Origin of the sequence: Marinobacterium nitratireducens (assembly GCF_014645375.1) — a bacterium.
GTDB classification, from domain to species: Bacteria; Pseudomonadota; Gammaproteobacteria; order Pseudomonadales; family Balneatricaceae; genus Marinobacterium_A; species Marinobacterium_A nitratireducens.
The window spans coordinates 1-54,882 of record NZ_BMLT01000019.1 but is presented as its reverse complement, the minus strand read 5'-3'; the positions used below and the strand labels follow the sequence as shown (position 1 = coordinate 54,882).

General features: G+C 63.7%; 58 protein-coding genes and 2 riboswitches (1 of these 60 only partly in view). Of the genes, 38 read left to right on the top strand and 20 right to left on the bottom strand.

Features of this window, described 5'->3' with window-relative positions:
- The 6 genes from IEX85_RS22640 to coaBC form a co-directional block, all read right to left on the bottom strand.
- Window positions 1-403 carry the start of an MFS transporter gene (locus IEX85_RS22640; protein WP_188862914.1) on the bottom strand. The gene continues 812 nt to the left of window position 1, outside the view, so only the first 403 of its 1,215 coding nucleotides appear in the window; it begins with the start codon at window positions 401-403; the stop codon falls past the left edge of the window.
- A 418-nt stretch (window positions 404-821) separates the two neighbouring features.
- Complete coding sequence (locus IEX85_RS22635; protein WP_188862913.1) at window positions 822-1,607, bottom strand: sulfite exporter TauE/SafE family protein; 786 nt, start codon at window positions 1,605-1,607, stop codon at window positions 822-824.
- A gap of 52 nt (window positions 1,608-1,659) precedes the next feature.
- Window positions 1,660-2,259 carry a nucleoid occlusion factor SlmA gene (slmA, locus tag IEX85_RS22630; RefSeq protein ID WP_188862912.1) on the bottom strand — a complete coding sequence of 200 codons (600 nt, stop codon included), beginning with the start codon at window positions 2,257-2,259 and terminating at the stop codon, window positions 1,660-1,662.
- Between the two features lie 85 nt (window positions 2,260-2,344).
- Window positions 2,345-3,256, bottom strand: a complete 912-nt coding sequence (gene argB, locus IEX85_RS22625; protein ID WP_188862911.1) for an acetylglutamate kinase — start codon at window positions 3,254-3,256, stop codon at window positions 2,345-2,347.
- Window positions 3,257-3,552: 296 nt separating this feature from the next.
- A complete protein-coding gene (dut, locus tag IEX85_RS22620; protein WP_188862910.1) occupies window positions 3,553-4,008 on the bottom strand; it encodes a dUTP diphosphatase in 456 nt (151 codons plus the stop codon).
- Window positions 4,005-5,210, bottom strand: a complete 1,206-nt coding sequence (gene coaBC, locus IEX85_RS22615) for a bifunctional phosphopantothenoylcysteine decarboxylase/phosphopantothenate--cysteine ligase CoaBC (protein WP_188862909.1) — start codon at window positions 5,208-5,210, stop codon at window positions 4,005-4,007. The genes dut and coaBC overlap by 4 nt, the downstream gene beginning before the upstream one ends.
- Before the next feature lie 175 nt (window positions 5,211-5,385).
- Here coaBC and radC point away from each other — a divergent pair, with 175 nt between their 5' ends.
- From radC to rpmG, 3 genes are all read left to right on the top strand, one after another.
- A complete protein-coding gene (gene radC / locus IEX85_RS22610) occupies window positions 5,386-6,060 on the top strand; it encodes a RadC family protein (RefSeq protein WP_188862908.1) in 675 nt (224 codons plus the stop codon).
- Window positions 6,061-6,249: 189 nt separating this feature from the next.
- Window positions 6,250-6,486 carry a 50S ribosomal protein L28 gene (gene rpmB / locus IEX85_RS22605; protein ID WP_188862907.1) on the top strand — a complete coding sequence of 79 codons (237 nt, stop codon included), beginning with the start codon at window positions 6,250-6,252 and terminating at the stop codon, window positions 6,484-6,486.
- Between the two features lie 11 nt (window positions 6,487-6,497).
- Entirely contained in the window at window positions 6,498-6,668 is a 171-nt protein-coding gene (rpmG, locus tag IEX85_RS22600; RefSeq protein WP_188862906.1) for a 50S ribosomal protein L33, read from the top strand.
- Window positions 6,669-6,872: 204 nt separating this feature from the next.
- Here rpmG and IEX85_RS22595 read toward each other — a convergent pair whose 3' ends face one another.
- On the bottom strand, window positions 6,873-7,232 hold the full coding sequence (locus IEX85_RS22595; RefSeq protein WP_188862905.1) for a 4a-hydroxytetrahydrobiopterin dehydratase: 360 nt from the start codon (window positions 7,230-7,232) through the stop codon (window positions 6,873-6,875).
- 370 nt (window positions 7,233-7,602) lie between these two features.
- Between IEX85_RS22595 and IEX85_RS22590 the strand changes: the two genes are divergently transcribed.
- The gene (locus tag IEX85_RS22590; protein WP_188862904.1) at window positions 7,603-9,399 is read left to right on the top strand and encodes an SLC13 family permease; all 1,797 of its coding nucleotides are present in this window, start codon (window positions 7,603-7,605) and stop codon (window positions 9,397-9,399) included.
- Here the strand turns inward: IEX85_RS22590 and IEX85_RS22585 are convergent.
- The 3 genes from IEX85_RS22585 to IEX85_RS22575 are packed head-to-tail and all read right to left on the bottom strand — an operon-like array spanning window position 9,362 to window position 12,640.
- Entirely contained in the window at window positions 9,362-10,363 is a 1,002-nt protein-coding gene (locus IEX85_RS22585; protein ID WP_188862903.1) for an alpha-L-glutamate ligase-like protein, read from the bottom strand. The genes IEX85_RS22590 and IEX85_RS22585 overlap by 38 nt on opposite strands.
- Before the next feature lies 1 nt (window position 10,364).
- Window positions 10,365-11,867 carry an inactive transglutaminase family protein gene (locus IEX85_RS22580; protein ID WP_229722073.1) on the bottom strand — a complete coding sequence of 501 codons (1,503 nt, stop codon included), beginning with the start codon at window positions 11,865-11,867 and terminating at the stop codon, window positions 10,365-10,367.
- The gene (locus IEX85_RS22575; protein ID WP_188862901.1) at window positions 11,867-12,640 is read right to left on the bottom strand and encodes an ATP-dependent zinc protease family protein; all 774 of its coding nucleotides are present in this window, start codon (window positions 12,638-12,640) and stop codon (window positions 11,867-11,869) included. The genes IEX85_RS22580 and IEX85_RS22575 overlap by 1 nt, the downstream gene beginning before the upstream one ends.
- 240 nt (window positions 12,641-12,880) lie before the next feature.
- On the opposite strand from IEX85_RS22575, the gene mutM reads away from it, so the two are divergent.
- From mutM to IEX85_RS22520, 11 genes are all read left to right on the top strand, one after another.
- A complete protein-coding gene (gene mutM / locus IEX85_RS22570; RefSeq protein ID WP_188862900.1) occupies window positions 12,881-13,693 on the top strand; it encodes a bifunctional DNA-formamidopyrimidine glycosylase/DNA-(apurinic or apyrimidinic site) lyase in 813 nt (270 codons plus the stop codon).
- 58 nt (window positions 13,694-13,751) lie between these two features.
- The gene (locus IEX85_RS22565; protein ID WP_188862899.1) at window positions 13,752-14,657 is read left to right on the top strand and encodes an alpha/beta hydrolase; all 906 of its coding nucleotides are present in this window, start codon (window positions 13,752-13,754) and stop codon (window positions 14,655-14,657) included.
- A 284-nt stretch (window positions 14,658-14,941) separates the two neighbouring features.
- Window positions 14,942-15,475, top strand: a complete 534-nt coding sequence (locus IEX85_RS22560) for a phosphatase PAP2 family protein (protein ID WP_188862898.1) — start codon at window positions 14,942-14,944, stop codon at window positions 15,473-15,475.
- Between the two features lie 8 nt (window positions 15,476-15,483).
- Window positions 15,484-16,557, top strand: a complete 1,074-nt coding sequence (locus tag IEX85_RS22555; protein ID WP_188862897.1) for an MJ1255/VC2487 family glycosyltransferase — start codon at window positions 15,484-15,486, stop codon at window positions 16,555-16,557.
- A 584-nt stretch (window positions 16,558-17,141) separates the two neighbouring features.
- Window positions 17,142-17,268: riboswitch (TPP riboswitch) on the top strand.
- 63 nt (window positions 17,269-17,331) lie between these two features.
- Complete coding sequence (gene thiD / locus IEX85_RS22550) at window positions 17,332-18,141, top strand: bifunctional hydroxymethylpyrimidine kinase/phosphomethylpyrimidine kinase (protein WP_188862896.1); 810 nt, start codon at window positions 17,332-17,334, stop codon at window positions 18,139-18,141.
- 4 nt (window positions 18,142-18,145) lie between these two features.
- The gene (locus IEX85_RS22545) at window positions 18,146-18,883 is read left to right on the top strand and encodes an ABC transporter ATP-binding protein (protein WP_229722072.1); all 738 of its coding nucleotides are present in this window, start codon (window positions 18,146-18,148) and stop codon (window positions 18,881-18,883) included.
- Complete coding sequence (locus tag IEX85_RS22540; RefSeq protein ID WP_188862894.1) at window positions 18,880-19,656, top strand: ABC transporter permease; 777 nt, start codon at window positions 18,880-18,882, stop codon at window positions 19,654-19,656. The genes IEX85_RS22545 and IEX85_RS22540 overlap by 4 nt, the downstream gene beginning before the upstream one ends.
- Window positions 19,653-20,597, top strand: a complete 945-nt coding sequence (locus tag IEX85_RS22535; protein WP_188862893.1) for an ABC transporter substrate-binding protein — start codon at window positions 19,653-19,655, stop codon at window positions 20,595-20,597. Before IEX85_RS22540 ends, IEX85_RS22535 begins: the two co-directional genes overlap by 4 nt.
- A 10-nt stretch (window positions 20,598-20,607) precedes the next feature.
- Window positions 20,608-21,270 (top strand): thiaminase II, encoded by a 663-nt coding sequence (gene tenA, locus IEX85_RS22530; RefSeq protein WP_188862892.1) that lies wholly within the window; start codon window positions 20,608-20,610, stop codon window positions 21,268-21,270.
- Window positions 21,271-21,427: 157 nt separating this feature from the next.
- Window positions 21,428-23,323: a phosphomethylpyrimidine synthase ThiC gene (gene thiC / locus IEX85_RS22525; RefSeq protein ID WP_229722071.1), complete on the top strand. Its 1,896-nt coding sequence runs from the start codon at window positions 21,428-21,430 to the stop codon at window positions 23,321-23,323.
- A 201-nt stretch (window positions 23,324-23,524) separates the two neighbouring features.
- On the top strand, window positions 23,525-24,016 hold the full coding sequence (locus tag IEX85_RS22520) for a DM13 domain-containing protein (RefSeq protein ID WP_188862891.1): 492 nt from the start codon (window positions 23,525-23,527) through the stop codon (window positions 24,014-24,016).
- A 174-nt stretch (window positions 24,017-24,190) separates the two neighbouring features.
- Here the strand turns inward: IEX85_RS22520 and IEX85_RS22515 are convergent, their stop codons facing one another.
- Complete coding sequence (locus tag IEX85_RS22515; protein WP_188862890.1) at window positions 24,191-24,895, bottom strand: DUF3108 domain-containing protein; 705 nt, start codon at window positions 24,893-24,895, stop codon at window positions 24,191-24,193.
- 286 nt (window positions 24,896-25,181) lie between these two features.
- Window positions 25,182-25,258: riboswitch (cyclic di-GMP riboswitch) on the top strand.
- Between the two features lie 341 nt (window positions 25,259-25,599).
- Between IEX85_RS22515 and IEX85_RS22510 the strand changes: the two genes are divergently transcribed.
- The 14 genes from IEX85_RS22510 (at window position 25,600) to IEX85_RS22445 (ending at window position 37,740) form a co-directional block, all read left to right on the top strand.
- Window positions 25,600-26,685 carry a GGDEF domain-containing protein gene (locus IEX85_RS22510; protein ID WP_188862889.1) on the top strand — a complete coding sequence of 362 codons (1,086 nt, stop codon included), beginning with the start codon at window positions 25,600-25,602 and terminating at the stop codon, window positions 26,683-26,685.
- Between the two features lie 160 nt (window positions 26,686-26,845).
- Window positions 26,846-27,052 carry a Flp family type IVb pilin gene (locus IEX85_RS22505; protein ID WP_229722070.1) on the top strand — a complete coding sequence of 69 codons (207 nt, stop codon included), beginning with the start codon at window positions 26,846-26,848 and terminating at the stop codon, window positions 27,050-27,052.
- 18 nt (window positions 27,053-27,070) lie between these two features.
- A complete protein-coding gene (locus IEX85_RS22500; protein ID WP_268238109.1) occupies window positions 27,071-27,490 on the top strand; it encodes a prepilin peptidase in 420 nt (139 codons plus the stop codon).
- Window positions 27,484-27,948 (top strand): TadE/TadG family type IV pilus assembly protein, encoded by a 465-nt coding sequence (locus IEX85_RS22495; RefSeq protein WP_188862886.1) that lies wholly within the window; start codon window positions 27,484-27,486, stop codon window positions 27,946-27,948. The genes IEX85_RS22500 and IEX85_RS22495 overlap by 7 nt, the downstream gene beginning before the upstream one ends.
- Before the next feature lie 12 nt (window positions 27,949-27,960).
- On the top strand, window positions 27,961-28,800 hold the full coding sequence (cpaB, locus tag IEX85_RS22490; RefSeq protein ID WP_188862885.1) for a Flp pilus assembly protein CpaB: 840 nt from the start codon (window positions 27,961-27,963) through the stop codon (window positions 28,798-28,800).
- 28 nt (window positions 28,801-28,828) lie between these two features.
- Complete coding sequence (locus IEX85_RS22485; RefSeq protein WP_188862884.1) at window positions 28,829-29,986, top strand: type II and III secretion system protein family protein; 1,158 nt, start codon at window positions 28,829-28,831, stop codon at window positions 29,984-29,986.
- Window positions 29,983-31,080: a CpaE/TadZ family protein gene (locus IEX85_RS22480; protein ID WP_188862883.1), complete on the top strand. Its 1,098-nt coding sequence runs from the start codon at window positions 29,983-29,985 to the stop codon at window positions 31,078-31,080. Before IEX85_RS22485 ends, IEX85_RS22480 begins: the two co-directional genes overlap by 4 nt.
- Window positions 31,050-32,351: a TadA family conjugal transfer-associated ATPase gene (locus IEX85_RS22475; RefSeq protein WP_229722068.1), complete on the top strand. Its 1,302-nt coding sequence runs from the start codon at window positions 31,050-31,052 to the stop codon at window positions 32,349-32,351. Before IEX85_RS22480 ends, IEX85_RS22475 begins: the two co-directional genes overlap by 31 nt.
- A complete protein-coding gene (locus tag IEX85_RS22470) occupies window positions 32,348-33,172 on the top strand; it encodes a type II secretion system F family protein (RefSeq protein ID WP_188862882.1) in 825 nt (274 codons plus the stop codon). Before IEX85_RS22475 ends, IEX85_RS22470 begins: the two co-directional genes overlap by 4 nt.
- On the top strand, window positions 33,173-34,084 hold the full coding sequence (locus IEX85_RS22465; RefSeq protein WP_188862881.1) for a type II secretion system F family protein: 912 nt from the start codon (window positions 33,173-33,175) through the stop codon (window positions 34,082-34,084).
- A gap of 5 nt (window positions 34,085-34,089) precedes the next feature.
- On the top strand, window positions 34,090-34,794 hold the full coding sequence (locus IEX85_RS22460; RefSeq protein WP_188862880.1) for a tetratricopeptide repeat protein: 705 nt from the start codon (window positions 34,090-34,092) through the stop codon (window positions 34,792-34,794).
- 103 nt (window positions 34,795-34,897) lie between these two features.
- A complete protein-coding gene (locus tag IEX85_RS22455; protein ID WP_229722067.1) occupies window positions 34,898-35,152 on the top strand; it encodes a DUF3613 domain-containing protein in 255 nt (84 codons plus the stop codon).
- Window positions 35,149-36,894 carry a Tad domain-containing protein gene (locus IEX85_RS22450; RefSeq protein ID WP_188862879.1) on the top strand — a complete coding sequence of 582 codons (1,746 nt, stop codon included), beginning with the start codon at window positions 35,149-35,151 and terminating at the stop codon, window positions 36,892-36,894. The genes IEX85_RS22455 and IEX85_RS22450 overlap by 4 nt, the downstream gene beginning before the upstream one ends.
- A gap of 57 nt (window positions 36,895-36,951) precedes the next feature.
- Window positions 36,952-37,740, top strand: coding sequence for a TSUP family transporter (locus IEX85_RS22445; RefSeq protein WP_188862878.1), 789 nt, complete (start codon window positions 36,952-36,954; stop codon window positions 37,738-37,740).
- A gap of 213 nt (window positions 37,741-37,953) precedes the next feature.
- On the opposite strand, the gene IEX85_RS22440 is transcribed toward IEX85_RS22445, so the two are convergent.
- On the bottom strand, window positions 37,954-39,078 hold the full coding sequence (locus tag IEX85_RS22440; protein ID WP_188862877.1) for a PQQ-dependent sugar dehydrogenase: 1,125 nt from the start codon (window positions 39,076-39,078) through the stop codon (window positions 37,954-37,956).
- Window positions 39,079-39,135: 57 nt separating this feature from the next.
- Window positions 39,136-39,501: a YacL family protein gene (locus IEX85_RS22435; protein ID WP_188862876.1), complete on the bottom strand. Its 366-nt coding sequence runs from the start codon at window positions 39,499-39,501 to the stop codon at window positions 39,136-39,138.
- A gap of 197 nt (window positions 39,502-39,698) precedes the next feature.
- Between IEX85_RS22435 and IEX85_RS22430 the strand changes: the two genes are divergently transcribed.
- On the top strand, window positions 39,699-39,890 hold the full coding sequence (locus IEX85_RS22430) for a CPXCG motif-containing cysteine-rich protein (RefSeq protein ID WP_188862875.1): 192 nt from the start codon (window positions 39,699-39,701) through the stop codon (window positions 39,888-39,890).
- A gap of 38 nt (window positions 39,891-39,928) precedes the next feature.
- Entirely contained in the window at window positions 39,929-41,374 is a 1,446-nt protein-coding gene (locus tag IEX85_RS22425; RefSeq protein WP_188862874.1) for an NAD-dependent succinate-semialdehyde dehydrogenase, read from the top strand.
- 53 nt (window positions 41,375-41,427) lie between these two features.
- Here IEX85_RS22425 and IEX85_RS22420 read toward each other — a convergent pair whose 3' ends face one another.
- From IEX85_RS22420 to IEX85_RS22410, 3 genes are all read right to left on the bottom strand, one after another.
- A complete protein-coding gene (locus IEX85_RS22420) occupies window positions 41,428-41,967 on the bottom strand; it encodes a nucleoside 2-deoxyribosyltransferase (protein ID WP_188862873.1) in 540 nt (179 codons plus the stop codon).
- Window positions 41,968-42,397: 430 nt separating this feature from the next.
- On the bottom strand, window positions 42,398-43,699 hold the full coding sequence (locus IEX85_RS22415; RefSeq protein ID WP_188862872.1) for a hypothetical protein: 1,302 nt from the start codon (window positions 43,697-43,699) through the stop codon (window positions 42,398-42,400).
- On the bottom strand, window positions 43,696-44,346 hold the full coding sequence (locus IEX85_RS22410) for a PspA/IM30 family protein (protein WP_188862871.1): 651 nt from the start codon (window positions 44,344-44,346) through the stop codon (window positions 43,696-43,698). The genes IEX85_RS22415 and IEX85_RS22410 overlap by 4 nt, the downstream gene beginning before the upstream one ends.
- Window positions 44,347-44,481: 135 nt before the next feature.
- On the opposite strand from IEX85_RS22410, the gene IEX85_RS22405 reads away from it, so the two are divergent.
- Together IEX85_RS22405 and IEX85_RS22400 are read left to right on the top strand one after the other, a co-directional pair.
- Window positions 44,482-45,219: a helix-turn-helix domain-containing protein gene (locus IEX85_RS22405; RefSeq protein ID WP_188862870.1), complete on the top strand. Its 738-nt coding sequence runs from the start codon at window positions 44,482-44,484 to the stop codon at window positions 45,217-45,219.
- Between the two features lie 272 nt (window positions 45,220-45,491).
- Complete coding sequence (locus tag IEX85_RS22400) at window positions 45,492-46,988, top strand: CoA-acylating methylmalonate-semialdehyde dehydrogenase (RefSeq protein ID WP_188862869.1); 1,497 nt, start codon at window positions 45,492-45,494, stop codon at window positions 46,986-46,988.
- Between the two features lie 7 nt (window positions 46,989-46,995).
- On the opposite strand, the gene IEX85_RS22395 is transcribed toward IEX85_RS22400, so the two are convergent.
- Entirely contained in the window at window positions 46,996-47,256 is a 261-nt protein-coding gene (locus tag IEX85_RS22395) for a DUF5062 family protein (RefSeq protein ID WP_188862868.1), read from the bottom strand.
- An 80-nt stretch (window positions 47,257-47,336) separates the two neighbouring features.
- On the opposite strand from IEX85_RS22395, the gene IEX85_RS22390 reads away from it, so the two are divergent.
- From IEX85_RS22390 to IEX85_RS22380, 3 genes are all read left to right on the top strand, one after another.
- Window positions 47,337-48,206, top strand: coding sequence for a CHAD domain-containing protein (locus IEX85_RS22390; protein WP_188862867.1), 870 nt, complete (start codon window positions 47,337-47,339; stop codon window positions 48,204-48,206).
- Window positions 48,207-48,246: 40 nt separating this feature from the next.
- Entirely contained in the window at window positions 48,247-48,891 is a 645-nt protein-coding gene (locus IEX85_RS22385) for an MBL fold metallo-hydrolase (protein ID WP_188862866.1), read from the top strand.
- A 108-nt stretch (window positions 48,892-48,999) separates the two neighbouring features.
- Window positions 49,000-49,473, top strand: coding sequence for a Dps family protein (locus IEX85_RS22380; protein ID WP_188862865.1), 474 nt, complete (start codon window positions 49,000-49,002; stop codon window positions 49,471-49,473).
- 23 nt (window positions 49,474-49,496) lie between these two features.
- Here IEX85_RS22380 and IEX85_RS22375 read toward each other — a convergent pair whose 3' ends face one another.
- On the bottom strand, window positions 49,497-50,123 hold the full coding sequence (locus tag IEX85_RS22375) for a DUF502 domain-containing protein (RefSeq protein ID WP_188862864.1): 627 nt from the start codon (window positions 50,121-50,123) through the stop codon (window positions 49,497-49,499).
- Window positions 50,124-50,257: 134 nt separating this feature from the next.
- On the opposite strand from IEX85_RS22375, the gene IEX85_RS22370 reads away from it, so the two are divergent.
- Window positions 50,258-50,500 (top strand): hypothetical protein, encoded by a 243-nt coding sequence (locus tag IEX85_RS22370; RefSeq protein WP_188862863.1) that lies wholly within the window; start codon window positions 50,258-50,260, stop codon window positions 50,498-50,500.
- A gap of 7 nt (window positions 50,501-50,507) precedes the next feature.
- On the opposite strand, the gene zapE is transcribed toward IEX85_RS22370, so the two are convergent.
- Complete coding sequence (gene zapE, locus IEX85_RS22365; protein WP_188862862.1) at window positions 50,508-51,641, bottom strand: cell division protein ZapE; 1,134 nt, start codon at window positions 51,639-51,641, stop codon at window positions 50,508-50,510.
- A gap of 36 nt (window positions 51,642-51,677) precedes the next feature.
- Window positions 51,678-52,679, bottom strand: coding sequence for a 6-phosphofructokinase (gene pfkA, locus IEX85_RS22360; RefSeq protein WP_188862861.1), 1,002 nt, complete (start codon window positions 52,677-52,679; stop codon window positions 51,678-51,680).
- A 116-nt stretch (window positions 52,680-52,795) separates the two neighbouring features.
- On the opposite strand from pfkA, the gene aceK reads away from it, so the two are divergent.
- Window positions 52,796-54,529, top strand: a complete 1,734-nt coding sequence (aceK, locus tag IEX85_RS22355; RefSeq protein WP_188862860.1) for a bifunctional isocitrate dehydrogenase kinase/phosphatase — start codon at window positions 52,796-52,798, stop codon at window positions 54,527-54,529.
- Window positions 54,530-54,882: the final 353 nt, after the last annotated feature.

Sequence of the window (54,882 nt, the reverse complement as noted above, 5' to 3'; positions counted from 1 at the left end):
GAAAGTAACCCTTCACCAGCCCGGGGATCAGGACATTGAGCAGCGCGATGGCACTGCCGAGCAGCAGGGTACCGGCCAGCATCAGGCCGTAAAGGCTGGTGGCACGGAGTCCGGCCCCGATGGCGATCAGCATCAGGGCGCCTATGACCAGTACCGGCGCCCGGTAGCGGCTGGCGAGGCGCGGTACGCAGATAGCGAACAGGCCAAAACAGGCCAGCGGCAGTGTCGTCAGCAGGCTGAACTGGCTGGCGGACAGTCCGACGGCCGCGCGAATATCGGCGACCAGCGGGCCGACCACGACCACGGCGCCCCGGAGGTTTGCCGCCGCCAGCAGCAACGCCACAGCGGCGCCGAAAAAAGCCCAGGTGCGGCCGTCGAATGGCCCCTTGATGCTGCCGGTCATGGAAGCTCCGTCATGAATTCAGGGCGGTCGTTACAATGTATACAGAAACGGCCGGTGAGGTATGCAAAAGGTGCTCATACTGCCATCTTCGGTGTGCGCTGCACAGTCAGGGTGCGCAACGGACTGTTGCAAAAAGCGAGTTAAGAGTTGCGAGTTAACAGAGGCGGATGGGTGAAGCCGCCAATGGTGTTATTTTGCCGTATGGCACGCAGGTTGAGGCGGCGTAACCCATCATAGGCGCCGTAGGCGCCTTGCCATCGGCTGGATCGTCGTTTCCGATGTCGCAGAATGGGAAGTTTTAGATCCGGCACGAGCCCGCTGCAGCCAATCGATCTGTAATACGATCGATATGGTGGGTCCGCGATGCCCGGGCGGCGTGGTGTCGGAAGATTTGTGCCGTTGCATCGCTTGACCCACCCTACGGGCTTATCAGGGCCAGTCCGTCGCCGGTCAGCTTGATGCCGACCAGAATGGTGAGGGTCTCGAAGGCGCGCTTGACCAGGCGGTTGCCGCGGGCGATCGACAGGTGGGCGCCGAGGTAGGCGCCGATAAGCGCGCCGGCCAGCAGCGCCGGCAGCCAGGGCCATTGCGGTGGCTGCTGCAGCGCGATCGTGACGGCGCCAACACCGTTCCAGAACAGCCCGACCAGTACCAGTACGTAGCTGACGGCGCGCTGATAATCGAGGCCGAACCAGCGTACCAGCCAGAGCGTCACGAACAGGCCGGTGCCGGAGGTCAGTGAACCGTTGAGGACGCCGATCAGGCAGAGCACGAGGCCGCCGACGGCGTAGCCGAACGGGTCCCGGTGGCGCGGGAGATAGTCGAGGCCGAGCTGCTTCTTCATCAGCGAGTAGAGGCCCAGGCCGCAGGTCAGCAGCCCAAGCGCCAGCAGCGTCCAGGCTTCCGGCAGACGCAGCACCGTCCAGGCGCCCAGCACCACGCCGGGCAGGCCGCAGGCCAGGATAAAGGCGCAGAAGCGCAGGTCCAGGTGGCCTTCGCGCAGATGGCGCAGGGTGGCGCCGATACCCAGCGCGACACTGGCGATCTTATGGGTTGCCAGCGCGGTAGCGAACGACAGCCCGAGAAACAGCAGCACCGGCAGCTGCAGCAATCCTGCGCCGCCTCCCGCCAGGGCCGAGAGGCCATTGGCCAGCAGCGAAATGACGAACAGACCGGCCTGTTCCAGAATCAGCTCGAGCGTCATGGCCGGGGCCGGCCTGCGCTGCACCCCGGGCCCGCAGTCGGGAGAAGCGACATCAGGCGGCGGCGCGGAACAGGCCGCTGGCCAGTCGCGGCCACTGATCGGACCAGAGCTCGGTGGGGCGGTGGCGGAACTCGCTGCGCACGAACTGGCGAATGCGGCCTTCGACGGTCGCCATCATCAGGTTGGCGCTGGCTCCGGCGGTGGTTTCGGTGCGCAGGCCTTCGCGCAGTTCGGCTTCGCGCAGCAGCTGGCGCAGATGGGTCTCCAGGCGTTCGAACAGCTGATTGACGCGGCTGCGCAGGCGATCGGTTTCGCCGGCCAGGGCATCGCCGGTCAGGATGCGCGCCATGCCGGGGTTGCGCTCGACGAAGGCCAGCACCAGCGTAAGGATCTGCTCGCACTGGCGGATCGCGCTCTGGTCCGAATCCTCGATCAGTTTGACGCGGGAGAAGAGGGTGTCTTCGATAAAGCCGATCAGGCCTTCGAACATTCTGGCCTTGCTCGGGAAGTGACGGTACAGCGCCGCCTCCGAGACGCCGACCTCGCGCGCCAGCGCTGCGGTGGTGATCCGCTGGCCCGGATTGCCTTCCAGCATCTGCGCCAGTGCCTGCAGGATCTGCTCGCGCCTGGAGACCTTGGGTTGCTCGCTCATGTCGGTGGTTACTCCGTTAACAGCCTGAGGTGATGAGGGGGCGTGACGCGTAACGCGTTACAGGTTACGCGTCACCCGTTAGTCGTCACTCTTCTCCCGGTGCCCGGTTGGTGATCAGGGTACCGACACCTTCGTCGGTGAACAGCTCGAGCATGCAGGAGTGCTCGACACGGCCGTCGATGATGTGGGCGCTGTTGACGCCGTTCTTGACCGCGGACAGGGCGCAGTCGATTTTCGGCAGCATGCCGCCGTAGATGGTGCCGTCCTCGATCAGTTCGTCCACCTGCTGGGTGGAGAGGCCGGTCAGCAGCTTGCCGTCCTTGTCCAGCAATCCCGCGATGTTGGTCAGCAGGATCAACTTCTCGGCCTGCAGCACCTCGGCGATCTTGCCCGCGACCAGGTCCGCGTTGATGTTGTAGGAGGCGCCGTCGTCACCGACGCCGATCGGCGCGATAACCGGGATGAAGTCGGAGTTGACCAGCATATCCAGCACCTTGACGTTGACCTTGTCGACTTCGCCGACGTGGCCGATGTCGATGATCTCCGGCGCTTCCATTTCCGGGGTCTTGTGCTTGACCTTGAGCTTGCGCGCGTGCAGCAGCAGGCCATCCTTGCCGGTCAGGCCGATGGCCTTGCCGCCGTTGCCGTTGATCAGTCCAACGATCTGCTTGTTGACCATGCCGCCGAGCACCATCTCGACCACGTCCATGGTCTTGGAGTCGGTGACGCGCATGCCGTTGATAAAGTGGGACTCGATGTTCAGCTTGTTGAGCAGGTCGCCGATCTGCGGCCCGCCGCCGTGGACCACGATCGGGTTCAGACCGATCAGCTTGAGCATCACCACGTCGCGGGCGAAGCTGTTCTGCAGCTTCTCGTCGGTCATGGCGTTGCCGCCATACTTGACGACGATGGTCTTGCCGACGAAACGCTGAATGTACGGCATTGCGGTGCTGAGCACCTCGGCGGTGTTCATGGCGTCTTTGCGGGATAGTGCCATAGCGCTATTCACTCCTTTTCCAGCCAGTCGAGCCGCTATTCCAGGTTGCTCGACTGTCACCTTGATTGTGGGGCGGAATATGTGTTTTCCGTAGGATGAGTGGAGCGACGCCCGGGCCTGGAACGGTCGGCCCTGACACCGCTAAGGGCGTCGCGTAACCCATCAGATGGTGGCAGTTCGATATCGCCATCGTCAGCCCGGCTGCATCCCGAGCCGATGATGGGTTTCGCCGCGGCCGGAGCCGCAGAACACTGATAACGCTGTGTCATTGCGGCTCCACCCATCCTACCTTTTGTTCAGTGGCGGCCGGAGGAACCGAAGCCGCCGTCGGCGCGATCAGAGGCGCCGAACTCGTCGACCACTTCGAAGTCCGCCTGCACCACCGGCACCAGCACCAGCTGCGCAATGCGCTCCCCGGGCTCGACACTGAAGGTGCTGTGTCCGCGGTTCCAGCAGGAGACGAACAGCTGTCCCTGATAGTCCGAATCGATCAGGCCGACCAGATTGCCGAGCACGATGCCGTGCTTGTGGCCGAGCCCCGATCGCGGCAGGATCATGGCGCACAGCGAAGGATCCTCGATATGGATCGCGAGCCCGGTCGGTATCAACTCGGTCTGTCCCGGTTCCAGCGTCAGCGGGTGATCGAGGCAGGCGCGCAGGTCCATGCCGGCCGAACCCTCGGTGGCGTAGGCGGGCAGCGGGAATTCACGGCCAATACGGCCATCGAGTATTTTGACTTGCAGTTTCTTCATCGGGTCTGAGTATAGCGTTCGGCGATGTGTCGGATCAGCTGGCTGGCCAGCTGGCGTTTGGATGTCTGGGGCAGTGAAAGTTCGCTGTCGCGGCTGACCAGGGTCACGGCGTTCTCGTTGCTGTTGAAGCCGATACCGGGCGCCGAAACGTCGTTGGCGACCACCAGGTCGAGGTTCTTGCGCTCGAGCTTGCCGCGGGCGTAGTCCACCAGGTCGCGGGTCTCGGCGGCGAAACCGACGGTGAAGGGCTTGTCGGGACGTCCCGCCACGGTGGCGACGATGTCCGGGTTTTTCACCAGGTGCAGCTCCATGATTTCCTCGGCACCTTTCTTGATCTTGTGCTCGGCGACGGCGGTGGGCCTGTAGTCGGCGACGGCGGCGGCGGCGATAAAGATATCGCAGCCGTCGATCCCTTCCAGCGAGGCTTCCAGCATGTCCTCGGCGGTTTCCACCAGCACCCGTTCCATGCGTGCCGGCGCCGGCAGGTTGACCGGGCCGCTGATCAGGCGCACCCGGGCGCCGGCGTCGACCGCCGCTTCCGCCAGGGCATAACCCATCTTGCCGGAGCTGTGGTTGGAGATATAACGCACCGGATCGAGCGGCTCGCGGGTCGGACCCGCGGTGATATAGACGGTCTTGCCCGCCAGCACGCCGGTATCGAACTGCTCGGCGGTCATCTGCGCCAGCTGCACAGGCTCCAGCATGCGGCCGGGACCGGTGTCGCCGCAGGCCTGTTCTCCGCTGCCCGGGCCGAACACCGAGACGCCGCCGTCCGTCAGCTTCGCCATGTTGTCCTGGGTCTGGCGGTTGCGCCACATCGCCTGGTTCATCGCCGGGGCCACGCAGATCGGCGCCTCGGTCGCCAGGCAAAGGGTGCTGAGCAGATCGTTGCCCTGGCCGTCGGCCAGCCGGGCGATAAAGTCGGCGCTGGCCGGTGCGATCAGCACCAGGTCGGCCCACTTGGCCAGCTCGATATGGCCCATGCCCGCTTCGGCCTCCGGGTCCAGCAGATGCAGGTGCACCGGGTGGCCGGACAGCGCCTGCAGTGTCAGCGGAGTGATGAACTCGGTCGCCGCAGGTGTCATGACGACGCGCACGTCGGCGCCGGCCCCCTTGAGCAGTCGTGTCAGCTCGGCACTCTTGTAGGCGGCGATGCCGCCGGTAATGCCGAGGATGATCTGTCGGTTAGTAAGTCGCTGCATACCCGGAATCGCTGATTGGTCGAGGCCTGTGGAAAAGTGCGCCTAAGATAGCATTTTCTGGCGAGTAGTGAGAGGGGGATCGTGGTTAGTAGAGAGTGGTGAGTGGTAAGTACGACCAACCCATTTGGCGCTAGACTTTCGATTGACTGAAGGGCCAACACAGGGAGGTGTTGCCATGGCTATTACGGACTGGCCGGCGTCGGAGCGGCCGCGGGAACGATTGCTGGAGCTGGGGGCCGGTGCGCTGTCGGATGCCGAGCTGCTGGCGATTTTTCTGCGTACCGGCGTCAGCGGCAAGAGTGCGGTGGATCTGGCGCGGGAGCTGCTGGAGCGTTTCGGCGGTCTGCGCCCGTTGCTGGAGAGCGGCCGTGACGACTTCTGCGCGGCTTTGGGGCTCGGCGATGCCAAGTACGCCCAGTTGCAGGCGGTGCTGGAGATGTCGCGGCGTCACCTCGAGGCCGGTCTTGCCCGCGGCTCGGCGCTGGAAAGCCCCGCTGCGGTACGGCGTTATCTGGCGGCCCGGCTGCGGCACCAGGGAAGGGAAGTCTTCGCCTGCCTGTTTCTCGACAATCGCCACCGGGTGATTCGATACGAAGAGCTTTTCTTCGGCACCATCGACGCCGCCTCGGTCTATCCGCGGGAGGTGGTCAAGCGCGCCCTGTCGCACAATGCCGCGGCCCTGATACTGGCGCACAACCACCCGTCCGGTGTCGCCGAGCCCTCGCTGGCGGATCAGCAGATCACCAGACGACTGAGCGATGCGCTGGCGCTGGTCGAAATCCGGGTGCTCGATCACATGGTGGTCGGCGACGGCGAGGTGGTGTCGTTCGCCGAACGGGGCCTGCTGTAGTGGTGAAAATTTCGACAAAAAGGCTGGTCTTGGGTGCGGGGTTTGAGTAATATATGCGCCCTTCTGTCCTCCTGGTACGGGATTTTGTCCGAATTTCTGGACGCTCCGCCTGAGGCGACCTCTTCTTCATCCGGTCGCTGATAAGTATCTGGACAGGGTATATCAACTTTCGAGAAAAGGTTTTTCGAGATGTCCAAAGTTTGCATGGTTACCGGCAAGCGTCCGGTCACCGGGAACAACGTTTCCCACTCTCAGCGCAAGACTCGCCGTCGTTTCCTGCCGAACCTGCACTGGCACCGTTTCTGGGTCGAGAGCGAGCAGAAGTTCGTGCGTCTGCGTGTTTCCTCCAAGGGCATGCGCATCATCGATAAGAAGGGCATCGACGTGGTTCTGACCGAACTGCGCGCCCGTGGCGAAAAGGTTTAAGGAGATAGATCATGGCTGCTAAAGGCGCTCGTGAAAAGATCCGCTTGGTTTCCTCTGCCGGTACTGGTCACTTCTACACCACCGACAAGAACAAGCGTAACACCCCGGAAAAGATGGAATTCAAGAAGTACGATCCGGTGGTTCGCAAGCACGTGATGTACAAGGAAGCCAAGATCAAGTAATTGATCCGGCACTGATTCCTGTACAAGAAAAACCGGCCCTTTGCGGCCGGTTTTTTTGTAGGTTGGGTAGAGCGGCGTAGCCGCGTAACCCAACAGCAACTCCGGTACCCGCTGATGCCGATCGATCTCTAGGGTGATCAAATCGATGGGTTCCGCGATGCTCATACTCTGTCGAAATCGTAGACTACGCAGGTATGCATCGCTTTACCCATCCTGCGTTTTCACCATCGCGTCCAGCTTTGCGGCGCAGATAAAGTCATTCTCGCTCAGGCCGTTGACGGCGTGGGTGCTGAAGCGGACGTTGCAGTAGCCCCAGCCCATGCGGATATCGGGGTGGTGGCCCTGCTGGTCCGCCAGGAAGCAGGCCAGATTGGTGGTGTAGACCGCCTTGGCGAACCCCTTGAACTTGAACTCCCGCTCGATGTAGCTGGCATCCTCTGCCAGTACCCAGCCGTCGTCCAGTTGCTGCATCATCTCGCCGGCCTGCGCCCGGGTCAGTGGTGGGGTACCGCCTTCGCAGGGTTTGCAGCTTCTGTTCGTCAGATCGCAGATCGTCTCGCTCATTGCCGTTCTCCTCGCCTCTGCTCGGGGCTGTGGATGTGTGTGTCGCCCGGCGTTGTCGATTCCGGGAGCGGTGGGTTAAGTCTGGGCCAGGAATGGCCCTGATGCAGCCTGTAATTGCTTTTCAGCCCACTTGCCGGGGCATCGCGACACTGCGGGCTGTCGTCGAAGGTGCTGCAGTTGAGCCGGAAACAGTGCCGAAAGCGCAGGTCCGGGGCGAACAGGCTGCCGGGCGCGATTCCGATGCCAGACTTCTGCGCGTCGCGCCAAAAGGCGGTCGCCGCCGAAGTTCGCCGTCACGCGAAAGTGGCGCTCGCGCGCTGAGTCGCGGCTATGCTGAACAGTCAGGAATTCAGCAGAGCCGGGACCGGGAATGACCCAGCAACAGATCCTTGTATTCGCCGTACTGGCGTGCGCCATGGCGCTCTTTCTCTGGGGGCGCTGGCGCCATGATGTGGTGGCGCTGGCGGCGCTGATCGCCTGTGTGCTGGCAGGCCTGGTGTCGCCGGCTGACGCCTTCTCCGGCTTTGGCCACCCCGCCGTCATCACCGTGGCCTGCGTGCTGGTGTTGAGCCGGGGCCTGCAGACCACGGGCGCGGTCGATGCACTGGCGCAGCGGCTGCTGCCGGACGATACCGGCACCACGCTCGGCATCGCCTCACTGACCGGGCTCGGTGCCCTGCTGTCCGCCTTCATGAACAACGTCGGCGCCATGGCGTTGCTGATGCCGGTGGCGGTGCAACTGGCCGGCCGTCACGAGTTGCCGCCGGGCAAGGTGCTGATGCCGCTGGCGTTCGGCACCATACTGGGGGGCATGACGACGCTGATCGGCACGCCGCCCAACATGATCGTTTCTGGCTTTCGGAGCGGGGCGGGACCGGGCGCCTTCGGCATGTTCGACTTCACGCCGGTGGGGCTTGCCGTGGCGCTGCTCGGCGTGCTGTTCGCCGCGCTCCTGGGTTGGCGGTTGGTGCCGACGCGGCCCGGCAGCGGTGCCTCGAGCTTCGATACCGGCACCTATCTCACCGAGGTGCGGGTCGTTGAAGACGGCAAGGCCGTCGGCAAACAGCTGCGCGAGCTGGAGCAGGACCTCGAGCGCACCGACGCCCAGATCGTCGGCATGGTGCGCAACGACTTCCGGGTCTTTGCTCCCAACCCCGGGCGGCGGCTGCGGGCCGGGGACGTGCTGGTGCTGGAGGCGGAACCCGAGGCGCTGGCGCAGGCGCTGACCGGGCTCGGGCTGTCGCTCGACGAGCCCGGGGACAAGGAGGGCGAGGCCCGGCAGGAGGATGAGGACAGCGACCTCGAGGCCGGCGAAACCCAGCTGCAGGAGCTGGTGGTGATGCCCTATTCGGGCCTGGTGGGGCGTACCGCCGCCGATATCCAGATGCGGGCCCGTTACGGGATCAACCTGCTGGCGGTGTCGCGGCAGGGACACCAGTCGATCCGGCGCCTGCGCTTCACCGCGATCCGTACCGGCGATCTGCTGCTGATGCAGGGCGCGCCGGAGGCGCTGGCGGGCTTCTCGTCGGAGCTGGGCTGCGTTCCGCTGGCGGCCCGCTCAATTCATATCCCCGACCGCAACAAGGCGCTTTACGCCAGCCTGTCGATGGGGTTGGCGATCCTGGTGGCGGCACTGGGCTGGTTGCCGGCGAGCGTCGCCTTCGCCGCCGCGGTGCTGGCATTCGTGCTGTTCAAGGTACTGTCCCCGGGGCGTGTCTACGAGTCGCTGGACGGTTCGGTTATCGTGCTGCTTGGCGCGCTGTTTCCGGTAGCGGCGGCGATGGAGCAGACCGGCGCCGCCGATCTGCTGGCGCAGGGGCTGTTGCAGAACCTGGCGCAGGGTCAGCCGGTGCTGGCGCTGGCGCTGATACTGATCGTGACCATGACGCTGTCGGATTTCATGAACAATGCGGCCACCGCGGCGGTGATGTGCCCGATCGCGCTCAGCTCGGCCGGCCAGTTGGGGGTCAACCCCGACTCCTTCCTGATGGCGGTGGCCATCGGCGCCTCCTGCGCCTTCCTGACCCCGATCGGGCATCAGAACAACACCCTGATTCTGGGGCCCGGCGGTTTCCGCTTCGGTGACTACTGGCGCCTGGGGTTGCCGATGGAGCTGATCGTGGTCGGTGTCAGCCTGCCGATGCTGCTGTTGGTGTGGCCGCTGTGACCGGGATCGAGAAGTGCTCGCGTGCGTACGCCACCCGCTGCTCGACGCTCATGCGGCTGCTGTTCAGCGCCTCTATCTGGCGCAGTCTCGGCAGCAGACCGGTGCCGTTGGCGGTCTGGATCGCCAGCCCCGGGCGGGCGTTGAGTTCCAGCAGCATGGGGCCGCGCAACTTGTCCATCACCATGTCGGTTCCCAGGTAGCCGAGCCCCGACATTTCATAGCAGGACGCCGACAGTCTCAGCAGCGTCTCCCAGTCGGGCACCTGCAGCTCCGATAGCCGTCGTCCGGTATCCGGGTGGTGCTCTACCGGCTGATCGAACTGCACTGCGCGAATCGCCCGGCCAGTGCCGATGTCGATGCCGACGCCAACCGCACCCTGGTGCAGGTTGGCCTTGCCGTCGGAGGCGTCCGTCGACAGCCGCATCATCGCCATCACCGGGAAGCCCTTGAAGACGATGACCCGGGTGTCCGGGACGCCTTCGAAGGAATAGCCCTCGAAGCTGTCGTCGAAATTGATCAGCGCTTCGATCAGCGCCACGTCCTGTTTGCCGCCCAGGGAATAGAGGCCGGCGAGAATGTTGGACACATGGCGTTCGAGATCGTCGATGGTTTCCTGCACGCCGCTGGGCTTGGTGTAGTACTCGCGATCGTGGCGCACGATCACGGTGATGCCCTTGCCGCCCGAGCCCTGGGCGGGCTTGATGCAGAATCCCGGCCATTCACTGACCATTTCCGCCAGGTGCCGCACCTGGTGCTGCTGGCGGATGGTGCCGATCAGGTCCGGTACCGTGACGCCCGAGGCCAGCGCGATGCGCTTGGTCTGCAGCTTGTCGTCGACCAGCGGATACAGCCGGCGCGGATTGTAGCGGCTGATATAGTCGATGTTGCGGCGGTTCATGCCCATGATGCCCTTGGACGACAGCACCCGGGGGCGGGTGAATTTTGGCAACGACCAGAGCGCCATCTCAGTCTTCCCGCGCCAGTGGCTGGAAGCGTCTCAGCTCCAGCAGGCGATAGCCGGTATAGTTGCCCAGCAGCAGCACCGCCGCCATGACCGTCAGCTGCAGTCCGAGGAAGTTGAAGGTCAGGTGGCGTATCAGGTCGTTGTTCATCGCCAGGTAGGCGAGCACGGCCACCAGCAGCGAGCCGCCGCCCTGACTCAGTACCTCCTTGGCGCCTTCCTCTTCCCACAACAGGCTCATGCGCTCGATGGTCCAGGACAGAATGATCATCGGGAAGAAGGTAATCTTGAGGCCCTCTGTCAGGCCCAGCTTGAAGGCCAGCACGCTGAACAGCGAGATGATGCCGATCACCATGATGATGACCGCCGAAATGCGCGCGACCAGCAGCAGATTCAGGTGCGACAGCCAGGAGCGGATGACCAGGCCCATGCTGACGATCAGCAGAAAGCCGATGAGGCCGGTGACCAGACTGGTCTGGATGAAGGCCATGGCGATCAGCACCGGCATGAAGGTGCCCGAGGTCTTGAGGCCCACCAGCACCCGCATCAGCACCACCACCAGCACGCCGATGGGGATCAGCAGAATGCCCTTGAACAGTGCCTGCTCTTCCAGCGGCAGGCTGTGGATGGAAAAGTTGAGCAGGTTGGAGTCCTCGAATTTCTGCTCCAGCGCCACCGCGACCGGCTGTTGCTGGCGGATCATCGAGAAGGTGACGCGGGAATTGACGCCGCCCACCAGGTCGAGCACCGGGCTCGAATGGCGCTCCCAAAGCAGCATGTTCTCGATTTGCCCGGGCTCGCCGGTCGCCGGATCGACGACCTCGACGCGGCCGTCGTCGAAGACCTGCAGCAGGTCGACCAGCGGCTGACGCCGGCGGCCGTCTTCCAGCGTCAGGCCCTTGACGACGCGGGCGGCGATGCCGGCGCGGTTGAGCATCTCGACCAGCAGCCGGGGCTTTGGCCGGTACTGGGCCAGCAGGGCAGCGTTCTGCTGCTGGCTGCCGAGCTCGCGAATCAGCTCGCGGGTCAGGCTGAAGCCGTCGGAGCTGCGCTCCAGCGCCCGGCTCAGAACCTGGTGGATAGCGGTGGCGTAGGGCTCCTGGTCGGTATGAGGCGCGATCTCGGGCACCGCCACCGGAGTCGGCGACTCGGCATGGGGATCGGCCATCATGTTGACGCGGTAGTACAGTTCCTGGGGACCGGACGCCTGGCGAATGGTCCACTCGGCCCGGGTGCCGCCGTTGCGTTCGAGAAACGACAGGCCGTAGCCCGGCGATGCGGCGGCTTCGTTGAGCAGGGTGAAGCCGGGCTGAGTGCCGGGAATCGCCAGCGAGGCCTTCACCGGTTTGCCGGTGGCCTCGAACTCGACCTTGGCTTCGATGGACCAGACCTGGCGCTGTTCGCCGGGCAGCCAGGGCACCTCGAAAACGAAGTGCCGGTACAGGCTCAGCGCCAGCCCGGCCAGGAACAGCAGCGCGACGACGGTGTAGAACGGCTTGCGTGAAATCATGGTGCCGCCTCGCTCTCGGTCGTGCGTGGCCTCGTCGGTTCGCCCTGGAGGTTGTCGCGGGCGATGTCGACGACGGCGATGTCCTGCAGGAACTCGCGCCCGAGCAGTACCGGATACTCCATTTCCGAGCGGTCGGTCAGGGTGAATTCGGCCGTTTCCGTCAGTCGGCCCAGGCGAACGGTCAGCGCCACCACCGGGCGCCGGTCCGCATCTTCGGCAGAGGCCTGGATAATGCGGGCAAAGCGTACCAGCGGGGACTCGATCAGGGGCGATTCGTCGACCCCGTCATGGGTCAGGGCGAAGCGCACCCAGCGGTCGCCGTCGCGTTCGAAGGTGGTGATGTCGGTGGCGCTCAGCGACGACGTCGTGGCGCCGGTGTCGACGCGCGCGGCGTACACGGCGTCGACCGCCTCGAACCAGATCTGCTCGCTGGCGCCGACGATCAGCTTGCCATCCCGGGTCTCGTTGTCCGGGTAGTCGCGCCGCTCGACTTCGATAACCCGCGGCGGCGGCGGTTCATTGCGGACCTGTACCAGCGACTTGAGTTCGGCCAGTGCCGCCTGCAGCTGCTGAATGTCCTGCTGCCGCTGTGCCGCGTCGCGCCCGGCCTGTTCCGCCTGTGCCTCGATGGCGCTGGAGAGCCGGTTCTCGGTCTCGGCGAGGGCCTGCTCAAGCTGTGTCGCCGTCACCGGCGGCGGAGCCGGGGGCGTCTGGGCACAGGCGCCGAGCAGCAGCGCCGCAAGCAGAACCGATAGGCGTGAAACGGACATGGCAAACCCTCAGCTGGTACTGACTCGTCGATATGGGTGAACCGGCCGCAACGCGGCGGGTGTCGGATTGTACCGGGTCCTGCGACACGATGCAGGCCCGGGCGTTGCGGGCCTGAACCCCAGGCCGGGCGCTAATGGCGCGAATCCGGGTTGCAGAATTATAGTGCCTGCGCGGTGAACAGCTCCTTAAAGCCCGAACTGGTATTATGGGGGCTGTCAGCGTGTTGCGGATCAGTCGTCATGCCCGAATTGCCAGAAGTCGAAACCACCCGGCGCGGTGTCGCACCTTACCTCGAGGGGCACAGGGTCGAATCGGTCGTCGTACGTCAGCCCCGCCTGCGCTGGCCGGTACCACCGGACCTGGCCGAGTTGCTGGCCGGTCAGCGGCCGCGGGAGGTGGCGCGTCGCGGCAAGTACCTGCTGATCGGGTTCGGGCACGGCACTGTGCTGGTGCACCTGGGCATGTCCGGCAGTCTGCGGCTGGTGCCCCGGGACCAGCCGCCGGGGCGGCACGATCACCTGGACCTGGTGCTGGATTCGGGACTGGCGCTGCGCCTGACCGATCCTCGCCGCTTTGGCGCGGTGCTCTGGCAGTCGCCCGGCGAAGTGCATCAGTTGCTGGCGTCGCTCGGCCCCGAACCGCTGTCCGAAAACTTCGACGCCGGTTGCCTGCAGCGCGCCTGCAAGGGGCGCCGGAGTCCGATCAAGCAGCTGATCATGGACAGCAAGGTGGTGGTGGGGGTGGGCAACATTTACGCCAACGAAGCGCTGTTCGCTGCGGGTATTCACCCCAAGCGGGCCGCCGGCCGGATATCGCCGCAGCGGCTCGAGCGCCTGGTGGTCGAGATCAAGACGGTGCTGGCGCGCGCCATCGAGCAGGGCGGCACCACCTTGCGGGATTTTGTCGGTGGCGACGGCAAGCCGGGGTACTTCAGCCAGCAGCTTATGGTCTATGGTCGCGCCGGCGAGCCCTGCGTGCGCTGTGGTGCACCATTAAGGGAAATTCGACTGGGGCAGCGCAGTACCGTATTCTGCGCTGACTGCCAACGGTAACCGAAAGCGAGGTGCTTCAGGCCAGGCTCCGTGGGCAAACCTCTGGGGGAGGGAAAGGATGGCGAAGGACGAAGCCAGAGCGGACGACGAATTCCGCCAGCAGTTGTGGGACAGTCTGGGTCTAGGTCGCTTTCTGGCACGCCGGGAAGTGCTGGAGATCGAAGGCGATATTCCCATTCACTGCGAGCTTTACCGCAATGACAAGGCGGCGCCGGTGGTGCTGTTTCTGCCGGGGCTTGGCACCTACATCGAACTCTATGCGGAACTGCTGGGCCGGCTCAGCGATCGCGGTTTCAACGTTGTCGGGGTGGATCCGCGCGGCCACGGCTATTCCGGCGGTGACCGTGGGTACTACCGCGTCGAAGACCTGGTCGGCGATCTGCAAAGGGTAATCGACCGACTGCAATCGGAGTTTGATGGCCCGTTCACGGTATTCGGTTATTCCGGCGGTGCCATCACCGGCCTGAAGCTTGCGGAGAGTGACGAGCGGATCCGGGCGGTGCTCTGCGGCACGCTGTTGCTGAGCGAACTCGAGCCCGACATGCTGCATGGCATCGGCTGGAACTGGACCCGGACCACGGCCTGGTTCTTTCCCAAACTGCGGTTGCCGCTCAAGCAGTACGTCGATCTGGAAAAACTGCTCGACGGCCACCCCGCCGGTCCGCTGATCGACAAGGACCCCCGACTGGTGTTCGAGTATCCGCTGGCGACTCTCGCCAGTCTGTTCAGTCAACGCAGCCATATTCTGCACCGTCGCTACGACTTCCATCTGGCGATCCTGCAGGGCGAGCGCGACGAAGTGCTCGAAACCGCCTATGCCCGTCGTATCGTGGAACGCGCGCGCCAGCCCATCGAGCTGATACTGCTGGAAGGCGAAGGGCATATGGTGCCATGGGACAATCCCAGGGCGATGGCGGAGCGCGCCGGAGACTGGCTGCATCAGAGCCTGAGCGGCGAGGCGTAAGGGGCGGTTGCTGATGGAGGCGTAGGAGCTCGCTCCGCGAGCGAACCGAAGATGGGCAGTGTGCTGCAAGGCTGTTCGCCCACAGAGTGGGCTCCTGCGGCTGTTGCTTGGGAGCTGTGCCCCGCGGAGAAATGGCTGGCACGGTGCCACATCTTTCGCGGCGGGCGCCGCTCCCACAATCACGCCTCAGGCTCTATGTCACCAAAGCGTCACCTGTTTTTCACCTCGATGTCATGGCGCCGGAAGGAAAATAACACCGAACCCTGACAAGTCCGGTGACGGTGATGAACAGCCTGCAGCAGAAGATAACCCGGTTCGACACCCTGGCGTTTCACTGGTGCCTGAGTCGCCCCCGGGCCCCGGAACTGGCCGTGGTCAGCCGCTGGGTCTCGCGGCTGGGCGACGGGTTGTTCTATATCCTGCTAGGCGCGGTGCTGGCGCTGTTCGAACCCGAAGAGGGGGAGCGGTTCCTGCTTGCGGGTCTCCTGGCCTTCGGCATCGAGCTGCCCAGTTACCTGCTGCTCAAGAACCTGATCCGCCGGGACCGCCCCTGCGATCGCTTCGAGGACTTCGCGGCCTACATCAGGCCCTCCGACCGTTTCAGTTTTCCCTCCGGGCATGCCGCGGCCGCCTTTACCTTCGCCGCGGTGATGGCAGCGCACTACCCAAGCCTGCTGCTGCCACTTTACCTGATCGCCGGCCTGATCGGTGCCGCCAGGGTCATGCTCGGCGTGCACTATCCGACCGATATTCTTGCCGGGGCCCTGCTTGGCATCTGCAGCGCTCAACTCGGCATTCTGCTGTTCACCATAATCTGAAAGAACATATGAAGATTCTCTATGGCGTACAGGCCACCGGCAACGGTCATATCACCCGAGCCCGGGTGATGGCCCCGGCCCTGGCCGAGGCGGGGCTGGAGGTCGACTACCTGTTCAGCGGTCGGGAACCGCAGGGGCTGTTCGACATGGAACCCTTCGGTGATTATGCCTGCCGTCGCGGGCTCACCTTTCGCTATCGCCCCGGCGGCCGTATCGACGTTCCCGGCACGCTGTTCGGCAACAGCCTGCGTGAGCTCTTTCGCGATATCCGCAAGCTGGATCTGGGTGGATACGACCTGGTGATCAGCGACTTCGAACCGGTCACGGCCTGGGCTGCGCGCAGGCGCGGCGTGCCGAGCCTGGGCATTGCCCACCAGTACGTTTTCAATCACCGACTGCCCGGTGGCCATCAGAGCCGTGGTACCCGCGCCGCGATTCGCTCGATTGCACCGGTCGATACCGCCATCGGCCTGCACTGGCATCATTTCGGACAGCCGATACTGCCGCCGCTGATTTCGCCGCCGCGATACCCGGTGACGCTGGAAGCGGACAAGATTCTGGTGTATCTGCCGTACGAACCCCGGGATGAGCTGCTGCGCTGGTTTCGCCCCTTCGACGATCACCGCTTCGTGGTGTATAGCGCGGTCGACAGGCCTCAGACGGATGGCAACGTTCATTTTCGGCCGTTTTGTCGCGACGGCTTCGAGCGGGATCTCGCCAGCTGCGCCGGCGTCATCAGCAACAGCGGCTTTGGTCTGGCGAGCGAGACGGTGCAATACGGCAAAAAGCTGCTGAGCAAACCCTATCTGGGCCAGGTGGAGCAGTTGTCCAACGCGGACATCATGGCGGAACTTGGTATGGCGACGGTGATGCAGCAGCAGTTCGATCCCGGACAACTGGCCGGCTGGCTACGCCAGTCCAACCCGGAGCCTGGGCCTTATCCCGATGTCGCCGGTGCTCTGGCGCGCTGGATTGCCGGCGGGCAGCGCGAAGCGGTTTCCGAGCTGGCGCGTCAGCTCTGGAGCCGTTACGAGGTTCAGACCATCGCGGGCGACCGCCTTGCGCTCGAACGGGCGACCTGAAATCCGCAGCCACTCCCCGTCACCCGACCGGATTGGCGTTCAATTCGTCGCGAACCGGCTCAGGCATGCCTGGTGTCAACCGGCTGCACCCCGGGATTCTCTCCAGAGCCTGATGAACCGGTAAGACCTTGAGCACAATGAATCAGTAGAAGGGCAGGGGCGGATCGCGACCCGTTGCGGGTCATCGGCAGTCATATCCGGGGCAAAAATAAAGAGGGCATGATGTTCCGTCATCATGCCCTCTAAGCTGGCTTCCATTTTCCGTGCGCTGAGTTGCGTCCTGCGAACGTCCGTTTTTCCTGTGCGCTTTACGAGGCCTTCCTTGCTATTCATTCCCTGAACAGGAGATCCACGTTGATCATTATGGACCCATGGCAAAATTTTGATATAGGAAAAATTCCTAAAAATTGTTAATTCACCGTTACAGCTTTAAACGTCAATCAATAAGTTAGGTTTGAATCTTATTTCATTGTTTCAGATCATTTACAGCGGTTTTTCTCCGAATTTACCGGATTTTCCAGAAGCGGCCAAAAACCTTTTGCACTGGCATGGACAGGTGCGCCCCGCTGCACATACACTAGGGTCCATTCTTGTCGGGGTGCCCGGACAGGCCTGCCACGCAACAGCGTGCGGCGGTCGGACGGGCTGAGATCAGACCCGTTGAACCTGACCCGGTTAGCACCGGCGTAGGAAATCGAGATGTCGGCACCAGTCTCTTTCCGTCGTTCTTCTGGTCGATCTCGCCCCGTCGCGGTTTTGCAGCAGGAGACGACCATGTCCAGCCAGCCCTGTCCCATTGCCCTGACGATTGCCGGATCCGATTCCGGCGGCGGTGCCGGTATTCAGGCCGATCTCAAGGCCTTTTCCGCTCTCGGCGCCTACGGCGCTTCGGTGATTGCGGCCCTGACGGCCCAAAATACCCGCGAAGTGCGCGCGATCCAGGATGTCCCCCCCGAATTCATCTGCAGTCAGATTCGCACAGTGTTCGACGATCTGGCCATCGGCGCCACCAAAATCGGCATGCTGGGCCGGGCGGAGGCGATTGCGGTCGTGGCCGACGAACTGTCCGCTTATGGTGCGCGCAATATCGTACTCGACCCGGTGATGGTGGCGAAAAGCGGCGACAAGCTGCTGGCTGACAGTGCCATCGAGAGCCTGCGAAGCCGCCTGCTGCCAATGGCGTCGGTGGTAACGCCCAATCTGCCGGAAGCTGCGGTACTGCTCGGCATCGACGAACCCGCAACCGAAGGGCAGATGCTCGATGCCGCCCGGGCGTTGCTGGCACTGGGGCCTGGTGCGGTTCTGCTCAAGGGCGGCCATCTCGAGGGCAGTCAGAGCGCGGATCTATATTGCGACGGCGTGCGTGAAATCTGGCTGCCGGCGCCGCGTATCGCCACGCGCAATACCCACGGCACCGGTTGCACGCTGTCGTCGGCCATCGCCGCGGGCCTGGCGCGCGGGCTCGATACCGAAACCGCCATTCGCGATGCCAAGATCTACATCAGCGCCGCAATCGAAGCGGCGGACCGGCTCGAGATCGGCTCGGGCCACGGTCCGGTGCATCACTTCCACCGCTGGTGGTAAGCCGGTGCCCGCGGTTTGTATTCGCAATGCCAGTCTGGCCTGGCAGGGGCGCAGTCTTTTCAGCGACCTGGACCTCGATTTGCCCGCCGGCCAGTGGACCTGTCTGCTCGGTCAGTCCGGCGTCGGCAAGAGCTCGTTGTTGCGCCTGCTGGCAGGCCTCACCGAGGGGATGCAGGCGCGCGCTCGCATCGAAACCGACGACGGCCGGCCACTGACGGGCAGAATCGCCTGGATGGCACAGCAGGATCTGCTGCTGCCCTGGCTCTGTGTGCTCGACAATGTGCTGCTCGGGCCCCGGCTGCGCCAGGGCCGGCCTGCCTGCGAACAGCGTGAACAGGCGCGTTACCTGCTCAGTCAGGTCGGCCTGTCCGGTCTGGAAGCGCGTTTTCCGGCTGCGCTGTCCGGCGGCCAGCGGCAGCGTGTGGCGCTGGCGCGGATGCTGATGGAAGACAAGCCGCTGGTGCTGATGGACGAGCCGTTCTCTGCGCTCGATGCGGTAACGCGGCTGCGGCTGCAGGACCTGGCGGCGCACCTGCTGGCGGACCGTACCGTGCTGCTGATTACCCACGATCCGCTGGAAGCGCTGCGGCTGGGGCACCGGGTGCTGGTGTTGCAGGGACATCCGGCGCGGCTCACCGATCCGATCGTACCGGCCGGAGCGACGCCCAGGGCGGTTGACCAGCCACAGGTACTGGCGCTGCAGGGACAGTTGCTGCGTCAACTGACCGAGGCGCCGGCATGAGCGTCTTGCGTGGCCTCGGTGTCGCCGCCGGTCTCTGTGCGATCTGGCAACTGCTGGTCTGGGTCACCGCGGCGCCGAAGTTCATTCTGCCGGGGCCGCTGCTGGTGCTCGATGCGCTGGGAAGCAACAGCGGGCTGCTGCTCGAGCATGCCGGCGTCACCCTGGCGGAGATTCTGCTCGGGCTGCTGTTCGGCGTGCTGCTGGGGCTCGGCAGTGCCCTGACGCTGATCTGGTTTCGTCGGCTGCGTCCCTGGCTGTTGCCGGTGCTGGTGGTGAGTCAGTCGATTCCGGTGTTCGCGCTGGCGCCTGTGTTGATGCTCTGGCTCGGCTACGGCATGGCGTCGAAGGTGGCGATGGCGACACTGATCATCTACTTCCCGGTGACTGCGGCCTGTTACGACGGTCTGCGCCATACCTCGAGCGGCTGGCTCGAGCTCGCGCGCACGCTTGGCGCCGACAGACGCAGCCTGCTGCTGCAGATCCGCCTGCCCGCGGCGCTGCCGGCGCTGGGGTCGGGGTTGCGGGTCGCTGCCTCCGTGGCGCCGATCGGTGCCGTGGTCGGCGAGTGGGTTGGATCCTCCACCGGCCTTGGCTACCTGATGCTGCACGCCAACGCGCGCATGCAGGTGGACCTGATGTTCGCCGCGCTGCTGGTGCTCGCGGTGATGGCGGTCGGCCTTTATTTCCTCATCGACCGGCTGCTGAAGCGGCTGATGCCCTGGCAGCCGGAAACCCTGTTCGACAACGATAACGACAAGGAATCGCTTGCATGAAAACGCTGAAATCCAAGCTGGCCGGCGTACTGGCCGGCACGCTGCTGAGCGCCAATGCCCTGGCTGCGGACAAGGTCACGCTGCTGCTTGACTGGTTCATCAACCCCGACCACGGTCCGCTGATCATCGCCCAGCAGAAGGGGTACTTCGCCGAGCAGGATCTCGAGGTCGAGATGCAGGAGCCGGCCGATCCGTCGATGCCGCCAAAGCTGGTGGCCGCGGGCAAGGCGGATATGGCGGTGTCCTATCAGCCGCAGCTGCACGTTCAGGTCGATCAGGGTCTGCCGCTGACCCGGGTCGGCACCCTGGTGGCGACGCCGCTGAACTCGCTGGTGGTGCTCGAGAGCAGCGGTATCGAGTCGGTCAAGGATCTCGAGGGCAAGAAGGTCGGCTACTCGGTCGGTGGTTTCGAGGACACGCTGCTCAAGGCCATGCTCGGACAGCAGAACCTGACGCTCGAGGATGTCGAACTGGTCAACGTCAACTGGTCGCTGTCGCCGTCGCTGATCGCCGGCAAGGTCGATGCGGTTATCGGCGCCTTCCGCAACTTCGAGCTCAATCAGCTCGATATCGAAGGGCACCCCGCGCGCGCCTTCTACGTCGAGGAGCAGGGCGTGCCGGCCTACGACGAACTGGTGCTGGTGGTGAACAACGCAGAACGCGAAAACCCCAAGTACGGCCGTTTCATGACGGCGCTTGAGAAGGCGACCCAGTACATCGTCAATCACCCGGACGAGGCCTGGGAAAGCTTCAAGGGCTACAAGAAGGATCTGGACAGCGAACTGAACCGGCGCGCCTGGGCCGATACCCTGAGCCGTTTCGCGTTGCGCCCGGCGGCGCTGGATGAGGCGCGATACCAGCGTGTCGGTGCCTTCATGCAGGCCCAGGGGCTGACCAAAACCAACCCGGACGTGGCGAGCTATGCCATCGCGCCGAAGTAAGGAGGACGCGATGACCCTATTCGAACGGCTCAAGGTTGCGGCCCGGCCCGACTGGGATGCCTACATTCAGCATGACTTCGTCCGCGGCCTGGGCGACGGCAGTCTGGACAAGGCCTCTTTCCAGCACTATCTGAAGCAGGATTATCTGTTTCTGCTGCAGTTCAGCCGCGCCTGGGGACTGGCGGTGTACAAGAGCCGCACGCTGGAGCAGATGCGTTACGCCCAGCAGGGCATCAACGCCATGCTGGATACCGAGATTGGCCTGCACGTGCAGTACTGCGCCGACTGGGGTATTAGCGAACAGGACCTGCAGCGCCTGCCCGAAGCCGCGGCGACCGTCGCCTATACCCGTTACGTGCTGGACTGCGGCCTGGCCGGCGATCTTGCCGACCTGCACGCGGCACTGGCGCCCTGCATCGTCGGTTACGCCGAGGTCGCCAACTGGCTCATGTCACAGTCGTGGACCCGTCTCGACGGCAACCCCTACCGCAGCTGGATCGAGATGTACGCCAGTGACGAGTACCAGGCAGTGGCCGCGGCCGAGGTCGAGCTGCTCGAGCAGCTGTGCCGCGATCTGCCACAGAGCCGGCTCGAGGAGCTGGCCGGAATCTTCCGAACCGCGACCCGGATGGAAGGGGCGTTCTGGCAGATGGGGCTCGACCTGAGCTCCTGATTCACAGCTGAGCACCCGATAACCCGAGTTTTCCCCCGCCCCCTGCCTTTTTCGGCGGGTTGGGGATCCTTTGGCCAGAACAGGCGATTTTTCCCTTGTCGACAGGATGTCGGCGTCATTCAGAGCAAAACAAGAGCCAATCAAGAGGACAGCAACAATGACAGAGCAGCACAGGCCCTTCAGTCGTGGTCCGGTTGCCGATACCGCATCGGTGCAGCCGTTTCCCAAGTCACGCAAGGTCTATGTCGAGGGCAGCCGCCCCGATATCCGTGTGCCGATGCGTGAAATCAGTCTCGACGAAACGCCCACCGGTTTTGGCGGCGAGAAGAACGAGCCGCTTTATGTCTATGATACCTCCGGTCCCTACACCGATCCGGCAGCCAGCATCGATGTACGCAAGGGGCTGGCTCCGCTGCGCCAGGCCTGGATCGAGGAGCGCGACGATACCGAGCTGCTTGATGGCCTTTCCAGCGACTACGGCCGTCAGCGCGAAGCCGATCCGAGTCTCGATGCGCTGCGTTTCGAGCTGACCCGCAAGCCGCGCCGGGCACGCCCCCTGAAAGATGGCCGGTCAGGCAATGTCACCCAGCTGCACTATGCACGCGCAGGCATCATCACGCCGGAGATGGAGTTCATCGCCATTCGCGAAAACATGAAGCTGGCCAAGGCCCGTGCCGAGGGCAGCAGCGTCGCCCGGCAGCACCCGGGGCAGAGTTTCGGCGCGCGCCTACCGGACCAGATCACCCCGGACTTCGTGCGCCGGGAGGTGGCCGAAGGGCGTGCCATCATCCCGTGCAATATCAATCACCCGGAACTCGAGCCGATGATCATCGGCCGCAACTTCCTGGTGAAGATCAACGGCAATATCGGCAACTCCGCGGTCACCTCGTCGATCGAGGAAGAGGTCGACAAGATGACCTGGGGCACCCGCTGGGGCGCCGACACCATCATGGACCTCTCGACCGGCAAGAACATCCACGAGACCCGCGAGTGGATCCTGCGCAACTCGCCGGTGCCGGTCGGCACCGTGCCGATCTACCAGGCGCTGGAGAAGGTCAATGGCGTTGCCGAGGATCTGACCTGGGAGGTGTTCCGCGACACCCTGATCGAACAGGCCGAGCAGGGCGTCGACTACTTCACCATTCATGCCGGCGTCCGGCTGGCGTACGTGCCGCTGACCGCCAAGCGCATGACCGGCATCGTCTCCCGCGGTGGCTCGATCATGGCGAAATGGTGCCTGGCGCACCACAGGGAGAACTTCCTCTACACCCATTTCGAGGAAATCTGCGAGATCTGCAAGGCCTACGATGTCGCCTTCTCGCTCGGCGACGGCCTGCGTCCGGGCTCGGTCTACGACGCCAACGACGAGGCCCAGTTCGCCGAGCTTGAAACCCTGGGCGAGCTCACCAGGATTGCCTGGAAACATGACGTGCAGGTAATGATCGAGGGCCCCGGTCACGTGCCGATGCACATGATCAAGGAGAACATGGACAAGCAGCTTCAGGAATGCGACGAGGCGCCGTTCTACACCCTGGGGCCGTTGACCACCGACATTGCCCCAGGCTACGACCACATCACCTCCGGTATCGGCGCGGCGATGATCGGCTGGTACGGCTGCGCCATGCTCTGCTACGTGACGCCGAAGGAGCACCTGGGGCTGCCCAACAAGGACGACGTCAAGACCGGCATCATCACCTACAAGATCGCCGCCCATGCCGCGGATCTCGCCAAGGGGCATCCGGGCGCGCAGATCCGTGACAACGCCATGTCCAAGGCGCGTTTCGAGTTCCGCTGGGAAGACCAGTTCAACATCGGTCTGGATCCGGATACCGCCCGCGCCTACCACGACGAGACGTTGCCGAAGGAGTCGGCCAAGGTGGCGCACTTCTGCTCGATGTGCGGCCCCAAATTCTGCTCGATGAAGATCAGTCAGGAGGTGCGCGAGCTGGACGACAGTCAGATCGCCGCGATCAACCTCGAGGCGGAAGCCGGCATGCAGCAGAAATCGGAGGAGTTCCGCGAAAGCGGCGCCGAGATCTACCACAGGGTGTGATGGACGGGTGAGTGGTAAGTCGTGAGCGGTAGGGCACAGGGACGCGCCCTTCGGTAGGAACGACGCCCTCGTCGCGAATCCCTCCAGCGCTGCTGGCCGATCCGAACGGCGGGGGAGTGAGCCGCTGAAGGGCGGTCGGGCACGGTCGCACGACCGGGGGCTACACTTGAGCCATCGGTATAGGTGAACGGAGCTTGGCGTATGAAAAATCTGATCATCGGCCTGCTGCTCGGCGCGATGCTGGGCGTAACGGCCGGTTTCGCGCTCGGCATCGTCGCGTTCCCGTACCTGTTCCCGCCGGCGCCGGTCAACGAGCAGCTGACCGGTCTCGTCACCGGCGCGCGGGTCGCGGCCGGGCGCTTCATACACGCCGATCCGAAGGACCCGCTCCACCATGGTCGGGGCGGCGTCCAGGTCTACCAAAACCTGGTGCACCTGGAGTCCGACTTCGAGGTCGGGCCGGGGCCCAAGTACCACCTCTATCTCGTGCCCGACGCCGACGTCGGGCCCGACACCGCGGTCGACGAGACGATGTTCGTCGACCTGGGGCGGCTGAAGGCGTTCAGCGGCAGCCAGAACTACCCGGTGCCCCCCGGAACGGACCTCGCCGATTATGGCAGCGTTGTGGTCTGGTGCGAGCAGTTCGGCGTGCTGATCTCACCCGCGCGACTGGTCGCCGATACGCCGCCCTGACCCGGGCGGGTGGTTGGAGGCTGGTCCGAGTGGGGGCGTTCAGGGTTTCTGACAGCCTCCATGGTCAGGTCGGATACGGCAAGCACGAACGGGACCCGTGGGAAGCGGCGTCAGCCACGAACAACCCATGATACCCGCTCGCGGTAGGTGCCGCTCCCGCCATCCATCCCCGCGTCACTCCGCAATCCAGTCGGCGAATGCCGGGGAGGTGCTGGCGTGGTCCAGTTTGATCTCGTAGGTTTCGCCGTCGTCGGTATAGGTCATGCGGGTGAGCTGATAGCCGTCGGTCTCGCTGAACCAGATGCGGGTGTCGTCGGCGCCGTCGTCTTTCACCAGCCGCATCGCTTCGACGCCTTCGCCATTCAGCGTCAGCACATCCTGGCCTTCGACTTTGAAGGAATACTGTTTGAGCTTGGTGCGGCGTAGAAAATGGTAGCTATAGCTGCCGCGCTTGCGGGCGATATCGTGCTGCATGCGCAACTGGTACAGCAGCGGGTCCAGGGTGTCGGGCTCGATGCTGATCTGCTTTTTCCCATCGCCGTCACTGTAGGTTGCCTTGCCTGCAGATTCGTCGAACTTCAGCTCGTAGCCTTTGCTCAGGCCGAAGATTTTCTGCCGGTAGCTGTACTCCAGAGGCGTCCACTTGCCGCGGGAGTCGCGGGTGAAGGTGCTGCTTTCCTCGATACGGGCCAGCGCGCTGTCGGCGATGGACTCGAAGCGATAGCGCTGATTGCCCAGCGGTGTCAGTGTGCGGGCAAGCTCCAGGTCGAAGCCCCGGTAGCGCGCCTCATAGTGGCTTTCCAGCAGCGGCTCGGAGGCCTGCAGCGCGGTTGGCAGCATCAGCGGCATTAATAGCCAGAGTCTGGTTGGGCGGTGCATTTCTCTCTCCCTGTTTGCAGGTTGTGACCGGCTGAGCCGTGAACATGGTCAGGGCCAGTTCACAGTCTAACGAGCTTTGGGCAGGCCCACTTTACAGCACATGAACGGGTAACCGGGAGTGACCCGGTTCGAGTCGACAACTGTATCTGTAATGCGACAGTAGGTTTTTATAATAAATCCTTCTAAAAGCGCTGCCGAGCGACTGCTATAGTGTCGGTGAGTGCCGGATCCCGGATCCGGCTACGGTAACGATTGAGTTACGGTATAGCTTTCTACAAAGATCCTCTCTCGATAACGGCAAAATCCGAGTAATCGGGTGGCGCAAAGTTTCGGATCCCAGTAGCGGATGGCCGGACCACCGAAAGAGAGTGAACCATCACGAGCCGTTGGCCCGAGGATCTTTCGAACAGGGTGTTTCGAAGGGCATTCGGGTATCGGCTTTCTCCCGATACCGGCAGCGTCGATACGCTGCACCTTCCGAACGCTTCGTTCCGGTTGTTCTGGCGATGCCGTATTCCACCGGCCTGGTCTGCGCGGTTGTCGCATGCCGGGCGAGAGTCTGCAGGGAGAGACCGCTCCGACCTTGCTGGAGAGGCCGGTAGCTTGTCAGCCCGTCGCGACAGGGACGTCGCAATTTTAATGCTTCCGGTCGCACCCTGCTGCGTAGCGAATGCGAATGCGAAGGCAATGGACAGGGACGATCCATGAATTTTCTGACCCTAACACTTGGCCGGTTATCTGACTCCGTGCGCTCTCTGTGGGCGGAGCAGGGCGGGCTGCTTGCGGTCGCAGTCCTGCTGTTGCTGGTCGCATGTCTGCTGCTGTCCACGCTGAGTTACCGCCGGCGGCTTGAGCGCGGTGGCGAAGCGTTAAGGCTCGCCAACCGCCGGCTGTCGCTGGCGACGTCGGTGGCTGGCGTCGGTGTCTGGGAGTGGGTGCCGGACAAGAGCCGGCTGGACTGGAATCCGGTGATGTTTCGGCTGCACGGTGTGGTGCCGGAGAAGGATTTTTCGCTGCCGGACTGGAAAGCGCGGCTTTTGCCGGACGACCTGTCCGCATTCGAGGCTCTGATTGCCCGTCCCGGTGCCGAGGGGCGGGAGCTGGAACTTCGCGTACAGCGGCAGGATGACGGCGAGGTGCGGATCCTGAAAACCTCCTGTCAGTGGCAGTTGTGTGCCGCGGGCTGGCATCTTGTCGGCAGCCAGATCGATATTACCGAGGAGCAGGGCACCAAACGCAGGTTGTTTCGGGATGTCTACAGGGATGCGCTGACAGGGCTGCAGAACGCACGGGCACTGAATGAGCGTCTCGGACAGCAGATTGCCCGCCACGAAAGGCGGCGCGGACAACAGGCGCTGTTGTTCATCGATCTGGACGGCTTCAAGGCCGTCAACGATACCTGGGGGCATGACGCCGGCGACCGCCTGCTGCAGGGGGCCGCCAACCGCATGCGGCTGGCGCTGCGGCACGAGGATCAGGTGTTCCGGCTGGGCGGCGACGAATTCGTGGTACTGCTGCACGGCGCTTTCGAGGACACCGGCATACTCGAGCGGATTGCCGGCAAACTGATCGGTACCCTTTCGGAGCCCTACGACTGCGACGGGCACTGGTGCCGCGTATCGGCCAGCATCGGTATCGCCCGTGCCCCCGGCGATGCCCAGACGCCGGAGGCGCTTTTGAAGGCCGCGGACACGGCCATGTACCAGGCGAAGACAGGCGGCAAAAATCGCTTCTGCTTTTATACGGACGCTAGCCTTTGCGAGTCTGAATGTCAGAAAAATGTAAGCTGATTTTTTAAAAAAGTGCGTGACCTGCATCTTTTATCTTTGTATTCTGTCGCGGAACGGATACGGAATAAATCTGTTTGCGGTTAAGCTCGATCGAGCGCCAAGGAGTTTGGCATTCGGTGAAGTCCGGGCTGAAAATGACACGGGACTTTGAGGGATTATGATGAGCAAGCTGAATCTCTTCTATTGCCGCGTTCGCGGCGGAATAAACCGTTTCTTCCGTGATGAAGACGGCGCAAGCGGTATCGAATATGCGTTGATTGCTGTGATGGTGGCGGTTGTGCTAGCTGGCTTTATAGGAGCCGGAGGCATTGATGAAAAGATTGAGGCTGTCTTTAATTCGATCCAGACGGCGCTAACTTCGTTCTGATGGTTTTATTTTAAATTATTGATTTTTATAGCTTTCTTTGGCGTTTTGCTGTTGATTGCTGTCTTTGACTACAAGCACCAGCGAATACCGAACCTGGCAGTTGCCGGGTTAGTACTGATTTCCCTCTTGTCACTGATTATCCGAGGGGTCAGTCCGGCCGGTGAAGTGTTGGCTGCGCCTGATGTCGTTCGTTCGATTTTTCTGGTTCTGGTCATAACCTTGCCAGGGTACTGCAGGTGTGAACTGGGTGCTGGTGACATGAAGTTATTGCTAGCGCTTTGTATAGTTTTTCTTCCTGTCCAGATGCTAATAATCATTGCTGGCTCTTTTTTATCGACGTTTATATTCGGAAAAATAGCAAAAGTTGAAAAAGTCCCCTATGCGCCGTTTTTGATGATTTGCTCAATTATAATGGTTGCCGGAGATAAAGGATGGTAAATCCGTATAGCCAGCGAGGCGCAGCCGGAATTGAGTTTGTTCTGGTTTTTCCGGTTTTTTTTCTGATTTTTTACGCCATCGTAAATTACGGGCTGATTTTTTCCGCCAACCAGATGCTGCAGTATTCGGCCGAGGAAGGCCTGCGCAAATCGGTCTCTTTTGTCGATGAAAGCTGCTATTTCACCACGGCCGGCTGCGATACCGCTTCGGTGCGCAACGAGGTCGAGAGCGGGGTGCGCGCCAGCCTCGTGGAGCTGGCGCGCAATGCCAGCTCAACCAGCCTCGGCAGCTTCTTCGGCCAGCCGCTGGATGATGCCCTGCTGATCAGCACCACGGATACCGCCGGCGGCTGCTGCCGGGTCGAGCTGACCTGGAATTACGAAACCTATCCGTTTTTGCCGCCTTTGATGCTGCCGGTTCCGGATCAGCTGAGAACGGTGGCAAGCCTGGACCTCTGAAGGAGCCACACCATGCAGGTTCGCTTTCTCAGACTCTTCGCCATTCTGTTGTTCGGTCTGGCACTGGCGCTGGGGCTGTACAGCCTGCAGTTCGGTGATCAGCCGATGGCACCGCAGGCAGTCCCCCCGGCCGTGCAGGAACCGACCGAGGTGGTATGGGTTTTCGTCGGCGATCTGCCTGAAGGCACGGTGCTTGCCCCCGAGCAACTGGCGCAGAGTCGCGTTTTACAACGCAATGAGCCCGACCTGCAGGATGCCGAACCCTTCTACGGCCGGGTGCTGTCCCGACCGGTGCCAGCCGGCAGCCGGCTTCAAGCGTCGATGCTTGAACCGGAGCGGCCGTTGCATGATGCGCTCGAGCCGGGGTACCGGGCGCTTGCGATCAAGGTCGACGAGGTGACGGCGGTCGGTGGCCATCTGCGGACGGGCGACTGGGTCGACGTGCTTTTCTATCTCAAGGCGAACCGCGAGTCCGGTGACAGCAGTACCGCACGACGTCTGCTGAGCAATGTGCAGGTGCTGGCCTACGGCCCGGAGCTGATCGGCGATGACGAACAGGAGCGCCAGGAGCGATCCCGGTCGGTGGTGCTGGCGGTGCCGGACGAGCGGACCTCGGCGCTTTTGCTGGCGGAGAGCAGCGGCACGCTGAGGCTGTCGGTGGTCGGGCAGCAGGAAAAGCTGCGCGACGCCCGCGCCGATCAGAACCAGACCTATACCACGGCGTTGAAGACGCTGGTGGCGCAACCGGTGACGGCACCTCCGCCGCCACCGCCGCCCCGGGTGGTTCGGGCACGGCCCAGGGTCGAACTTTATCTTGGCGAAGAGAAGCAACTGGTCAGCACCCGCCGTTGAGCCGGTGCCGGTGGTACAGGGAGGTCCGATGCTGTTGCGAATCCTGATAGTGGCGCTGACGCTGGTTACGGTAGCGCCGGCTTCGGCGATGGAATACCGGTTGACGGTCGGCGGCCAGAAAACCATCGACCTCAATGGCCCTATCGATCGGGTAGCGGTGGGAGAGCCGGATGTCGCCGGCGTCCAGGTGCTGTCGAGCCGACAGTTGATGGTGACCGGCAAGGGCGCTGGGAAAACCAGCCTGCTGATCTGGGTGCGCGGCTGGTCGCAGCCGCGGGAGTACGAGCTACAGGTCTATCCCGACGCGGTGGCGGTCGACAATATACAGGTGCAGACCGATATCAAGGTGGTGGAGGTCAGCAAGCAGGCGTTAGAAGCGCTCGACGGCGGTTTCCTGTTTCGCAGGGTTACGGCGTCTGGCGATCGCGCACGTGCAGTCGGATTCAACCAACAACCCTTGAACGGCGTTAACGATCTAGTGTCTGGCTCTGGTCTGGGGATTATAAGAGACGGGGCCAACAGGTCGCTAAGTGCGACTATCAACGCCCTGGCCAGCAACGGCTTCGCCTATACCCTGGCCGAGCCCAGCCTGGTTTCGCTGTCCGGGCAGCCGGCGTTCTTTCTGGCCGGCGGTGAATTCCCCTTTCCCAAGAGCTCCGACGACGGCGATATCAGCGTCGATTTCAAGGAATTCGGCATACGGCTCAGCCTCACGCCGACGGTACTGCCGGGAGAGCGCATCCTGCTGAAGGTCGCGCCCGAGGTCAGCGAACTCAATTTCGTCGACGGCCTTCAGGCCGCCGGAGTTTCCGTGCCGGCGCTGCAGGTCCGGCGCACCGATACCACGGTTCAGCTTGGCGCCGGCGAGAGCTTTATCATCAGTGGCCTGGTCAGCCGCAATACGCTGAAGAACGTCGACAAGCTGCCGTTGCTCGGTGATATCCCGATTCTGGGCGCCTTTTTCCGTTCCACGCGTCTGGAGCGCAACGACAAGGAGTTGCTGATGATCGTGACGCCGTATCTGGTGCGGCCCTTTGCACGGGATGCCGAGCTGCCGCCGCTGCCCGGTGAGATCTATCGCGATTACGAGCCGGGCTTTGCCCGTCTGCTGTTCCTGGATCCGGCGCCCGGCACCCGGGCATCGATGCCACCGGGTATGGGGTTTGCCGGGGATACGCGCCCATGAAGCTGCTGGCCTACTGCCGTCATGGCGACCTGCGTGGGCGCATCGGCGAACAGGTGCCGGAGGGGATGTCGCTGGAGTGGCTGGCGCGACCGGACGATGCCGCTTCGCGGCTGCAGTCAAGCGATGTTCGGGGGCTGGTGCTGCTGGTCTCGGACTGGCCCGACAGCGAAGTTGCGGCCCTGATCCGGCTGTTCGCCCCCCGCCCCGTGGTGCTGGTCGATATGACGGATTCGGGGCACTGGCACGACGCCGAGCGACCGGCCTGCGTGCGGTTGACCGGACTGGATGAGCTGAAGGATCTGTTGCACCGGTTGTTCAGTCCCCAGGCCTATTCGCCGGCGCGAACCCTGGCGCTGCTGTCGGGCCGCAACGACTGCGATGGCGCGGTGGTGGCGATCTATGCCGCCTGGTCGCTGAAAAAGCGAGGCGCGGGCCGGGTACTGATTCTGGATCTTGCGATGCCGCAGACCGATGTTGCCGCCTATCTCGATGCGAGGCCCGGGGCGGGGTTGCTGGATCTGGTGGAAAACCGCCAGCGCCTGTCGCCCGGCTGGCTGCGGGAGCAGGGTCTCGAGGCGACAGCCGGCATCGACGTCGTTGGGCTCGGGAGCGACAGCGGACTTGGCCAGATCAGTGCCGAGGCGCTGAAGGCGACACTGGAACGGCTCGAAACCCATTACGATCATCTGCTGTTCAACCTTACCGGGGTGCAGCCGTCGCCGCTGCTCGACCTTATTGCGGCGCGCTGCGACCAGCACTGGCTGCTGGCGGATCAGAAACACCGCAGCCTGGCCGCGGCTGTCGATCTGGCCGCTCATCTGTTCGGCCAGGGCATCAGGCCCGGCGGTGTCAACCTGCTGCTGGCGCCCTGCCACCGCCACGTGCTGCCGGGCCGCGAGACCGTGCAGGCACAGATCCCGCTGCCCCTGCGCGGAGCCCTGCCCTGGTGCGCGCAACTGCTGACCCATATCAACGCGGGCACGTTGCTGCCGCCGCCCCAGGAACTGGCGCCACTGGCCGATGCCGTCGATCGGGCGCTGTGGCTGCGCGAGCCGGAGTCCTGGTGGCGCAGACTGACCCAGAGGACCGGTTGATGGACCTTTTCGGCGATTCCCTGGCGCTGCCCAGCCGGCAGCTGGACGTCCTTCACGATGAGGAACGGCTGAGCCTGAAGGCCAGCCTGCATCGGTACATTATCGAGCGGCTCGAGGAGGACGGGCTGATGTTCGAGATGGAGCGCGGCGAGCTGCACCCCCATGTGCTGGACTACGTCCGCGCCTATCTGGCAGAGCACGAAATCCACAGGAGCGAGCAGGATGCGGGCAGCCTAGTGGCGGAGTTGCTCGATGAAATGCTCGGTTTCGGTCCGTTGCAGGCACTGCTCGATGACCCCGGGGTGGACGATATCCTGATCAACGGTCCGCGCGATGTCTTCGTCGAGCGTCAGGGGCGCCTGGAGCGCGCGCCGCTGCGCTTCATCAACGACCATCACGTGCTCCGGGTGATCCGTCGCATGGTGGCGCCGCTGGGTCGCCGTATCGACGAGTCCAGCCCGATGGTTGACGCCCGCCTGCCGGACGGCAGCCGCATCAACGCCATTATCCCGCCGTTGTCGATCGACGGTCCCTGCCTGTCGGTGCGCAAGTTTCGCCATGACGCCCTCGCCATGGAGGACCTGATTCGCGGCGGCTCGCTGGACATGCAGATGAGCCGTTTCCTGGTGGAATCGGTGCGGCAGCGTTGCAACATCCTCATTAGCGGCTCCACCGGTTCCGGCAAAACCACGCTGCTCAATGTTCTCAGCCAGTACATCGGTCAGGGCGAGCGGGTGGTGACCATCGAGGACGCGGCCGAGCTGAAGCTGCGCAACGGTCATGTCGTGCGCCTCGAGACACGGCCGCCCAACAGCGAAGGCCATGGCGAGGTCAGCGCGCGTGACCTGCTCAAGAATGCCCTGCGTATGCGCCCGGACCGCATAATTCTCGGCGAGAGCCGCGGTGGCGAGGTGCTGGATATGCTGCAGGCGATGAATACCGGTCACGCCGGCTCGATGAGCACGGTGCACGCCAATTCGGCGCGGGATGCTCTGGTGCGCCTCGAGATGATGGTGACGTTGTCCGGCTTCGGCGCCACCGAGACCCTGGTCCGGCAGATCATCGCCACCTCCCTCGATCTGGTGGTGCATGTTTCGCGGCAGCCGGACGGTCGGCGTCTGGTCACGGATATCATCGAGGTTCAGGATGTCGCCGATGGCATGATCCGGACTCAGCCGCTGTTTGAATATGATGCCGAAGAGGAGGGCTTCACCGTCGTGGACGCGCCTTCGCCGGCGTTGCGCAGGAAGCAGGAGAGGAACCGCGCATGATGATGCTGGCGGCGGGCCTGGCACTGCTGGCGGCAATCTTGCTGTGGTTTGCCGGCCGTGGAGAGCCGCCGGCGAAAGCAGCCAGGCCGGGTGCACGACAGGGCCGGCAAGGGCCGGAGCTATTGTACCTGGTGCCGCGACCGCTGCTGGTGGCGCTGGTGTTGCTGGTCGTTGCGGGCTCGGGGATTGGTTATCGCGCCGCCGGCGTGCTGGCGGGCGCGGCCTGCGCGGGGCTGCTCAGTGCCGCTGCTGTGGGATTGCTGGCGCTGCGGCGGGCCTCGATCAAGCGGGCGCTGCTGGCGGAGTTGCCGGGCTTCGTCAACCAGATCGTGCGTCGCATGACGGTTGGCGCAAACCTGTCCCAGGCCGTTCAGCAGGCGGCCCTGCACGTCGAGGACCCGCTGCGGCAGGTATTGCAGCGGGCGTTGCAGCGGGCGCAGCTGGGTGACGAGCTGGCCGACGCCTTCCGTCACGAGGCGCGGCGGATCCACCTGCCCGAGCTGGATCTTGTCGCCACCGTGTTCAACATCAATCACCAGTACGGCGGCAGTATCGTTGCCGCGCTCGACAATCTGGTCAAGCTGCTGCAGCAGCGCGAGCGGGCTCAGCGTGAGCTGCGGGCGATGACCGGCGAAACGCGGTTTACCGCGCTGGTCCTCGGCGCCATGCCGCTGATGATGGCCGGTTACCTGATGCTGGTCAGTCCCGACTACCTGTTGCGGATGTGGAGCGATGACGGCGGACGTCAGTTGCTGCTGGCCGGCGCCGGCATGCAGGTAGCGGGCGTGCTGACGCTCTGGCGCATGATCAGGTCCATCTAGATGAGCGGGATGACGCTTCAGCAGTGGTTGATCCTGTCCAGCCTGGTGCTGGGTGCGGCGGGCATGACGCTGGTCTGGTGGGCAGGTGCCAGGCGTCTGCGCCGGCGCATCGAAACGCGGCTGGCCGAGTCGGTGCGCGAGCGCAGCGGTAGCGGCCGGCTGCTGGCCCAGGGGCAGGAGTTCTGGCGCAAGCGCCGTCGCCAGCGCGAGCCTCTGGCTGAACTTTCATTGCTGTTGCGTCAGGCTGGCCGCATCAGCAATCGCGAGCAGGTGCTGGCGCTGCTGCAGTTGGCGGCGTTCTGGCTGGTTGTGCAGCTTCTGGCGTTTTACTGGGGCTGGCAGCGCGACCTGGCGCTGCTGCAGCAACTGCTGCTGCAGGTCTTCGCCGCCGCTGGCGGGGCCTGGGCGCTGATACGCTGGCTGCGCTGGCAGGTGGCGGCGCGGGCGGCGCGCATCGACGAACAGCTGCTGCTGGTGTTGCAGATCATGCGCATCCTCTGGGAGGTCGGCATGTCTCTCGAAAGCATGCTGCGCACCCTTAGCCGTGAAATCGGGCCGCTGGCACCGGATGTGGAGCGGGAGCTGGGTGCGGTCAGGGCCAAGATCGAATCCGGCGAGACCCGCGAGCGGGCGCTCGGTGACGTGGCGCGCCTGTCGCAGTCGAATGGCTTCCAGGATCTGATGCTGCTGCTGACTCAGGTGTCCGAGACCGGCGGCGGCATGTCGGGCGCGCTCGCCGACCTGTCAGAGCTGTTGCAGGACCGGCGCCGTACCTGCCTGCATGAGCGGGTAAGCAAGCTGTCGGGCCGGATGTCGGCGGTGATGATGCTGCTGCTGTTCCCGGCGTTGTTGCTGGTGCTGGCCGGGCCTGGGTTTCTCGCCCTGGTCCAGGCGCTGCAGGGAGTGGGGTAGGAAAAATGAGAACACTGGGTTTGGCGACACTGATGCTGATGCTTGCAGGCTGCGGCGCCACGACGTCGCTGCATCCGCGCGAGGCGACAGCGCAGATAGCGGAGCCGCGACAACCGACGGGCTATTGCGGCGAGCCGATTGCCGCAAAGCTGGGCGTCAAACTGTCGATGGTGCGGCAGCAGCGTGCCAGGGGGCAACTGTACTCGGCGCTGGCCACGCTCGACGGCCTGCCGGCCGATACGCCGACGTACCGGCTACTGCGTGCAGACATCCTGCGCGATATGGGGCGTTTCGGCGAAGCCAGACCGCTCTATGAAAGGCTAGAGGGCAGCTGCCTGTCCGGTCAGGCACACCACGGGCTTGGTCGCATAGCGGCGCAGCAGCAGCAAACGGCAATGGCGCTGCGGCATCTGCGCATGGCGCGGGAACGGATCCCGACCGATGCCGATGTCCGCAACGATCTGGGGTTTCTGCTGCTGGCGACCGGACGCGACCGGGAAGCGAGGGATGAACTGACCACCGCGCTGGAGCTCGACAGTCGTCACGAGACGGCGGCGCGCAACCTCTGGTTTCTGCTGCTGAAGAACCGCGACGCCGCGGCGGCAAGGTCGCTGGAGCGCCGTTTCGGCTGGCCGGACGCCGAGCGGGACCTGTATCTGGCGGCGATCCCGCGTTTCAATCCCCTGACCTCTGGAGAATCGCATGATTAAGGAGCCTGCGAATAAGTTCCAATCAGACTGTGGCTTGCAGCGCGGGCCGGAATCGAGGCGCCGCTTCGACGGTATGCTGGTGGCCTGTCGAGAAGCGGTCCCTGTGCTTCCCGGCTTACTGCTGCTATCGCTGCTGGCGACCTCTGCCCTGGCGCAGGAGCCGGATGCCCGGCCCGTACCGGAAATCGGCGAGGACACGCGGCACTGGCTCGAACTTCAGCGCAGCGGCCGCCAGGCCACCGCCGCCAGCGACCGGCTGTCGCCCGGCGCTGCCCGCGAAGCCGAACGACGCATGGTCGAGAGCTTCGGCCATCCGGTTCCGGAATACTTCGTCGACAAGGCGTTCTCCGACGAATGAGGCATTGCCGGCAGCGCGGGGCCATCGGTCTCAGCGCGTTACTGCTGCTGCTGAGCGCGCTCCTGTTCGCGGCGTTCGCCATCGACAGCGCGCGTCTGTTCTTCGCGCAGCGCGAGCTGCAGACCCAGGCGGACCTGGCGGCGCTGGCCATGTCACGGGGCGGCTGCTACCTCGATGGTGTTACCGACCGGGACGGGCTCGAGGGGCTGGCGCTGGACAACCTGGCGCTGAACGGCTTCGACGCCAGTTCCGGCGAAGCCAGCTTCAGCTTCGGCGAGGCGGCAATCGCCGACAACCACTGGCAGCTGGCCGCCGGTGGCGATTATCAGCCGGCCGGCCGCGTCAGCCTGAGCCGTACGCTGCCCGCCAGCCTGTTGGCCGGGGGCCTCTGGGGCGGCGAGGTCGATCTTGGCGCGGCGGCAGCCGTATACAAGCGTATGGCGGTGGGTTTCGGGCTCGGTTCTGGCCTGCTCGATGTCGATCTCACCAATTCGCTGCTGGGCGCGTTGCTCGGCGGCAGCGTCAATGTGCTCAGCTACGAAGGCCTGGCGAGCGCCGGCCTGACCCTGGGCAGTCTGCTGGCGGCGGCGGATGCCGAGGGACTGTTGAACGTCGATCTCGAGGTTGGCACCCTGGACGAGGTACTGGCGACCGAGGTCGGGCTTGCGGACCTGCTGGCGGCAACCATTGTCGCACTCGATTCGCAGAGTCTGGCCGATGCCGACGTCCGGGCGGCCCTGGTGCAGCTGCAGGGCGCGGCCGCGACCGGTCTATCGCTGACCCTCTCCGATATGCTGGCGCTTGCCAGCGGCTCCAGTGGGGCGATGGAAGGGGAGATACAGCGCGCGGCGCTGGCGACCGAAGTCGACCTCTATGGGCTGGTGACCGGCGCCATCCTGGCCGCCAACCAGGGCCACTTTATCGAGATACCGGGGCTGGCCGCCGATCTTGGCGTTGCGGGCCTCGGCGTCGGGCTCACCATCGTCGAGCCGCCACGGTACACTTTCGGGCTGTTGCCCGCTGGCGTCGGCGACGACTGGATGGCCTCGGTCGAGACCGCGCAGATCGAGCTCGATATCAGGGCCACGCTGCTCGAGGGTGGACTGGACCTTGGTTTGATCTACCTGGACGTCGGCAGTCTGGGGATCCATGTCGACATTGCCAGGGCTGAATCTCGCCTGCTCGAGGCAGATGGGTGCAGCCTTGCGGACGCCGAAGTCCGGCTCGATTTCGAGACCCGGCCATCGGTGGCGAACCTGACAATAGGAGACGGCGGCGCCCCGGCTGATCCTTCGGATTTCGGCGACCCTTCTCAGCCGGTCAACCTGGCGGCCGGGGTGCGGCTGGCATTGGTGACGGTGCCGGTCGAGGTCAATGTCGCGGTCGAGGCGCCAGTCAGCAGTCAGCAGGCGGTCGGTCATACTGTCCTGCTGCCGCGGCAGCCGCTCCCCTATACGGAGGAGGGGGTCAGTGCGGGCCCTGGCGATACCCTCGACGATAGCCTGTCAGGACTGGAGCTCGACCTTTCGGTCGATGTTCTGGGGAGCACGCTGCTCGGGGCCGTGATCGGCGATGTGCTGGACCTTCTTACCGCTTCGCTGTTGCCGGCGGTCGGTGACCTGATCGCGCAACTGGCACTCGATGTCGTTGAACCGCTGCTGCGGGCGCTCGGCATCACCGTCGGCTACGCCGATGTGATCGTGGTCTCGGTCGAGTTCGACGGCAGCGGGCTGATCGAATAGCCATCGAAAGGGTGATACCCTGCGCGTCCCGAACGACACGGATTTCGAGAGACTGCGATGGCCGACCTGCTGTGGTGGCAATACGCCCTGATCGGGCTCACGTTTGTCTGGAGCGGTTTCGTGCGCTCCGGACTCGGTTTCGGCGGCGCGGTGCTGTCGTTGCCGTTTCTGCTGCTGATACTGGATCGGCCGCTGGTATTCCTGCCGATCATCGGAGTGCATCTTTTGGTGTTCTCCAGCTGGATCGCCTGGCGAGGGTATCGCAAGGTGGCGGGGGAGCGCTCCGCAAACGGCAATAACTCCGGCAATATCGATTGGACCTATCTCCGGCACTCGCTGAAGATCATGATCGTGCCAAAGCTGATCGGTGTCTTCGGGTTGCTGACTCTGCCGTCCGAGATCATGACCGGCGTCATTTTCGGCATCGTCATCGTCTACGCCACCGGCTACGTGCTTAACCGGCCGTTTCGCAGCAGCCATCCCTGGGTCGACAACCTTTTCCTGATGCTGGGCGGCTATGTCAGCGGCACCTCGCTGATCGGTGCGCCGCTGATCGTTGCGGTGTACGCCACTCATGTCGCGAAACATCAGCTGCGCGATACCCTGTTCGTGCTCTGGTTCATTCTCGTCGTGATCAAGATGACGTCCTTCCTGATTGCCGGGGTCGATCTGCAGCTGATTCATCACCTCTGGCTGCTGCCCTGCGCCCTGGTCGGTCATCTTGTCGGCGAGCGTTTTCACGCCTATCTCGTCAGGTCTGAAACGCCGCTGTTCTTCCGGGTGCTGGGCGCGGTGCTGATCCTGATCAGCTCGATCGGTATCCTGAAAGCCGTCGGGGTATTCTAGGCGCAAGGCGCAGGGGAGTACGGATACCATGGTGAACTGGATGAGGGAGCGGCGTACCCAAACTTACGGCACTTCCCCGCTGTAAATGGTTTGGCACGGTGCTGGCTTCGTTCGCCGCAGGGCGCGTCTCCTACGGGGCTGGGATAAGTGGGCGCGGCGTACCCAAACTCACGGGCACTTCCTCGCTGCGAATGGCCTGGACTGGCGCCGGTTTTATTCCCGGCCAGGCTCCAGCCGCACCAGCCTGCCCGGGCTCTCGTCTGTCAGCAGGTAGACGTAGCCGTCTGGGCCGACATCGACATCGCGTATACGGCCGATTTCACCCTTGAGCAGCTGTTCTTCCGCCACCACTTCGCCGTTCTCCAGCACCAGCCGTGACAGCAGCTCGTACTTGAGCGCGCCGACCAGCAGGTTGCCCTGCCAACGGGGGAACCTGTCGCCGCGGTAAAAGGCAAGCCCCGAGGGAGCGATGGACGGATCCCAGTAGTACACCGGTTGCTCCATGCCCTCCCGGGCGGTGCCTTCGCCGATGCTGGTGCCGATACCGTAGTTGACGCCATAGGTGATCACCGGCCAGCCGTAGTTGAGCCCCGGCGCCAGCCGGTTGATCTCATCGCCGCCCTGGGGACCGTGCTCCAGGCCCCAGACGGTGGTGCCGTCGGCGTCCAGCGCCAGCCCCTGGACATTGCGATGGCCATAGCTGTAAATCTCCGGCAACACGCCGGCGCGACCGACGAAGGGGTTGCCGTCGGGTACCGAGCCATCGTCGCGCACGCGGATCACCGAGCCGTTGTGGTCGCCCAGGTCCTGCGCGCGGTCGCGATCGCCGCGCTCGCCCAGGCTGATGTAGAGCAGTCCGTCGCGGTCGAACAGCAGGCGGCCGCCGAAATGGCGGCCGCCGCCGGCCTTGGGGCTGGCCCGGAATATCACCCTGACATTTTCCAGCCGCTCGCCGCGCAGTTCGCCGCTGGCGACCTCGGTACCGTAATCTCCCAGCAGGCCCTCGCCGGCGGCATAGGCAAAGTAGAGTTGACGGTTGCGGGCGAAGTCCGGATGCAAGGCGATATCCAGCAGTCCGCCCTGACCCCTGACCGCGATATCGGGCAGCCCGGCTATCGGTGGCGACAGTTCGCCATCGGCGCTTAGACGCCTGAGCCGTCCGGGTCTCTCGCTGACCAGCATCGAGCCGTCCGGCAGAAACGCCATACCCCAGGGACGCTCCAGCTGATCGGTCAGGGTCACGACCCGCACCGTGCTGGTCGGCGCGGGCGGGGCATCGGTAATAGCGGCGAAGGCGGGAGCCGCAATCAGTGACAGAAGGAGTACGGGAAGCTGCACAGTGGTTCTCCTTGGGGCCGGTCAGAGAGTCTTGCAGTGTAGACAGCCGCCGGCCGGTCAGCCCGCGATCAGCTCGCGCCAGGCAAGCAGCACGTCGCGGAAGTCGTCGAGGCCGCAGCCGGCCTCGAGTTCATCGTCGTAAAAGTCGAGGTCCTCGAAATCGAACGCAAGAGTGTCGTCGTCGAGACTGTTGGCCCGCACCCGGGCCTCCTCGCGGTCGAGCTCGAGACAGAATTCCCTGCCTTCGAGGCGAAATTCGCGAAGCCTGCGAGCCTGCAGTCCCCCGACGGCGTCGAGCACCTGATTCAGCAGGGTCGCGTTCTCGCCGAGTTCTTCCGCGAGCCAGCGGCCGAAGGCTTCCTGTCCCATCGAAAATTCGGCGAAGCAGCGACCCAGTTCGTCGCGTCCCAAGGTGTAGTCCACTCTGTCGTTTCCTCGGTTCCGTTGCAGGGAGAATATTATCAGCCCGGCGGCTGAATAGATGAAGTTCCGGCTGCACGGGTCGCAGGCGTGCGCTGCGGGTTCTGAACTACGCTATGCAGGTGGATACGGAATTCCCGGGAGCGGCAGGATGTCGAAAGACCGGGATCAGACACATACAGAACCAAAGGTAGCCCGGCATGAATACCCTGGAAGAGGTGGATCTCTACTGCCCATACTGCGGCGAGCCGATCAGCGTACTGGTCGACTGCAGCGAAGCCCGGCAGCAGTACGTCGAGGATTGTCCGGTCTGCTGCAGCCCGATGCTGCTGACAGTCGAAGTCGACGATACCGGCGTGCCGATGGTCGAGGCGGAGCGAGAGAACGGCTGAGGTTCCGGGTGTCGGGATTGCCGAGGAGGCGTTCCCAGATGCAACTCAAGAACTCTGTGCTGCTCAACCCCGGGCTGTACATCGACGGCCGCTGGTGCGAGGCGCCGTCCACTTTCACGCTGCGCAACCCCGCCACGGGCGAGCCGCTGGCCGAAGTGGCCAGGGGCGGACGCGAAGAGACGGAACGTGCCATCGACGCCGCAGGGCGGGCCTTCGCGGGCTGGCGGCGAGAGCCGGCCGCCGAGCGCGCGCGCTGTCTGCGGCGCTGGAGCGAACTTATGCTCGAGAACCGCGATGACCTCGCCGCCATCATGACATCGGAGCAGGGCAAGCCGCTGGCGGAGGCGAAGGGGGAGGTTGCCTATGCGGCCAGTTTTCTCGAATGGTTCGGCGAAGAGGCGAAACGCGTTTACGGTGATATCATCCCAAGTCACAAGGCGGATGCCCGCATTCTGGTGACGAAGCAGCCGGTTGGCGTGGTCGGTGCCATCACGCCGTGGAATTTCCCGCTGGCGATGATCACCCGCAAGGCCGGCGCGGCGCTGGCGGCCGGATGCACCCTGGTGGCCAAGCCAGCAACCCAGACGCCGCTGTGCGCCAATGCCCTGGCGGTGCTGGCTGAGGAGGCGGGCATACCGGCCGGGGTGTTCAATGTCGTGGCCGGCGATACCCGGGCAATCGGCGAGGCACTGATGGCCTCGAAGGCGGTGCGCAAGATTTCCTTCACCGGGTCCACCGCGACCGGCAAGCTGCTGATGCGCCAGGCCGCCGATACGGTCAAGAAACTGTCGCTGGAGCTGGGCGGCAACGCGCCCTTTATCGTCTTCGACGATGCCGATCTGGAGGTCGCGGTAAAGGGCGCGATGGCATCGAAATACCGCAATACGGGCCAGACCTGCGTATGCGTCAACCGCTTCCTGGTGCAGGACGCCATCTATGATGATTTCACCGCGGCGCTGTCAAAAGCGGCATCCGGCCTCAAGGTAGCCGACGGCTTCGCAGAGGGCGCCGAGCAGGGGCCTCTGATCAATCAGGCAGCCCTCGAGAAGGTCGAGGAGCACGTCGCCGATGCGTTGCAGCACGGCGGTCGCCTGCTCTGCGGCGGCCAGCGCCACGAACTGGGCGGTACCTTCTATCAGCCGACCGTGATCGCCGATGCGAATCCGCAGATGCGCCTGGCGGCGGACGAAACCTTTGGCCCGGTCGCGGCATGCTTTCGCTTCAACACCGAACAGGAGGCGATCGAACTGGCGAACGCCACCGAATTTGGCCTCGCAGCCTATTTCTACGCCCGTGATCTTGGCCGGGTCTGGCGCGTCGCCGAAGCGCTGGAATCGGGTATTGTCGGCATCAACGAAGGCCTGATCTCGACCGAAGTGGCGCCGTTTGGCGGTGTCAAGGAGTCCGGGATGGGGCGCGAAGGCTCGAAATACGGCATCGACGATTATCTCGAGATCAAGTACATGCTGATGGGCGGATTGTAGGCATTGGTTTGTCCGGGCAGCGGCGCCTCGTCCTTCGCGACGAGGCGTCGCTGCTATGCTCGATCGAGCGCCAGGCGCAGGACCTTTTCAAAAACGGCGAGGTGCGCGTCGAGGCTGTGCTCTGCGGTATCGCTGATGAGCCGGCCACCGCTGTCTTCGATCGCGCCGATCAGCATCAGGTTGTCGGCCATATCGAAACGTTCGATGGTCATGCCGTCGCTGTCGATCTCGGCGTCCTCACCGGCGACCCTGTCGCTGTAGAGCCGGCCGTCCAGGCTGTAGCCCCAGACTGGTTTGCCGAGGGCCGCCATGTAACCGAGCTCGAAGGCGGTGCCGACATCCATGCTCGGGCCGCGAAACGGGGTCATGTTGGCGATGACAAGGTCGGCGCGTTGCATTAGTCCGATATTGGCGCGATAGATCGCAAGTCCGGCGTCATAAGGGGAGAGTTCTTGCAGATCGAGTTCGCTGTCGAGCGGGAATAGACCGGTGCAGCCGTAGCGGTCGCAGAGTGTGACCTTGGCGGCGCCGGCCTCACGGGCGTCGGGCCAAAAGACATCGGGGCCGGCGAGGTAGATGTGCAGGCCAGGCATATTCGCTTCCTTTCGTGGCTGGTGGCAGCCTCCATAATGCCCTGCTCGGCATGGCGATGCATCTTCCGGCGTCAGCCGGCAAGAAACCAGGGGTCTTCGCGGGCAGCGCGCTCACAGTCGCGCTGGGTTACGCTCAACTCCCCGGCTTCGTCCCGGGGCCGTTTCGCGGCAGATGATGTGTCGCGCGGGCGTTGCAGGTAGTCCAGCAGTCGTTGTAAAGCAGTGACGGTCATGGCGGCTTGCCTCCCATCCGGGTCGCGATTGTGCCGGGCGGCGGCCTCTGAGGTTCGGCCTCCCCGACGGATCCTTTTGCTTCCTCGCTAGACTGTTACGCGAGTCGGTGGTGACAGGATCACCTGACAGAGTATCGACGACGGAACTGAAACCGGCCTGAAAGCGTCTGCAGGCCCAGGCCGGCAGACGTACAGGGTCAGACCTGCCAGTGCGCGAAGCGCTGTTTCAGTCGGGTGAAGCGGTCGCTGGCGCGGGATTCAAGCAGCGAGCCGAGCAAAATCGCCGCCAGGCCGACCAGCGCGAGGCTGATCCAGCCTCCCAGGTCGAAGGCGCTCAGCAGCCGTCCGAACAGGTAGACCAACCCGGAGGCCGCGATCACCAGTCCGGCGCCGAGCAATGCCAGGCGACGCAGGTAATGGCCGGCCAGCGTGAGCAGCAAGCCGGCGACGAGGCACAGCAGGGCGTTGGCCAGGCTGTCGAACAGAAGGAGGTTGCCGCTGAAACCCAGCAGCAGAGCCGGCACCGCCAGCACTCGGTACAAGGCCGGCGCCATCTCGACCCGACGCGACAGCTCCAGCAGCAGGGCGGCGCAGGCGAGGCTGCCGGCGGGCAGCAGCAGCGGATCCGGCAGCAGTCTTTCCAGCAGGACCGCCACGCCAATCCCGATCAGGGGCGTCAGCAGACCGCTGCCGACTTCGAGAAAGCCGCGCAGGATCGATTGCCCCGGCAGCAGGAGACTGAGCTGACGGGCGGCGAGGAACAGACAGAGCAGCCCTGCGGTGAAGAGGAAAGCGTCGGCATCGTAGAGCCAGAGACTGCGGCCCAGCAGCACGCCCAGGGGCAAAAACTGCAGCAGGCGGGCGAGGATGCCGTCGGGTGTGCGGGCGCACAGATGCTGATCCCGGCTGCGCTCCGCGCGCCACAGCATCCACAGTGCCAGCGGCAGCGTCAGGCCGGCGACGGCCGTCGGATCCCGCAGCGGGATCAGCAGCACGGCGTTGCCGGCGAGATACTGCCAGCTAAGACGGCTGCTCAGCGGGCGCGCCAGTACGCGAAAACCCAGTATAACGACCGGCAGCAGCAACAGCGCCGACCCGCCAACGACTGCGGCAGTCAGCCCCGGCGCGCCCAGCTGCCAGGTTGCGATACCGGGATAGTTCAGAGCGGCAATGCCGGCTTCGGCATGAACGAAGGCGCCAAGAATGGCGAAGTTCGCCGGCACCGACACCAGGGCCAGGCTGGTCAGAAGGCGCGCGCCGCGCGGTTCCTGCAGCCAGTGGCCGCTGGCGAGTCCTGCGCCGCAGAGCAGCAGGGAGTGGCCCAGCAGCAGGCCGTAGCGCAGCAGGTCGCTGCTGCCCTGCCAGCCCTGCACCAGAAAACTGTACATTGCGACCAGCAGCGCAGTGGCGCCGGCCAGACGCAGCAACTGCGGCAGCCGCCGGCTCAGGGGTGTGGCGTTGCGGGTATCGGCGGTCCAGGCGTCCCGTGAGGTGCTCATTTGGCTTGCTCCCGGTTCAGCAGTTCATCGAGTTCGGCACGCAGTTCCGTATCCCGCTCCTGTCGCGCGAAGCTCTCCTCCAGCGCGTCGCCGCCGGCGGCCGTGCCGGCCCGAAGTTCCTGTTCGCCGAGCCGTGCGTCCCAGCGCTCGAAGCAGCTGTCCACCTCACGCAGCAGGTCGCTTTCCGGGGACTCGCCCGCGATCCGGGCGGCATTGCCGCACTGGCGTGCACGCATTTCGGTATAGCGCCGGGTGAGTTCCTCGAGACGGGCTTCGCCGTCATCGATATCGCGCGACAGGCGTGCGGCGAGGTCGCGACTGGCGACCTGATTGCGCGTCAACCTTTCGGCCTCGCGGCGCGAACGCTGGCGCCGCTCGAGACAGGCCAGCGCCCGCGCCTCGTCTTCCGCAGCACAGGCCCGGGCCCGTTCGCCCCAGTCTTCGGCTTCGCGGTGAAGTTTGTCGATGCGCGCGTCCAGCAGCTGCTCCTCTCGCTGCATCCGGTTGAGCCGGGCGCGGGCGCGGGCAATTTGCTGGCGCAATTCGCCGATACAGGTTTGTGCGACCGCCTCATGATCCTCGATCTCGCCGACGACCCCGTCCAGACGGGCGAACAGGGTGGCCGATAGCCGTTTCAGCAGCGACATGGTGCGGTACCTCCGGGTGATGGGTTCGACGCCATTGTTGGGCTGAATTACATATGAATAAACCAAATTGCGAAAAGCACTGCTATTCTCGTCCTGAGGTATAGGATATCGATACTTTTTTGGCGGGGATGCGATATGGCACAGACCCAGGCGATCGTCGCGACCCTGAAACGGGCGCTCAAGAGTCACGGGCTCACCTACGCCGATGTGGCGCGGGGGCTTGGCATGAGCGAGGCCAACGTCAAGCGCCTGTTCGCCTCCGAGCGTTTTACCCTGGCGCGTATCGAGGAGGTCTGTCGGCTGATGGAGATGGACCTGTCGGAGCTGTTTCAGCTCTACGAGGCGTCACGCAGTCGCATCGCGCAACTGACCGAGGATCAGGAGCGCGAGCTGGTAGCCGATCCACTGCTGCTGATGGTCGCGGTGTTCGTGCAGAACCACCTGGGTTTTGCCGATATTACCGGGCGTTACAACATCTCCGTGCCCGACTGCATCCGTTGCCTGGCCAAGCTCGACCGGCTGCGGATCATCGATCTGCTGCCGAACAACCGCATCAAGCTGCGTATCGACGAGCGCTTCAGCTGGCTTCCGGGCGGCCCCATCGAGCGCTTTTTCGAACGCGAGGTGCAGCAGCAGTTCCTCTGCGGCAGCTTCCGCCGCAGCGGCGGTACCCGGTTGTTCTTCAATGGCCTGCTGAGCGAACACTCGCGACAGCTCATCGCCCGGCGGCTCGAAGCCCTGGGGCACGAGATCGCCGACCTGCAGCGCCAGGACGCCGGCCGGCCGCCGCACGAGCGCCACAATACGGGCATTCTGCTGGCGCTAAGGGAATGGGAATTCGACGCATCGCAGCCGTTCTTGAAGCCGCGGTAGGTTGGGGAAAACGGGATCTACGGTTGCCCCGACAGCCGAAGGTGCGCGTTGCAACCAGGCGATCTGGAAGGCGATCGCTACGATGGATGCCGCGATGCCCCGGTGTGGCAGTTGCCGTCGAGATCCTCGCATTGCATCGCTTTACCTTCCTGCAAACCGCTCCATGCGTTTGCAGGATTTTGGCGGGGCGGCCTCCGCCATCCCAGGCGGTCATCCTACAATTCAGTATAAGCGCGAGGTAACCCACGTATCTGGATGTGGAGGACAGGGCAATGACAACAAGAGAAGTACCGCTGTATATCGACGGCAAGGCGGTGAGCTCCGAAAGCGGCAACTGGCATGAGGTGCGCAACCCGGCGACGCAGCAACTGGTGGCGCGGGTGCCCTTCGCGACGGCGGCGGAGGTGGAGCGGGCAGTGGCGAGCGCCAAGGCTGCCTTTTCCGGCTGGCGCCGGGTGCCGCTGGTACAGCGCATGCGAATCATGCTGCGGTTTCAGGCGTTGATCCGGGAAAACAGCGACCGGCTCGCAGCGCTGATCACCGAGGAGCACGGCAAGACGCTGCCCGATGCCGAAGGTGAGGTCGGGCGCGGGCTCGAGGTGGTGGAGCACGCCTGTTCGATCTGCTCGCTGCAGCTGGGCGAGATCGCCGAGAACGTCGCCGGTGGCGTCAATGTTTATACGTTGCACCAGCCGGTGGGCGTCGGGGCGGGCATCACCGCCTTCAACTTTCCGGTCATGCTGCCCTGTTTCATGTTCCCGCTGGCCGTCGCCTGCGGCAATACCTTTGTGCTCAAGCCGTCGGAGCAGGACCCGTCCTCGACGCTGTATCTGGTGGAGCTGGCGCACGAGGCGGGGCTGCCGCCCGGTGTGCTCAACGTCGTCCATGGTGGCCCCGAGGTTGCCGGGCGGCTATGCGATCATCCCGATATCAAGGCGCTGTCGTTCATCGGTTCGACCCGGGTCGGCAGCGACATTTACGAGCGCGCCAGCGCCGCCGGCAAAAGGGTGCAGGCGATGATGGGCGCCAAGAATCACTGCGTCGTCATGCCGGACGCCCATCGCAGCCAGGCGCTCGATCTGGTGCTGGGCTCGGCGTTCGGCGCCGCGGGTCAGCGCTGTATGGCCAACTCGGTGCTGGTGCTGGTGGGCGAGGCCCGCGACTGGCTGCCGGAGCTGGTCGAGCGTGCCCGTGGCCTCAGGGTCAATGCCGGTATCGATCGCGGCGCGGATCTGGGGCCGCTGGTATCACCGGCGGCAAAGGCCCGCGTGTGCGGGCTGATCGACGCCGGTGTCGCCGAGGGTGCTGCGCTGGAGCTCGACGGGCGCGATATCAGGGTGGAGGACTATCCACAGGGTAATTTCGTCGGGCCGACGGTCTTTTCCGGGGTCAGGTCGCAGATGCGTATCTACCGCGAGGAAATCTTCGGGCCGGTGCTGTCGGTGGTCGGCGTCGACAACCTCGACGAGGCCATCGCTTTTATAAACGACAACCCGAACGGCAATGGCACCGCGATCTTCACAAGTTCCGGTTGGGCCGCACGCCGCTTCGAAACTGAAATCGACGTCGGTCAGGTCGGCATCAATGTGCCGATTCCTGTGCCGGCAGCGTTTTTCAGCTTCACCGGCTCCCGGGCCTCGAAGCTTGGCGACCTGGGCCCCAACGGCAAGCAGGCGATTCAGTTCTGGACCCAGACCAAGACCGTCACCTCGCGCTGGTTCGAGCCCGAGCACGAGTCGACCGGGGTCAACAGCACCATCTCGCTCTGACCCGGCTTCAGGTTTTCAGCGGATGCCCCTCCGGCAACTGGCGCTCGATCCACAGCGCCAGTTTGTGCTTCATGTTGCGCTCGTTGTCCTGGCCCTTGGCCAGCGGCTGAATCAGGCCGTCATGGACCAGCAGACGGTACAGGGCGCGCACCTTTGCGCCGGCGCCGTCGGTCGGTTCGAACTCGCCGGCACCGCGCTTCTTCATGTACAACGCGCCGACGCGCAGTGCTTCGCGCACCAGTTCGGCTTCTTCCTTTTCCCGGCTCATGATGATCTCCGCGCTTTGCTGTGGTTAACCCGTTGCCGGTCTAAGCTTAGCGGGTGTCCGGAAAAGGAGCCTGGAGAAAAATGAGCTTTAGGCTGCGACGATCGAAATCGTTGCCGCGCGAGGTGAAGCGGGCGGCGCGCGATGAGCTCGAGCGTGTCATCGAGATGCTTGTCGAGCCTGTCCAGGACAGCGATGAGAGCATCCATCAGCTGCGTGTCGGCATGAAGCGAATGCGAGCCCTGCTGCGCCTGCTTCGGGACGTGCTGGGGGAGGAAACGTATCGTGCCGAGCAACAGCGCTGCAAGGCGCTGGCGGACGACTTTGCCGGCTTCCGCGACGCCGCGGTCGCTTCGGCGCTGCTGGACGAGCTGTTGTCCGGCCTGCCGGATCCCGATCTGCGAATCCGTATCAGGGCGGGGTTCCGCGGTTCCCCACAGGTAGCTGCCGCTGCGTCTCCAGGCCTGGACGAAGCCCTGCAGCGGTTGCGGCTGATGCGGCGCGCGGTACGGGAGTGGCCTTTGGATTCGCTGCGACGGCGGCAGCTCAAGGCCCGCCTTGGGCGCCAGTATCGCCGGGGCCTGCGGCTGTACGGCGATGTCGGTGAGGACACCGCCATGGCGCTGATGCACGAGTGGCGCAAGGAGGTGAAGCGTCTGCTCTATCAGCTGGAACTGATCAGACCGGAGGCCGGGCGCACCAAGGTCGAGCGCCGGCTCAAGAAGCTGGGTTCGGTGCTCGGAGACCTGCACGACCTGGATATGCTGGAGCTGCAGATCGAATCGCATCCGGAGCTGTTCTGGCTCGATGACCGGCTGGCGTTGCGGCGCCGGCTGCGCGAGAGACGCGCAGCTTTGCGTGAGCGGGCTCTGCGACTGGGGGGCGGGATCTTCGCCGGCTCGCCGGCGGTGTTTGCCCAAGGGCGTGTCGCAAAGTGGAAGGCTGGCCACTGATCGGTATACTCTGGGGCATTCCGACAGTTTCAGGTGCAAGATGAAATACAGCATTATACCGGTCACACCCTTTCAGCAGAACTGCACGCTTATCTGGTGCGAGAGCACCGGCAAGGCGGCGGTGGTCGATCCGGGCGGCGACCTCGACCGGATTCTCGCCCGCGTGCAGGAGCTGGGCTTGGAGCTGGAGAAGATCCTGCTGACCCACGCCCATATCGACCACGCCGGAGGCACTCACGAGCTGGCCACGCTCAGGAAGCTGCCGATCGAAGGGCCGCAGAAGGGCGATCTTTTCTGGATAGAAGGGTTGGCGCAGCAGGCCCAGATGTTCGGCTTCCCGCCGGTGGACGGATTCACGCCGGACCGCTGGCTCGAGGATGGCGACAGCGTTACGGTGGGCGAGCTGCGTCTGCAGGTGCTGCACTGTCCGGGGCATACCCCGGGCCATGTGGTTTTTTTCCATGACGAGAGCCGGCTGGCGCTGGTGGGCGATGTGCTGTTTCAGGGCTCCATCGGGCGTACCGACTTTCCCCGCGGCAATCACCAGCAACTGATCGACTCGATTCGAAACAAGCTGTTCCCGCTGGGTGATGATGTGGAGTTCATTCCCGGTCACGGACCCATGTCGACCTTTGGCGACGAGCGGCGCGACAATCCGTTTGTCTCCGACCGCCGCTATGGTTGATTGATTATATCTATCGTTAATATCTTTTAATTCAATTTCAGCTATAGGAAGCCTCTTTCTATACTGGAGTTCAGTTGAAACCCGTCATGTCATCCAAGGAGTGAGATCATGAGTATTAGCGCCATTAATATCGGAATCCCGGAAGCCGACCGCAAATCGATCGCCGAGGGACTGAGTCGACTGCTGGCGGACTCCTACACCCTGTACCTGCAGACCCACAACTTCCACTGGAACGTGACAGGCCCTCAGTTTCGCGAGCTGCACCTGATGTTCGAAGAGCACTACACGGAGCTTGCCGTTGCGGTCGACGATATCGCCGAGCGCATACGCACCCTGGGCGAGGTGGCGCCGGGTACCTACAAGGCCTATGCCGCACTGAGCTCGATTCGGGAAGTGGATGGTGTGCCTGACGCGAAGGAAATGGTTGCGCTGCTGACCAGCGGTCACGAGCAGGTGGTGCGTACCTGTCGCGAGGTGCTCAAGGTTGCCCAGGGGGCGGACGACGAGTCCACCGCATCGCTGGTGTCCGATCGCATGAGCATCCATGAGAAGACTGCCTGGATGCTTCGCAGTCTGGGCTGAACCTGCCTCTCTTGCAGCCTGAATCAGGCGTCACGCGGACGTGACGCCTCCTGCCTGGCGGCGTTGGATACGCCGCCGCTGACCAGAAAAGCTGTGACCTGCGCCGCAGGCACGTTCAGTGCTTTTACCCTGTCGCGCGGCACCACGATAAGGTTGCCGGCAAAGTTGTACGATTGCGGCAGATAGACCGCAACGTCGTCGTCCAGCCCGAAGTCGGTCAGCGACTCCTGGGTGACGAAGCCGATCAGCCGTACCGCGCCTCCCTCGTTGACCTCGACCAGCACCGGCTTGCTGAAGCTTTTCTGGTCGCCGAGAAAGGCCCGGAACAGGTCCTTCAGCGCGCTGTAGAGCATCTTGACCAGCGGAATGCGGTCGAGCAGGGCGTCTATGCGACCGAGCACGAAACTGCCCAGAAAATTCGACGCGATCAGGCCGGTCAGGATAATGACGGCGAAGGTGACGCCGATACCGGTCAGGGTCACCAGCCATCCCGCCTCGATGCCCGGATACACCAGGGCAAGCAGGGCGCCGACCGCCGAGAACAGAGTCTCGTTAAGTGCGGTGAAGATCAGGTAGACGAGGTAGATCGTCAGTACCGCCGGCAGTAACAGCAGCAGGCCCTGGAAGAATAACCGCGTTAGATATTTCATATTACCGTCCTGGTATTCGATATTGGGGCTGCAAACAGGGGAGCTGCGAGCCTGTGCGGCCCGGGTAACCTGCGAACAACTTCAGACTAGTGTCTACACTCTGAATAGATGATGTACAGCTCACGGAGAACCGCATGCAGCATATCGAATATCGCGGCTTTCGCATTACACCCAAGGTTCTGCCCACCGAAGCCCCCGGCACCTGGCTGCTGGAGCCCAAGATATACCATCAGGATCCGAAGGATACGATATTTCATAATGCCGGCGCCCTGTCGGGACAGATCGATTGCCGGATTGAGGCGCTCGATGAGGCCTCGGCCATGCAGTCCTGCGCCGCCTTCGCGCGGCAGCTGATCGACGACTATCTCGCATCCTGATAGCGCTTCAGGGTCGGTGCCCGCGCAGCAGATAGTCGCGTGACTGCATTTCGATAAGGCGGCTGCGGGTGCGTCGGAACTCGAATTCCAGACGGCCGCTGCGGTAAAGGGTATCGAGCGGGGCCCGAGTCGACAGGTAGAGCCGGACGTTGCGCTCGTAGAGCTCGTCGACGAAGCTGATGAAGCGGCGTGCCGGGTCATCCATCGCCGACCAGCGCACCTGGCGCTCGCCGGTCGCGCCTGAGCCGCGCTCCGAGTCTTCGGTGCCGCGCGCCTTGATCCATTCCCTGACCTCGCCATCGAACACCGGTACGTCGCCCAGCAGCAGGGTGTGGTAGCGCTGCGCCAGCCAGATATAGTCGAGCGCCGAGCGGGGACCTTCGCAAAGCGCGGCGAAATCGAACCAGGCGACGCCGGCACCGTGGCGGCGTGCCGGCACGGGCCGTCCGCAGATAGCGATAGCCCCTTGCTGCCCATCGATGCCAGCCTGTTGCCGGAACAGAATGCCCAGCCGGTCGTCGGCGGGATGCGGGAAAATGGTCTGCTCCCTGTCCAGGCGACGATGGCGATGATCCCGCCCGCCGTCCAGGTTGTGAACCTGCAGGTGCTCATGCAGCAGTCTTACGGTCGGGAAGAAACGGTCACGCTGCAGACCGTCCCGGTACAGCTCGTCCGGTGACTGATTGGACGTTGCCACCATTACCAGGCCGCGCTGGAAGAGGGCGGCCAGCAGCCGGCCGATCAGCATGGCGTCGGCGATGTCGGTGACCTGGAACTCGTCGAAGCAGAGTACCCGGTGCCGGCTGGCGATTTGCCGGGCAATCCGTTGCAGCGGGTCGGCGGTGCCGCTGAGTTCGGTCAGCTCCCGATGCACGCGTGCCATGAATCGATGGAAATGCAGCCGCAGCACGAGGCCTTCTGGCAGGCTGTCTTTGAACAGATCCATCAGCAATGTCTTGCCGCGGCCGACCGGTCCCCACAAATACAGGCCGGGGACTGGCTTGCGCCTGCGCCAGGGAGCCGTTCCGGCACGCAGCTCTGCGTGGAGTCGGTCGAGAGCCGCCAGGGCTCGTTGCTGCGCCGGGTCGGGTTCGAAGTCGGGACGCTGTTGCAGTGTCTGGTAGCGTTGCGAGGGAGTCATGGGCCGCGATGATAGCGGAAAAGGCGCTGCCGTGGACTATTTGTGCAGTTGCAGCGCGATCTGGTACAGCTGCGGGGGGCGCTTGCGTCCGCCGCTGACGTGCGCGAGCGACACAGGTTTCAGTGCGCGCCCGTCGCAACCGACCATGATGTCGCTGTAGCCCGCCAGCAGGTAGTCGACCGCCGTCACGCCCATGCAGGATGCCAGTACACGGTCGTGTGCGCTGGGACTGCCACCGCGCTGAATGTGCCCCAGGATACAGACCCGCGCCTCTTCGCCGAAAATACGCAGCTGCTCCGCGAGGCGGCCTGTGAGCCCGGGCTCAGGGCCTTCTGCGACAACTATGATGCCGCTGGAACCCTTGCCGGTTCTGCGGTTGTCGGCGAGGGTATAGCCAATGGATTCCACCGGAGTGGGGTACTCGGGAATCAGGATCATCTCGGCGCCGCAGGCGATGCCGACCTGAGTGGCGATGTATCCCGAGTTGCGGCCCATCACCTCCACCAGGAACAGACGCTCGTGGGACAGCGCCGTATCGCGAATGCGGTCGATCGCGCCGATCGCTGTGTTGACTGCGGTATCGAAGCCTATGCTGTCATCGGTGCCGGGAATGTCGTTGTCGATGCTGCCGGGCAGGCCGACGACAGGAATGCCGGTTTCGCGAGTAAAAAGGTGCGCGCCCGTCAGCGTGCCGTCGCCGCCGATGGTGATCAGTGCCTGAACCCCGTGCTCACGCAGGATGTCGGCGGCCTTTTGCCGGGTTTCGGCCTGGTAGAACGCCTCGCAGCGGTCGCTCTTCAGGATGGTACCGCCGCGCTGAATGATATTGCTTACCGAGGCCGACGACATCCGGCGCAGGTCACCGCTCAGCAGACCGCTGTAGCCCCGGTGCACGCCGTAGACCCGGATACCCCGGTTAAGAGCGGTACGGGCGACTGCACGTACCGCGGCATTCATTGCCGGGGCGTCGCCGCCGCTGGTGAGTACGCCGATGGCGTCGAAAGCGCGGACGACATCCAGTTCAGGCAGGCTGTACATGATCTAAGCTCTCCTGGTGACTTTGTTAGAACTATAGCTTCAGCCGCGCTGTAGCTGCGCTGCCCGCAGGAAGGCTCGAGTGTGCCAGCATCCTGTTAACGAAGGATTCAACCGTTATGACAGTGCCCTATGCCGACCGTATTGCCGATGCGGTGCTGGAAAAGTTCGCCGACTACAGAAATCGCTTCCAGACCATCACCGCTGCCGCTCAGCTGCGTTTCGAGAAAGCGGATTGGCACGCGATCCAACGCGCAAGCGCGGCCAGGATCGATCTCTACGAGGCCAATACCGAAGCCGCCGTCGAGGCTATCGTGGAGCAGCTGGGCGAGGTCGTCTATGACGCCACGCTCTGGCATGACGTCAAACGCCGCTATGCGCAGAAAATCCTCGCCCGCAACGATCCGGAGCTTGCCGAAACCTTTTACAACTCGATTTATCTGAAGGTGCTCAAGTACGGCACGCTGGACGATGCCCATATGTTCATCCGCTCCGACTATGAAGGGCGGGTGATCGCGACCGGGGACCGGCTGTGTCGCACCTACGACCTCGGGCGCGGGCTGGTGGCGCTGCTCGGACAGGTTCTGGATGACTTCGCCTTCGACATTCCGTGGGAAAACCGGCGCCGGGATATCCGTAATCTGGCGCGTTTCGCCCGCAGGCACCTGCCGCCGGCTCCGGAGACGGGCGTAAGCGCGAGCGTCGAGATCATTCGCAGCCGCTTTTTCCGCAACAAGGGGGCCTACATCGTCGGGCGGATCAACCTCGGCGAGCGTCGGGTGCCCTTTGTGCTTCCGGTGCTGAACAACGGCCAGGGGGCTGTCTACGTCGATACACTGATCGTGGCGGAGAACGATGTTTCGGTGATCTTCAGCTTCACGCGCTCCTACTTCATGGTGGATGTCAATTCGCCGTCCGAGTTCGTGGGCTTTCTGCATTCACTGATTCCGATGAAGTCGAAAGCGGAGCTGTACAGTTCGATTGGCCTCTACAAACAGGGAAAGGCCGAGTTCTACCGCAGTTTTCTCGATCAGCTGGATCAGTCGGACGACCAGTTCGTCATAGCCCCGGGTACAAGGGGCATGGTGATGACGGTGTTCACGCTGCCGTCCTTCCCGGTGGTGTTCAAGCTGATCAAGGATCGTTTCTCGTCGTCGAAGAACATCACCCGGGATCTGGTCAAGGACCGGTATCGCCTGGTCAAGCGTCACGACCGGGTAGGGCGCATGGCCGACACCCAGGAATTCACCAACTTCCTGTTCCCGCGCGAGCGCTTCAGTCCCGAACTGATCGAAGAACTGCAGCAGGTGGCGGCTTCGTCGATACAGCTCGACGACGACGTCATTACCATCAAGCATCTTTGGACCGAACGCCGTATGACGCCGTTGAATCTGTATATCGACGATGCACTGGCGCGCAAGGACGAAGAGGCGGTCTTTCACGCGATCAACGAATACGGCAAGGCGATCAAGCAACTGGCGGCGGCGAACATCTTTGCCGGAGATATGCTCTTCAAGAATTTCGGCGTTACGCGTCACAAGCGGGTGGTGTTCTACGACTACGACGAGATCATGTACCTGACGGACTGCAAGTTCCGGCGCATCCCCGAACCCCTGTACCCGGAGCAGGAAATGTCGGGTGAGCCCTGGTACTCGATCGGCGTCAACGATGTCTTCCCCGAAGAGTTCAGCATCCTGACCGCCTGCAACCCGCTGGTGCGCAGAATCTTCAATGAGCTTCATGGCGACCTTCTCGATGTGACGTTCTGGCAGGATATGCAGGAGCAGGTCCGTCACGGCGAAATTGTCGATGTGTTTCCTTACCGCAAGATCCAGCGATTTCCACGCGTATAACGGCAGGATGACAAAGCGATGAAAAAAGTTTCTGTTGGCTGTTGACTCGTTATCAATGCTGAGTAGAATACGCACCACTTCTCGCAGCGACGGTTCCTGGAACGGTCGAAAACGCGAAAAGGGTTTAGAAAATGAGCTTTAGAAAGTAAATTTTAATAAACCCTGGAGTTCCTCTTTTTAAAGTCACTTCGGTGACGAAAGTTAAAAAAAAGAGTTGACTTCGAAACTGGGCGCGATAAGATATGCGCCCGCTTGAGACGAAAGGCCAGTACATCGGTCTCGCTCAGCACGCTCTTTAACAAATTGATCAGGTAATTCGTGTGGGCGCTTGTCGGGATAGGGCAAACAAAAGC

Coding starts and splice junctions, on each gene's coding strand:
- IEX85_RS22635 (WP_188862913.1), bottom strand. CDS start 1,607: ATGACGCTCGAGCTGATTCTGGAACAGGCCGGTCTGTTCGTCATTTCG.
- slmA (WP_188862912.1), bottom strand. CDS start 2,259: ATGAGCGAGCAACCCAAGGTCTCCAGGCGCGAGCAGATCCTGCAGGCA.
- argB (WP_188862911.1), bottom strand. CDS start 3,256: ATGGCACTATCCCGCAAAGACGCCATGAACACCGCCGAGGTGCTCAGC.
- dut (WP_188862910.1), bottom strand. CDS start 4,008: ATGAAGAAACTGCAAGTCAAAATACTCGATGGCCGTATTGGCCGTGAA.
- coaBC (WP_188862909.1), bottom strand. CDS start 5,210: ATGCAGCGACTTACTAACCGACAGATCATCCTCGGCATTACCGGCGGC.
- radC (WP_188862908.1), top strand. CDS start 5,386: ATGGCTATTACGGACTGGCCGGCGTCGGAGCGGCCGCGGGAACGATTG.
- rpmB (WP_188862907.1), top strand. CDS start 6,250: ATGTCCAAAGTTTGCATGGTTACCGGCAAGCGTCCGGTCACCGGGAAC.
- rpmG (WP_188862906.1), top strand. CDS start 6,498: ATGGCTGCTAAAGGCGCTCGTGAAAAGATCCGCTTGGTTTCCTCTGCC.
- IEX85_RS22595 (WP_188862905.1), bottom strand. CDS start 7,232: ATGAGCGAGACGATCTGCGATCTGACGAACAGAAGCTGCAAACCCTGC.
- IEX85_RS22590 (WP_188862904.1), top strand. CDS start 7,603: ATGACCCAGCAACAGATCCTTGTATTCGCCGTACTGGCGTGCGCCATG.
- IEX85_RS22585 (WP_188862903.1), bottom strand. CDS start 10,363: ATGGCGCTCTGGTCGTTGCCAAAATTCACCCGCCCCCGGGTGCTGTCG.
- IEX85_RS22575 (WP_188862901.1), bottom strand. CDS start 12,640: ATGTCCGTTTCACGCCTATCGGTTCTGCTTGCGGCGCTGCTGCTCGGC.
- mutM (WP_188862900.1), top strand. CDS start 12,881: ATGCCCGAATTGCCAGAAGTCGAAACCACCCGGCGCGGTGTCGCACCT.
- IEX85_RS22565 (WP_188862899.1), top strand. CDS start 13,752: ATGGCGAAGGACGAAGCCAGAGCGGACGACGAATTCCGCCAGCAGTTG.
- IEX85_RS22560 (WP_188862898.1), top strand. CDS start 14,942: ATGAACAGCCTGCAGCAGAAGATAACCCGGTTCGACACCCTGGCGTTT.
- IEX85_RS22555 (WP_188862897.1), top strand. CDS start 15,484: ATGAAGATTCTCTATGGCGTACAGGCCACCGGCAACGGTCATATCACC.
- thiD (WP_188862896.1), top strand. CDS start 17,332: ATGTCCAGCCAGCCCTGTCCCATTGCCCTGACGATTGCCGGATCCGAT.
- IEX85_RS22540 (WP_188862894.1), top strand. CDS start 18,880: ATGAGCGTCTTGCGTGGCCTCGGTGTCGCCGCCGGTCTCTGTGCGATC.
- IEX85_RS22535 (WP_188862893.1), top strand. CDS start 19,653: ATGAAAACGCTGAAATCCAAGCTGGCCGGCGTACTGGCCGGCACGCTG.
- tenA (WP_188862892.1), top strand. CDS start 20,608: ATGACCCTATTCGAACGGCTCAAGGTTGCGGCCCGGCCCGACTGGGAT.
- thiC (WP_229722071.1), top strand. CDS start 21,428: ATGACAGAGCAGCACAGGCCCTTCAGTCGTGGTCCGGTTGCCGATACC.
- IEX85_RS22520 (WP_188862891.1), top strand. CDS start 23,525: ATGAAAAATCTGATCATCGGCCTGCTGCTCGGCGCGATGCTGGGCGTA.
- IEX85_RS22515 (WP_188862890.1), bottom strand. CDS start 24,895: ATGCACCGCCCAACCAGACTCTGGCTATTAATGCCGCTGATGCTGCCA.
- IEX85_RS22510 (WP_188862889.1), top strand. CDS start 25,600: ATGAATTTTCTGACCCTAACACTTGGCCGGTTATCTGACTCCGTGCGC.
- IEX85_RS22505 (WP_229722070.1), top strand. CDS start 26,846: ATGAGCAAGCTGAATCTCTTCTATTGCCGCGTTCGCGGCGGAATAAAC.
- IEX85_RS22495 (WP_188862886.1), top strand. CDS start 27,484: ATGGTAAATCCGTATAGCCAGCGAGGCGCAGCCGGAATTGAGTTTGTT.
- cpaB (WP_188862885.1), top strand. CDS start 27,961: ATGCAGGTTCGCTTTCTCAGACTCTTCGCCATTCTGTTGTTCGGTCTG.
- IEX85_RS22485 (WP_188862884.1), top strand. CDS start 28,829: ATGCTGTTGCGAATCCTGATAGTGGCGCTGACGCTGGTTACGGTAGCG.
- IEX85_RS22480 (WP_188862883.1), top strand. CDS start 29,983: ATGAAGCTGCTGGCCTACTGCCGTCATGGCGACCTGCGTGGGCGCATC.
- IEX85_RS22470 (WP_188862882.1), top strand. CDS start 32,348: ATGATGATGCTGGCGGCGGGCCTGGCACTGCTGGCGGCAATCTTGCTG.
- IEX85_RS22465 (WP_188862881.1), top strand. CDS start 33,173: ATGAGCGGGATGACGCTTCAGCAGTGGTTGATCCTGTCCAGCCTGGTG.
- IEX85_RS22460 (WP_188862880.1), top strand. CDS start 34,090: ATGAGAACACTGGGTTTGGCGACACTGATGCTGATGCTTGCAGGCTGC.
- IEX85_RS22450 (WP_188862879.1), top strand. CDS start 35,149: ATGAGGCATTGCCGGCAGCGCGGGGCCATCGGTCTCAGCGCGTTACTG.
- IEX85_RS22445 (WP_188862878.1), top strand. CDS start 36,952: ATGGCCGACCTGCTGTGGTGGCAATACGCCCTGATCGGGCTCACGTTT.
- IEX85_RS22430 (WP_188862875.1), top strand. CDS start 39,699: ATGAATACCCTGGAAGAGGTGGATCTCTACTGCCCATACTGCGGCGAG.
- IEX85_RS22425 (WP_188862874.1), top strand. CDS start 39,929: ATGCAACTCAAGAACTCTGTGCTGCTCAACCCCGGGCTGTACATCGAC.
- IEX85_RS22420 (WP_188862873.1), bottom strand. CDS start 41,967: ATGCCTGGCCTGCACATCTACCTCGCCGGCCCCGATGTCTTTTGGCCC.
- IEX85_RS22415 (WP_188862872.1), bottom strand. CDS start 43,699: ATGAGCACCTCACGGGACGCCTGGACCGCCGATACCCGCAACGCCACA.
- IEX85_RS22410 (WP_188862871.1), bottom strand. CDS start 44,346: ATGTCGCTGCTGAAACGGCTATCGGCCACCCTGTTCGCCCGTCTGGAC.
- IEX85_RS22405 (WP_188862870.1), top strand. CDS start 44,482: ATGGCACAGACCCAGGCGATCGTCGCGACCCTGAAACGGGCGCTCAAG.
- IEX85_RS22400 (WP_188862869.1), top strand. CDS start 45,492: ATGACAACAAGAGAAGTACCGCTGTATATCGACGGCAAGGCGGTGAGC.
- IEX85_RS22395 (WP_188862868.1), bottom strand. CDS start 47,256: ATGAGCCGGGAAAAGGAAGAAGCCGAACTGGTGCGCGAAGCACTGCGC.
- IEX85_RS22390 (WP_188862867.1), top strand. CDS start 47,337: ATGAGCTTTAGGCTGCGACGATCGAAATCGTTGCCGCGCGAGGTGAAG.
- IEX85_RS22385 (WP_188862866.1), top strand. CDS start 48,247: ATGAAATACAGCATTATACCGGTCACACCCTTTCAGCAGAACTGCACG.
- IEX85_RS22380 (WP_188862865.1), top strand. CDS start 49,000: ATGAGTATTAGCGCCATTAATATCGGAATCCCGGAAGCCGACCGCAAA.
- IEX85_RS22375 (WP_188862864.1), bottom strand. CDS start 50,123: ATGAAATATCTAACGCGGTTATTCTTCCAGGGCCTGCTGCTGTTACTG.
- IEX85_RS22370 (WP_188862863.1), top strand. CDS start 50,258: ATGCAGCATATCGAATATCGCGGCTTTCGCATTACACCCAAGGTTCTG.
- zapE (WP_188862862.1), bottom strand. CDS start 51,641: ATGACTCCCTCGCAACGCTACCAGACACTGCAACAGCGTCCCGACTTC.
- pfkA (WP_188862861.1), bottom strand. CDS start 52,679: ATGTACAGCCTGCCTGAACTGGATGTCGTCCGCGCTTTCGACGCCATC.
- aceK (WP_188862860.1), top strand. CDS start 52,796: ATGACAGTGCCCTATGCCGACCGTATTGCCGATGCGGTGCTGGAAAAG.